The organism is Tenacibaculum gallaicum (assembly GCF_003387615.1).
Taxonomy (GTDB): domain Bacteria; phylum Bacteroidota; class Bacteroidia; order Flavobacteriales; family Flavobacteriaceae; genus Polaribacter; species Polaribacter gallaicus.
In genome coordinates, this window is the sequence record NZ_QUNS01000007.1 from 1 (window position 1) to 57,671 (window position 57,671).

The window sequence follows — 57,671 nt, forward strand, 5'->3', positions numbered from 1 at the left end:
TTTTTCCACTTAACAACTACTTTTTTTGCCTTTTTTTTACAACCAATTTTTAAATCGCTACTCCACAATATTTTAACCCAAAAAGTTTTTTGTAAGTATATCCTATTTTAAACCTGATTTATCCATTTTACCCGTAAAACACCTTAATTAATCGAAAGCTTTGTTATACTTAGATTGTATATATAGGTAGACAACTCGCGTTAAGGATTAAAGTGGCATCCTTTTGTCTTGGCTGTATTTAGCAGCCTAAACAAAAGATATAACGGAAAGCCCGACACTTTGTATTGTTGGAACGCAGTGGAAACATGCAACAAAGTGGAACGCCCACACCAACAAATCATCTTATGTGAAATACATTATATATATATTGTAGGAAAAATGCTTTTACAATATCTTTGCGATTCAAAATTTCCACTTGTAAGGAAATTATTTATAACAACTATATTATATAATGATAAAGATTACATTACCCGACGGGAGCGTCAAAGAATTTGAAATGAACAGCACTCCAATGGATGTTGCTAGAAGTATTAGTGAAGGTTTAGCTAGAAATGTTATTTCTGCGAGTTTTAATGGAACTACCGTTGAAACCTCTACTCCTTTAACCACAGATGGCTCGTTAGTTTTATATACATTTAACAACCCTGAAGGGAAAAAAGCTTTCTGGCATTCTTCTGCTCACGTATTGGCTCAAGCTATTTTAGATTTTTATCCTAATGCGAAATTAACTATTGGTCCTGCTATTGAAAATGGGTTTTATTACGATGTTGATTTTGGAGACGAGTCTATTTCAGAAAAAGACTTTGACAAAATAGAAAAGAAGTTTTTAGAACGTGCTCGTGAAAAAGCAGAATTTAAACTACGTTCTATTTCTAAAGCTGATGCTTTAGCTTATTATACAGCCCAAGACAATCAATATAAGGTAGAGCTTATTGAAGGGTTAGAAGATGGTGACATTACTTTTTGTGATCACAGTGATTTTACTGATTTATGTCGTGGTGGACACATTCCTAATACAGGAATTATTAAGGCTATAAAAATTATGAATGTTGCTGGTGCTTATTGGCGTGGTGATGAAAAGAACAATCAGTTAACTCGTGTGTATGGAATTTCTTTCCCTAAGCAAAAAGAGTTAAAGCAATATTTAGAACTACTTGAAGAGGCTAAAAAACGTGACCATAGAAAACTTGGGAAAGAGTTAGAGTTATTTACGTTTTCTCAAAAAGTTGGACAAGGGTTACCTTTATGGCTGCCTAAAGGCGCCGCTTTACGTGGTCGTTTAGAAGATTTCTTAAAAGCTGCTCAGAAGAAAGCTGGTTACGAAATGGTAATGACACCACATATTGGTCAGAAAGAACTATATGTAACTTCAGGACACTATGCTAAATACGGTGAAGATAGTTTTCAGCCGATTACTACTCCGAAGGCTGACGAAGAGTTTTTATTAAAACCGATGAACTGTCCGCATCACTGTGAGGTCTATAATCACAAACCTTATTCGTACAAAGATTTACCAAAACGTTTTGCTGAATTTGGTACTGTATATAGATATGAGCAAAGTGGTGAATTACATGGTTTAACTCGTGTACGTGGTTTTACTCAAGATGATGCTCATATTTTTTGTACCCCTGAACAATTAGATGAAGAGTTTAAAAATGTGATTGATTTAGTACTATATGTATTTGGTTCTTTAGGTTTTGAAAATTTTACTGCACAAGTATCTATTAGAGACATGGATAATCTTGACAAGTATATTGGTTCAGTTGAAAACTGGGAAAAAGCAGAACAAGCAATTATCAATGCAGCAAAAGATAAAGATTTAGATTATGTGATTGAAGAAGGCGAAGCTGCCTTTTATGGCCCAAAATTAGACTTTATGGTTAAAGATGCTTTAGGCAGAAGTTGGCAATTAGGGACTATTCAAGTAGATTATAATTTACCTGAACGTTTTGATTTACAGTATAAGGGCGCTGACAACCAATTACACAGACCTGTAATGATTCACCGTGCGCCATTTGGTTCTATGGAGCGTTTTATTGCTGTTTTACTAGAACACACAGGAGGTAATTTCCCGCTTTGGCTAACTCCTGAGCAAGTTATTGTACTGCCAATCAGTGAGAAATATCAAAAATATACAGAAAAAGTTTTAACTTTGTTAGAAAATTCCGAAATTCGCGCCCTCGTTGATAACCGTAACGAGAAGACAGGAAGAAAGATACGCGATGCCGAAGTTAGCAAAATACCTTTTATGGTTATTGTTGGAGAACAGGAAGAAAAAGACGGCACAGTATCTGTAAGAAAACATGGTGAAGGTGATTTAGGAACATTTACTATAGAAGAGTTCGTTTCTCTAATACAGAAAGAAGTTAGTAAAACATTAGTTCCTTTTGGAAGTTAAAAAATAAATAGTAATTTAAAATTTATAAGTCATAGCAATTAGAAGAAAAGGCGGTAGAAGACCCGCGAGAGTAATTAAAGAAGATCAACATAGAATTAATGAAAAAATTAGACATGTTGAAGAAGTTCGTCTTGTAGGCGATAACGTAGAAGTTGGTGTATATCCATTAGCTAAAGCTAGAGAGATTGCACGAGAGTTAGAATTAGATTTAGTTGAAATTTCACCTAAAGCTGTTCCTCCTGTATGTAAAGTTATTGATTACAAAAAGTTCTTATATGAGCAAAAGAAACGTGAAAAAGCCTTAAAGTCTAAAGCGACTAAGGTTACCGTTAAGGAAATTCGTTTTGGACCTCAGACTGACGAACATGATTACGAATTTAAAAAGAAGCATGCTATTAAGTTCTTGAAAGACGGAGCTAAATTAAAGGCTTTTGTATTCTTCAAAGGACGTTCAATTGTATTTAAAGAACAAGGACAAATTTTACTACTAAAATTAGCTCAAGAATTAGAAGAATACGGTAAGGTAGAACAAATGCCTAAATTGGAAGGAAAACGTATGATTATGTTTATTGCCCCTAAAAAGGTTAAATAAACAAATACAACGATAATATAAGCAAGATAAAACTAAGAACAAAGATGCCTAAAATTAAAACAAAGTCTAGTGCCAAAAAACGTTTCAAGTTAACTGGTTCTGGGAAAATCAAAAGAAAGCACGCGTTTAAAAGTCACATTTTAACAAAGAAGTCTAAAAAACGTAAGCTTGCATTAACTCATTCGACTTTAGTACACAAGTCAGATGAAGCTAACATTAAGCAACAATTAGTTTTAAAATAATTGTTAGCACAGGGAATTTAATTATTAACCATGGAGTTAGGCACATGAAGAACTTTTAAATAAGTCGCCTACTACAAAAACACATTTGAATTATGCCAAGATCAGTAAATTCAGTAGCTTCAAGAAATAGAAGAAAAAAAATCTTGAAGCAAGCAAAAGGTTACTTTGGACGTCGTAAAAACGTTTACACAGTAGCAAAGAATGCGGTTGAAAAAGGAATGCTATATGCATACCGTGACCGTAAAAACAATAAGAGAAACTTCCGTTCATTATGGATCCAACGTATTAACGCTGGAGCTCGTCAGTACGGAATGTCTTACTCACAGTTTATGGGTAAAGTTAAAGCTAATAACATTGAGTTAAACCGTAAGGTTTTAGCTGATTTAGCTATGAACAACCCAGAAGCTTTTAAGGCCGTTGTAGAAAAAGTAAAATAAGTTTCATAACCTTGCTTATACTAAAAACCCAAACTTTAACGTTTGGGTTTTTTTAAACCATCTATATTCATCAATTGAACTAAAATATCAATCCTATGAAATTTTTTAAAATAGTATTCATCTTTATTTTTACTCAAAGTATTATTGCTCAAGACAGCTCTATTGAGCAGCCCAATACTGTTGAAAACCAATTTAAAGAGCTTTACAAAAAATCAAACAACTATCAAATTTATAAGGTTGTAAAAAAAAATGAATACTTAAGACTACAGAATAGTATTTTAGATAGTATAAAAGTTATTAAAACTGATGCAGCTGCTAAACAAGTAAAAATAAATGAGCAGCAAAAAAGTATTACTGAACTACAAACTAAAATAGATACATTAAATAAAGACTTAACCACTTCTATTGACAAGGAGGATGCTATTTCTTTTATTGGTATTCCTCTAAACAAATCCACTTACAATTCTATCGTATGGGGGATCATTTTTGTTTTACTTGCTGGGTTAACTTTTTTTATCTACAGGTTTAAAAACAGTAATGTAATTACTAAAGAGACTAAAAGTTTACTAACTGATACTGAAGAGGAGTTTGAGCAGTATAAGAGAAAGTCTATTGAAAAAGAACAAAAACTACGTAGACAGTTACAAGACGAAATTAATAAACAACGTGGTGTGAATTAATATTCCATCCCTGATTTACATAAAAAAGCAACTCTTGTTCGGCTACTTTAGTAAACTAAGGGTTGCTTTTTATATTTGTATTCTTCCCTTTTTAAGATAGTTTTGTCATTAGAAAAAAGCTATTTAAAGTTACTACACCTAACAAATACATCAATGAAAAAGAATTTTACTCTATTGTTTATTTTGATTTCTTTCAGCATTTATTGCCAAAACAAATATGAAATTAAAGGTTTCTCAAATAAGTATAAAGGATTGTTGACTATTGAGAAAGGTTATGAAAATGAAATTTTTAAAAAAGGATGTATTGCTATTTTTGAATCTAAAACAAATACAAAAATAATAGAAATTCAATCCGACGAATTAACTTTTGAATTAGAAGCTACAAAACATGTTAAAACTAATATTTTAAAACTTCCATATGGAGAACAAAGTATTTTAATATCTAAAGATTTCAATTTTGATGGTATTAAAGATTTAGCCATTATGAATGGACAATTTAGCTGCTATCATGGACCATCTTTTAACGTCTATCTAGAAATTAACAACAAACTAACATTTAGCCCTGAGTTTACTCGATTAGCGCAAGAATATTGTGGTATGTTTCAAACGAACGCCAAAACAAAAACTATTCACACTATCACAAAAAGTGGTTGTTGCTGGCATCAATATTCAACTTTTAAAGTCGTTAACGACGTACCTACTCCTACTTTAATTATAGAAGAAAACGCTGCATTTGCTCCTTTTTTCTCTACAACTACAACACAGTGGAATGGTAATAAAAAGAACACAAAAATTATTAAAACATTAAACCTTAAATATGATGGTGTTTCTGAAATATTATCATTCAAACTTATTAGAAACCAAAAACAAGTTGTTCTATTCAGCATCGATAATCAAGTACTTAATTATGCCTTGGTAAAACCTAACGGAGTTGTAGAGTTTTCATTTCCTCTTGAAATGATGCAAGAAAATTATAATTTCAACCTCAATAAAACAGATAATACATTAACCTTTAAAAACAGGAGTGCAACTTACCAAATCTATCAAAAAAGTAAAGAAAACAAAGTTAATAGTATTGGTATACTTGTTACTGTAAATGGTAAGAATTACGATTTAAAAGGAAATTTAAACTCTATAAAAGGAAGTTTAAAAACTTTAAAAGGCACAGAACTAAACAATCTTATCAGCGAATAAGTTTTAGCTTCAAATAGTTTTAACAAAAATCCCGAGTTTATCACTCGGGGTTTTTGTTAAAACTACCATTATCTAGCATTGTATTTATTATGACAACCCTGAAATTACTCCGTTGTTATCAATCGTCATATTTTCAGATGCCGGTGTTGCAGGCAACCCTGGCATACGCATCATTTTTCCTAAAATTGGAATGATGAACTGTGCTCCTGCCGCAATCTCAATTTCTCTAACCGTAATCGTAAACCCTTCAGGTTTTCCAATTAACTTATCATCATCAGAAAATGATTTTTGCGTTTTTGCCATACAAATAGCAAAGTCGTTAAACCCTAAACGGTCAATTCTACGTAGGTTTAGCTCTGCCTTTTTATCATAAGTTACTCCGTCTGCACCATAAACTTCTTTAGCTATAGTTTCTATCTTTTCTTTTACTGGACTCTTCCAGTCGTACAGTGGTTTGTACTGTGTTGCTTTATTTTCAACTACGTCAACTACAGCTTTTGCTAAATCTTTAGTTCCTTCTCCTCCTTTCGCCCATCCTTCTGAAACGACAGCTTGTACTCTTAACTTATCACAAGCATCAATTACAAACTGTACTTCTTCATCAGAATCAGAAATGAAAGAGTTTATTGCTACGACAGGCTCAATATTGAACTTTCTAATATTTTCAATATGCTTCTCTAAATTTTTAAATCCGCTTTGCACACGTTCTAAACTTGGCGTATTATATTCTTCTTTTGGAGAACCTCCATGGTGACGCAATGCTCTAATAGTAGCAACTAATACTACACATTTAGGATTTAACCCTGCATATTGTGATTTAATGTTTAAGAATTTTTCTGCTCCTAAATCAGCCCCAAAACCAGCTTCTGTTACCACATAATTTGATAAAGATAATCCCATTTTAGTCGCAATAATTGTATTTGTCCCTTGTGCTATATTTGCAAAAGGTCCTCCATGAATTATTGCTGGATTTTCTTCTAACGTTTGTACCAAGTTTGGTTTTACTGCATCTTTTAACAAGATAGCCATTGCATCTTGTGCTTTTAAATCACGAGCAAAAACTGGTTTTTTATCAAATGTAAATCCTATAAAAATATTTCCCAAGCGCTCTTTTAAATCATCAAAAGAAGTTGCCATACAAAGAATTGCCATTACTTCAGATGCTGGCGTAATATTAAACCCATCTTCACGAGGTATCCCATTTGCTGTACCCCCTAAACCAATTGTGATTTGACGTAATGCACGATCATTCATATCAATTACACGTTTCCATAAAATGGTTCGTGGATCAATATTTAAATTGTTCGCTTTACTTTGTAAATTATTGTCTATTAAAGCTGACAGTAAATTGTTCGCTTTCTCAATTGCATTAAAGTCTCCTGTAAAATGTAGGTTGATATCTTCCATTGGAACTACTTGAGAGTATCCACCTCCAGCAGCTCCTCCTTTGATTCCAAAAACAGGCCCTAATGAAGGCTCTCTTAACACTACAGTAGCTTGCTTCCCTACTTTATTCAACCCTTCTGTTAAGCCTATAGAAACAGTAGTTTTTCCTTCGCCAGCTGGCGTTGGAGTTAATGCTGTTACCAATACTAAGTTATTTTCTCTTATTTTCTCTTCATCTATTAAGCTTAGGGGTAATTTAGCTTTGTATTTCCCATACATTTCTAAATCATCTTCTTCTATTTGTAACTTACTTGCTATATGCTTAATATGTTGTAATTCTTTTGCTTGAGCAATCTCGATATCGGTTAAATGCGCCATGGCAAATTGTTTAAAATTTTAAGTTATTTATTTTGCTAAAAAGTAGGTAAATATACGTAATATAATTCCTGTAAAAACTGACATTTGTTAGCAAATATTCCCTAATTATTATCTAATCACATAAATATGGTAAAAGAATTCGCTTTTCTTTTAATGAAACGCTATATTTGCACGTTTTTAAAATAAAGTCGATTTAAATTATTTACAATGCAAAACAAAGGATTAATTAAATTATTTGCTATACTTTTTGGTTTGGTAAGTATTTATCAATTATCGTTTACGTTCTTTGCCAATAAGGTAGAAGATAGTGCGAAACAGTATGCTAAGGCTAATGTTAGTGATAACAATGGTAGAGCTTTGGCTAGATATGAAAGAAAATACTTAGATAGCGTAGCTAACAAGGAGGTAGTAGATTTGTGGTTTACACAATACACTTATAATGACGTCAGAAACAAGGAAATGAACCTTGGTCTTGATTTAAAGGGGGGTATCAATGCAATTTTACAGGTATCTGTAAAAGATATCTTAATCGGATTATCTAACGATTCTCAAAACACAACTTTTAAGCAAGCATTAGCTAATGCTGATGAAGCTCAAAAAGACAGTCAAGAGAATTATTTAGATTTATTCTACAACGAGTTCGAAAAATTGAGTAATGGCAGCCTTAAATTAAGCGACCCAAGTATTTTTGGAACGAAAGCTTTACGTGATAAAATAGACTTCAACAAAACAAACGAGCAGGTTAAATCGACTTTACAAGAAGAAATCAACACTTCTATCAACACTGCTTTTGAAGTATTACGTAGCCGTATTGATAAATTTGGAGTTGTACAACCAAATATTCAACGAATCGGAAACTCTGGTAGAATTCAGGTAGAATTACCAGGAGCAAAAGATATTGATCGTGCTAAAAAACTTTTACAAAGCACAGCTGAATTACAATTTTGGGAAGTACATACTAATGCTGACGTTCAAAATTTTTTCTTTACAGCCAATGCTAAAGTTGCTGAAATGTTAAAAGATGACTCAGCTACTAAACAAGTTAAAGACACAGCTAAAGCAGACAACGATATTGATGACTTATTAGGTGAATCTGCTGACTCAACAAATGTTGAAACTCAAAAGAATTTATTTACTTACTTATTCCCAAATGTGGCTCAAAGCCCACAGCAAGTAAGTTCTTTAGTTGCGCAAGCTAGGGTTCAAGATACAGCGAAAGTAAATAGTTTCTTACACAACAAAGAGGTAAGAGCTTTATTACCTAATAACTTAAAATACACTAAGTTTTTATGGGATTACAAGTCTCAAGCTGGTGCTGATGGAACAGAAATTATTGGTTTATATGCAATTAAATCTAACAGAAAAGACAAAGCTCCTATTGATGGAGATGTGATTGCTGATGCTAAACAGGATTACGACCAATTAAGTAAGCCTGTTGTATCAATGTTAATGAATGGTTCTGGTTCTAAGCAATGGGCTAAAATGACTAGCGAAAATGTTGGTAAGTTTGTTGCTGTTGTTTTAGATGACTACGTATATACTGCTCCTGTTGTAAATGGTGTAATTCCTAATGGTAGTACTCAAATATCAGGAGGTACGATGACTGTTACAGAAGCACAAGATATTGCAACAGTTTTAAAAGCTGGTAAATTACCTGCTCCTGCAAGAGCAATCCAAATGGAAGTAGTAGGGCCTTCATTAGGTAAGGAATCTATTGATGCGAGTATATGGTCTTTCGGACTAGCTATTATTTTAGTCTTAGTTTGGATGTTCTTATACTACGGTAAAGCTGGTATCTATGCTAATATTGCCCTAGTAGTGAACATTTTATTTATCTATGGTTGGTTAGCTTCTTTTGGAGCTGTTTTAACATTACCTGGTATTGCGGGTATTATCTTAACCATAGGTATGTCTGTAGATGCCAATGTAATTATTTTCGAAAGAATTAAAGAAGCCTTAAATGGTGGTAAAAACTTAGGTGAATCAGTAGAAGAAGGGTTTAGTTTTAAAGGAGCTTTATCTGCTATTATTGATGCTAACATTACCACGTTCTTAACAGGTGTTATCTTATTTGTTTTTGGTACTGGACCTATTAAAGGTTTTGCTTACACTTTAATGCTAGGTATTGGTACTTCATTATTTACAGCCATTTTTATTACTCGTTTATTTATAGATGGTGCTGTTAGCAAAGGAAGTAATTTAACATTTAACACTAACATATCTAAAAACTGGTTTAAAAACATTAGTATTGAATTCCTACAAAAGCGCAAGATTGCTTATATCATTTCAGGATTCTTTATTGCAATAAGTTTAGTCTCTATTTTTACTGTAGGTTTAAAGCAAGGAGTTGATTTTAAAGGAGGGCGTTCATATGTGGTTCGCTTTGATGAAGCTATGAAAGGTAACGAAGTAGCTGACGCTTTAAAAGACGTATTTGGAACTGCTCCGGAAGTAAAAACTTATGGTTCTGATCACCAATTAAAAATTACTACTGCTTTTAAAATTGATGAAGTAGGTACTGAAGTTGATGAAACTGTACAAAGCGCTCTATATAACGGTTTAAAACCCTACTTAGGAGATACAACTTACGAAAATTTCAAGCCTGGTTTTGAAAAAGCAGGAAATGGAATTATGAGTTATATGAAAGTAGAACCTACCATTGCCGATGATATTAAGCAATCCGCTTTATGGGCAGTATTAGGGTCGTTAATCGTAGTATTCTTATATATCTTATTACGTTTTAGAAAAATGGCGTATTCTATCGGTGCAGTAGTAGCTGTTTTCCACGATGTATTGGTAGTATTAGGTGTATTCTCTTTACTTTACAAATTTATGCCATTTGATATGGAAATCGGTCAGTCATTCATTGCAGCTATCTTAACTGTAGTAGGATATTCATTGAACGATACCGTGGTTATTTTTGATAGAATTAGAGAATTTACCGAAGGTAAAAATACAGTTACTGCTAACTTAGTTAACAAAGCATTAAGCAGTACGTTAGGAAGAACTATCAACACCTCTTTAACAACATTATTAGTAATGTTAGCTATTTTCTTCTTTGGGGGAGATAGTATTAAAGGATTTATGTTCGCATTAATCGTAGGTGTAGTAGTAGGTACTTATTCTTCTCTATTTGTTGCAACGCCAATTATGTTTGACGTTTCTAAAAAAGAAGAAAACAAGTAACTCATATAAAAACATACATAAAACCGTTTTGAATAAACTTCAAAACGGTTTTTTCATTTAATATCAAGCAACTATCTTTGCAGTCTGATGAAAATTACAAAACTCCACGATTTATACTTTAAAGAATTTATTTCAGCTGATGAAATTTCTACTACTGTAAGCTCTTTGGCTGAACAGTTAAAAAACGATTTACCTTCAAATGAAGTTCCTATTTTTATAGGTATTTTAAACGGGTGTTTTGTTTTTAGTGCTGATTTTTTACGCCAATATAAAGGAAACTGTGAAATTAGCTTTGTTAAACTGTCTTCTTACCAAGGCACATCTTCAACAGAAAATGTAAAGAGTTTAATTGGTCTTAACGAAGATTTATCTGGTCGTACTGTTGTAATTTTAGAAGATATTATTGATACTGGTACAACCCTTCAAGAGATTTATGAAATCTTTAAAACAAAAAACATAAAAGAATTAAAAATAGTAACACTTTTTTACAAGCCTGATGTTTATCGTAAAGAGTTACATATAGACTATATCGGAAAAAGTATTGACGATAAATTTATTGTAGGTTATGGATTAGATTACAAAGGTTATGGTAGAAATTTGCCTGCTATTTATCAATTAACAACACAACCCAATATGAAAAACGTCGTATTATTCGGCCCTCCTGGTGCAGGAAAAGGTACTCAAGCAGAAGTTTTAAAAGAAAAATATAATTTAATACATATTTCAACTGGAGAAGTTTTCCGATTTAATATCAAAAATGAAACTGAACTAGGTGTATTAGCAAAAAAATATATTGATGCTGGAGATTTAGTTCCTGATGAAGTTACCATTAACATGTTAAAAGAGGAGGTAAATAAAAATGCCGATGCTGCTGGGTTTATTTTTGATGGCTTCCCTCGTACAGAATCACAAGCAGAAGCGTTAGATACTTTTTTAGCTGAAAAAGGTGAACGTATTAACGGAATGGTTGCTTTAGAAGTACCAGAAGATTTATTGGTTGAACGTTTACTAGAAAGAGGAAAAACTAGTGGTCGTTCAGACGATATGGATGAAAGTAAAATCCGTAACCGTTTTAACGAATATAACACTAAAACAGCTATTTTAAAAGAGTATTACAACACACAAGGCAATTACTATGGTGTAAACGGTGTTGGTTCTATTGAAGAGATTACACAGCGTTTATCTGACGTATTTGATACGTTATAAATTACAATACATTATAATTTCCTGTAAAAACAAGAAATTCACCGTATTAAAGAATATAATTTTAACAAGATTCCTACTTTCGTAGGAACAACATTATAGAAGAGATGACTGAAGGAAATTTTGTCGACTATATTAAAATTTACGCATCATCCGGTAAAGGTGGGCGTGGATCTGCACACCTGCACCGAGAAAAATTCGTTGCTAAAGGTGGTCCTGATGGTGGAGATGGTGGTCGTGGCGGACACGTAATTATTCGTGGCGATAAAAATATGTGGACACTTTTTCATTTAAAGTTTAAACGTCATTTTAGAGCTGAACACGGTGGTGACGGTAGCAGCAGCCGAAGCACAGGTTTTGATGGTAACGATGTTATTATTCCTGTTCCTTTAGGAACTATTATCCGAGATGCTGATACCGACGAAATTTTATATGAAGTAATAGATGATGGTGAGGAAATCATCTTATTAGAAGGAGGTAAAGGTGGTCGTGGTAACTGGCATTTTAAGTCACCTACCAACCAAACTCCTCGCTACGCTCAACCAGGTATTGACGGTCTAGAAGGTTGGTATCGTATCGAATTGAAAGTTTTAGCTGACGTTGGTTTAGTAGGTTTCCCAAATGCTGGAAAATCTACTTTATTATCGGTAATAACTGCAGCAAAACCAAAAATTGCTGATTACGCTTTTACAACCTTAAAACCTAACTTAGGAATTGTAGAATACAGAAATCATCAAAGTTTTGTAATGGCAGATATTCCTGGAATTATTGAAGGTGCTGCAGAAGGAAAAGGTTTAGGGCATCATTTTTTACGTCATATCGAACGTAACTCTACCCTACTCTTTTTAATTCCTGCTGATAGTGAGGATATAAAAAAGGAATATGAAATCTTACTGAATGAACTTCGCAAACACAATCCTGAATTGTTGGATAAAGATCGTTTGTTAGCCGTTTCTAAATCAGATATGTTAGACGACGAATTGAAAGAAGAAATTAAACAAGATTTACCAGAAGGTATTGAAGCCTTATTTATCTCCTCTGTAGCCCAACAGGGCTTAATGGAGTTGAAAGATAAACTCTGGCAAATGTTGAATTAATTATTTTCAACAAGATAAACTTTAAAAAAAACACCTCTACGAGGTGTTTTTTTTAATCCATATTCCAGATTTTTCCAAATATTTCTTTAAAGGATTCATCAGCATTTTCTTGAGTACTATTATCTATATACTCACTCATTAGTGCCACTCTATCTACAGCGCTTGGATGTGTAAATATTTCTGGTCCTAATAAAGATTGAACTACTTCTAAGTTCTGTTTTAATTCTTCTCCTAAAACTTTTTCTTTAGTTAACATTAAATGTATAGCTATTAAATCTGCTAAATACTCTGCCTTTTTGTAATCATTTGTTTTAATTCCAGAAGGTATTTGCGAACCTAATTCAAACTTTTTTGCTTGATTAAGTGTTACAATATGACCTATCTCATGAGATAATACATAAACTTTTATATACTCTTTATCATAGTCTACCAAGCCTTGACTTACTTCAATATAACTGTCTGCTGCTCCAGCATTAATAGAGTTATCTTCTTTGTCTATCCTAAACTCATTAGGTATTTGTATATCTTTGTACGAACTAAATAAAGGTTTTATTCTTTCTTGATACAGTTTATTTAGCTGTTCTTCTTTTGTCAGCTCTACAATTATATCTTCGTTTTTTATAGCACTTGTTTTACAGCCAATTAGTAAAATAGCTATTAGTAATATGGTTATTTTTTTCATAATAATAAATTTGCATAAAAAAACACCCTTAAAATAAATCTTAAGAGTGCTTAACTAGGGGAATAATCAATTAATCAAAATAAGTGTACGTAATGTCAGTGTTAATGAATCCAAATACTACATATGATGCTGTTACTGGGTAGTTATCTGTATTATACGTATATGTTACAGGTGTATCACTTGAAAAACTTCCTTGTGCTGGATTATTAATATTTACTCCATCTAACCCTGTTCCTACGTTAATTTTAGCAAAAGCTGAAGGATATACTCCTTTAAAAGGATTATTTTTGTCATCATATGTGTTTTCTAATGTTCCAGTTCCAATAGTTTGAGACTTTACATTCCCTTCTTCATTGTATGTATAACTTGTATTAGTTACTTTGTCATTTTCTTTGTTTACTCTTTCTTTCTTTTCTAATCTATTATCCGCATCGTAAGTATAAGTGTAAGTATAAATTTCTTTTCCATCTTCTTTTTCAATAGCGCTTACAATTAAACCTGCATCATTGTAGGTATAGATAGTACTTTTTGCATCAGTTTTAACTTCAATTACTTGGTTTTTGTCATCATATACCAATGTGTACGTTGTGGTTGCTCCTCCTTCTTCAATTGCGTATGATTTAATAAAATTAGATACATCATCATACGTATAAGTAGTTAGGCTCTCACTATAATCATCTTTAAAAAGGAAGGTTTGAATTTTTGAACCACTACCTACTTCTCCACGAATATTAATAGTAACATTGTATACTTTCTCATCACCATTTTCTGCAGTAACAGTAAAAGGCATTGCTTCACCGTCAACAAAATTTACCGCTTCTCCTGAGGCTGGTGAAATAGTAGCTTTATCTGATATGGTAATATTAGGAACTAAACCTGTAATATCTGTTTTAAAAGGAACACTTATTGTAATGTTATTTCCTAAATCGTATATAACATCATCTTCACTTAAGCCTTCAAAGTTTATTTTAAGACTTGTAATACTGTTTAAAGATGATTGTACTACTTTATCGTTATCATCACTAGAGCAGCTTACTATTACAAGTGCAATAATTAAAGACAAAAAAGGGAAAACTTTTTTCATAATGTAAATATTTAAATAATTAGTAATTAAGTATCAATTTATTTTTATCCGTTTGATACTTGCCGGATATTTTATTTTAAAAATTTGGGTTGTTTATCTTAGCATCGTTAGGAAACTGTACAACATACCTACTGTCATTTTTATTTAGGGTATAATTTTTTCCTTCGTACCACTTTGTTATTTCAGGTTGCGTAGTTCTTTTTAAGTCATTCCAACGTTGCCCCTCAATTGCAAATTCACGTGCACGCTCGTCTAATATTTCTTCATATAACTGTTGCTTTGTTAATGAATTAATATAAGTGGTATAAGTTGTAACTTTAGTTGGTGTATACCTGTTCTTTACTAATACTAACAGTTGCTCTTTTGCAAATGTTAATTCGTTTAATTGTGTATACGCTTCTGCTAAGGTTAAGTATAGTTCAGCTACTCTGAAAGTTGATTTGTACTTAATGTCTGCTGTTTTAGCAGCTCTGTAAACTGTTCCGTCTTTCTTAAAGTAAATATTAAATCTTAAATCGTTTATTCTATCATATTTATTTAAAAATTGATCAGAAATAGAAGCATCGGTAGTGATATTATTAGAAGATACTATGTCTAACGCCAAAATAGATTCTATTGAATTAAACTCTGAAGGCATCATGGAATTATCTGAATTTAAATCTTGTATTGTATTTTTTATGGTTAAGGCTTCTTTACTTGCGTCAATAGCTTTTTGCCACTCCTTTTTATACAAATACACTCTAGCTTTTAGACTTTTTAAGGCAATTTTTGAAAATCTATAGTTAAAACCAGAAGCTTGCTGTTCTATATTTAAACGTGCTTCGGCATTAGAAAGATCACTTAATATTTGTGTATATACTTCTTCTACTGATTGAATGTCATACTTTTGGTCTAAGTTATATTCAGTAACTATAGGAACTCCATTATCATTACTTGCAGTTGTTGTATCATATGCCTTTGCATACAAATTAATTAACTGAAAATATTGTAGTGCTCGTAAAGCGTAAGCTTCCCCAACTAATTGGGTAATTGCTGTTGCGTCTCCAGTAATTTCTGTTTCTTTTTCTATAACATGATTTGCATGAAAAATTATTTTATAGAAACTAGCATACGAAAAAGGTGTTGTTAGTGGTGACGCACTGGCATCATTCCAAATAAAAAGATCTTCGTACAGTTCAGACGCAAAAGACGCTTTAGTTAATTGAAGCTCATCTCCTCTATAAGTAGTTAATATATAGTTGTTTTTTTCTGTTGCATAAGCTGTTGTTAAAAAGCTTCTATAATCTTCAACCGATTTTGGTATTACTTGTCCTACTGGCTCTATATCTAAGTAATCATCACAAGAAACAATGCTTACTATGCTAATTAATAATATGTATATATGTTTTTTCATTTCTGTATTTTTTAAAAAGAAAGATTAAATCCAAAAGAAATAATTTTTGGTATTGGTTGAGAATATGGACTACCAAAGGTTTCTGGGTCGAAATATCCATCATAATCTGTTCCGAAAACAAATAAGTTTCTTCCTTCTAGGTTAAAGCTTAATCTTGAAACATTTATATCTTCTAGATATTTGCTTGGAACACTATATCCAAACTTTATGCTATTAACTCTTATATATGAAATTTTATCCACCCAAATATCTAAATCTCTGTATGTATTACCTGTATCGTAAGTATGATACCAACTGTACACTAAATCTGTTTCAAAACCTGGTGTTGCACTTCCTATAAAACCTGGGTAATTCCCTGTACCTGCCTTTAAAACTTCTTTATTATAATTATGTGTTGGGCTTATTTGCGTTGGGTGATACGAAGGTGTTCGTTTTATAGTTTGGTTTATGTTGAAATTGGTTGCAATACTTAAACTAAAATCTTTGTATTGAAATTTATTTATAAAACCTCCACTAAACTCTGGATCTCCATTACCCACATAAGTATATAAATCTCTATGCTCTTCTCTTGTTAACTGGCTTCCATCAACCCCTTCTGATAGATTATAAAAATCTACTGCTGTTACTTTTTTTCCATCTTTCCAAAAAAGCGGTAAACCATTACTATCTAAACCTGCTGTTTTTATTGCAAAAACTGCATTTACTCCGTATCCTAATAAAGAAGGTTTAAAATCGTTTTCTTTGGTTTGAATTCTTTCTACAGTATTTTTGTTATGTGATATATTAAAGCTTGTACTCCACTTAAAATCTTCTTTGACGATATTTCTAGAGTTTATTGCTAATTCAATACCTTTATTACTTAATGTTGCCCAGTTTGTATTAATAAAGTTAAAACCAGATTCTAGTGGTATTGCTTGCAATCCTATTAAATCAGAACTTTTACGATAATAATAATCTGCTGACACGTATAATCTATTATTGAATAAGCCTAAGTCAAACCCTACATTTGATGAGATTGTTTTTTCCCAACGTAAATCTTTGTTAGGGGCAGATATTACATTAATTCCTTGTTCAGAATTCCCTGGTAAAATAATTTCATCTTTATAATCTCCCACTACAAAAGGAGATGTTGATTTATCTATATTTCCTTGTACACCGTATGAACCTCTTATTTTAAACTCATTAATAGCATCTACATCAAAAAAGCTTTCTCTAGCTACATTCCAAGAACCTGCAACTGACCATAAAGGCAAGTATCTAAACTCTGGATTTACTCCAAATAAGTTTGAACCATCATATCGTAAGCTTCCAAAGATTGTATATTTTCTATCGTAAGTATACGAAGCTGTTCCGAAGAAAGATGCATATGCATTTTCATTAATTGTTTTTTTGTAAGGATTAAACAATTCATTTCCTAGAGCTCTTTCATCTGTTATTGGTATGGTTCTTAAAGTATTGCTATTAAAACCAAATCCTTTTGTATGAATTTCTGTACGCTTGTCTTCTCTAAACTCAGTACCTAACATCACATCAAGTTCATGAATATTATTTATAGAAGTGTTGTAATTTAAAGTTGTTTTCCAATTGTATTGAAAAGCATCACTATTCCAGTTTTGATTTATACCTCCATCTGGCATAAAAAAAGCATCGTTTCCATCTTCATCTTGATATCTAGACCCAAATCTATATTTTCTAGTATAGTAACTATTTTTATCTCCAAATTTTTCAGTTTGGTCAAAATCAAACTGCATACCTAATTGAGTGTATAACTTTAAAGTATTATCAAACTCGTATGTAAGATCTATGATAGGTTTAATAGAATACGATGTTAGTTCTTGATTTGTATTCTGTCTTTCTTCTAACGGATTATAGCTTAAGTTTAATTCTGATCTTTCAATTAAATCCGGATCATAATTATAACTACCATCAGCATTAAATGGCGTAAAATATGGATTTACTCTTCTTGAATAATTTGCTGGGTTTGTGTAGGCATCTGCCCCTGTAATGTACGATGTACTTTTGTTTCTACTAGCAAAAACCGATACCCCTATATTTAATTTATCGTTTAGATCATAATCATTTTTAAAAGTAAGATTATACCTGTTTAAACCTGTTCCTTTTGTAGTTCCTTCTTCATCAAAATATCCTAAAGAGAAATAATATCTTGATTTCTCACTTCCACCAGAAAGTGTTAATCCGTATTGTTGATTTATTGCTGCTTGGTATAACTCATTACCCCAATTAGCATTTTGATTTCTTAAATTATTGATTGCATTTTGTGCTAATGGATTTATACTTGAAAAACCATTGTTTTGAAAGTTATCATATTCTCCATAGGCTTGTAAAATACGAGATACTCCTCCTCTTTCGCTTTGGTAAGTTAAATCTGACCTACTAGCTAAACCTAATTCAAAGTCTACTTTTTCAGAAGCATTCATTAAGTTTAACTTATCAAAATCGGGACGTAATGTTAAGAAAGTACTTGCATTAAAGTTAACTCTCATCGTTCCTTCTTTACCTTTTTTAGTAGTAATTACAATTACTCCATTTGCCGCTCTTGCTCCATAAATAGATGTTGCAGAGGCATCTTTTAATATCGTAATTTCTTCAATATCTTCAGGGTTGATTCCTGCAATTGGAAAAGATTTTAAATTATCTATATTATCTTTATCTCTAAAATCTTTAGGTATATCATTTCCTTGTAAAGGAATTCCGTCTAGAACCCATAAAGGGTCTGAAGAACCATTTAAAGTTGAAGTACCTCTAATTTGAATTTTGGCTGGTGCTCCTGGTGCTCCACTAGTTGGCTGAACAAGTACTCCTGAAATTTCTCCAGAAAGCATTTGATCTATATTAGCAGTACCTGCACGTTTAACATCATCTGTTTTTATTTTGGCAAACGACGATGTTATTTTTCTCTTTTCTATTTTTTGATACCCCATAACAACAACCTCTCCTAAAAGCTCTTCCTTTTCTTTTAAGGTTATTATCATCTTAGTACTTCTATTTTCTACATTTATTTTTTCAGTTTCAAAACCTATGTATGAAATTATAATATATTTTGTTTCTTTTGGCGCTTTGAATGAAAAATTCCCATCAAAATCGGTAGTGGTACCAATCATAGAAGCCTGAATAACTCCATCTATATTAGTTTTATTCCCTATCATTTTAGTTGAAGCATAAATGCTAACTCCTGGCAGGGTTTCATTTCTGGCTTCATCGATAACTGTTCCACTTATTGTTTTTGTATTCTGCGCAAAAACTGAAAATGGTATAAAAAGCAGTAAGTAAATTAATTTTTTATTCATCATCTTAATTATTCAAATTATATTCTATTCTAGCTATTAAATCATTGTAGTGATTTTGAGTAGCCTTATCCCCTTTCTTTCTTTTCTTTTTCAATAATTTTAAGATTCTTTCTAATTCTGCTCTTTTATTTGAACCCGCATCTGACACCCTGGGTATGTAAGTAAAGTGTACATTTTTAAAGTTCTTATGTTCGTTTGTTAATGTTGTTTGTTTTGTTTTCTTTAATAATATGTTTCTATCAACAGTTAATACGTCTACATAGTTTTTTTGAGTCATACGATCAAACATATCTATAGGTTTGTTTTTAATCGTTTTTTTAAAAATGGCTTCGAAAAGTTCATTAAATAAATACTCTTCTGTAAAAACTTTTTTATCATCAGACGTTAACACTTTGTTTTCAGTAACTCGCATTAATCTATCTGTTTCAACAAGACGATAAATCATGTTTGTTTGATAGGCTCGATGCATAGAGACCGGAGAGTAAAATCGTTCACCATCTGGTGCATCTCTTACAGGGTATACTTTATGAATTAAATCAGGGGTAAACAGCCATTTTTGTGGCAAAATCGCTTTATTTATTATATACTCTAATGATTTTTTTTGAACTTCTACAGGAACTGGCACAAAGGTGTTTTTATTATCACCATAAATAGTATTGTTGATATAAATCCCTCCAATATTTGCCATAACGTGATTATTGTATAGTACCCACTGATCTATTACTGCTTTATATAACTTAGATGCTCTATAATAATCTTCTCCTTCCTCCTTTGTCCATGTTAAAATGTTAGGTACAATTCTTTGTAAGTTTTTTAATCCGTACTCACTTGCTTTTACTGCATCATCACCTAAATCTTCACTTTGCGACCTTGGATCTATAACCTTTCTTTGCTGTGGACCATAAAAATATAATGGATTATTTTCATGTTTTCTTATCCACTGGTTTAGTATTGGTAATTCTTCATGAGGTGTTTTTCCTTCTAACCAACGGTACCCCCAATTAATAGCATACTTATCATACACTCCAATTTTCGGGCTAATTTCGGTTACATTATCACCTGGTTGAGCTACATAATTATAACGAGCGTAATCCATTATAGATGGTGCAGTCCCTCCCATTTTCTTAGTAAAACTAGCTGATCTTAATGAATCTACGGGGTAACTAAATGATGCTCCCATGTTATGTTTTAATCCAAAAGTGTGCCCTACTTCATGAGATGATACAAATTTAATAGACTCCCCCATTATTTCATCTGAAAAAACATTAGCTCTTGCTTCTGGGTTTATAGGTCCTGTTTGAACACGAATCCATTGGTGTAGACCTTTCATTAAATTATGCCACCAAATGATATCTGACTCTAAAATTTCTCCACTTCTAGGATCTACTATTGAAGGTCCCATAGCGTTCTGTCTTTCTGAAGCCACGTAGGTAATTACAGAATAACGAACATCGTCAATGTCAAAATCTTTATCTTCTTTGGTAACTTGTTTGACAACTACTGCGTTTTTAAAACCAGCCTCTTCGAAAGCTTTATTCCAATCATAAACTCCATTTTCAATATATGATATCCATTTTTTGGGGGTTGCAGGATCTATATAATATACTATTTGTTTTTTAGGAATTACTAACTCTCCTTTTTTATATCTTTCGATATCTTCTTTTTTGGGTTCAAGCCTCCAGCGCGTAATTAATTCGCGATGTTCTACTTCATGCTGATTATCAGAATAATAATCCATAGGCTTGCTAAAATACCCTATCCTTTTATCTCCAAAACGTGGCTTCATTATGTTTGTTGGTAACAAAACTATATTGGTTGTAACTCCAATAGATAAAGGTAGTGCCGCACTTTTTCCTTCAGATACAGAAGTCGTTAAAAGAGATTTTACTACTATATTTTTAGAAAAAGTTTTTACTTTCTCAATCTTAGATAGTTTTGTTTTAACACTACCACCTAAACCTATATTTGACAATAAATCATTAAAACTTTTGTCTTTTCCGTTAAAAACTCTGTTTACTTTAATTAATGCCGATGTTTTCTTTTCGTTTTCTGACTCAATTTTAAACTCCTCTATAATAGATTCGCCAAAATTATCATGTACCGAAAGTGTAATTGCATTATTTTTTGGTGAAGTTACTCTTGGATTAATTGTTTTTACCCAAACCTTATTTAATACTGTGTCTTTATAAAACCTAATTAATTTAGTTTCATAAGACATCCCTTTATTTAATCCGTGTCCGTTTAGTGCATAAGGAACTTGAGAAACTTTATTGACAATTAAAAAGTCTTTTGAGAATAATGAATCTGGGATTTCAAAATAGATGTCTTCTTTTAATCTATAAACATTAAACAATCCCTCTTTTTTACCTCCTTCCTTTTGTAATTTCTTATATGAAATCTTACTTATACTTTTAATAGTATCTTTTTTTTCTTCTTCCTTTTGTGCTGTTACTATTGTAGTAAAAAACACCAAGAATAAACTAAGTACTTTTAAATTAATGTTCTTCATTTGAGAATACCCCTTCATAAATTATCTTGATTAACAAGAAACCAAATGTAGAACTGAAGATTCTTTTTAAAAATTAAATGAGAGTGAAACAACTTTTTAAAGGAGTGAATTTTGCTATTTTGATAATAAAGGAATATAACATTTGAATTCACCTCCAATTATCTCTGTTTTAAATGAATTTACACTATAAAACGCATAAAAATTATTCAAATAACTCAAACCCACACTGTAGCTTGCTTCTTTCTCACCTTTTCTTGGGTTATAATTGTTACTCACTACAATTACATCCTTTTCAATTAAAACTTCAACAAAAAGGGGGTTCTTTTTTGTTATTTCATTATGCTTAATAGCATTTTCTACTAATGTTTCTAATGCTAGAAATGGAATTCTCTTCAATAATGCTTTACCTTCCTCGCTATTATCTACAATACTTAAGTTTATACTATTATTAAATCTGATTTTTTGCAAAAAGAAATACTGTTTTAAAAAATGTAGTTCTTCTTTAACAGTAGTAAAATTAGCTTCTCTGTCTTTTAATAAGTATCTATAAACTTCAGATAGCTTTAATACAAACTGCTGAGATGTTGTTTTATCTAAACCTATTAGAACATGTAAAGAATTTAACGTATTGAATAAAAAATGAGGGTTTAATTTTTTTCGCAACTGACTTAACTGTAATCGTGCATTTTTTTGTTGATACTGTTCATTACTTATAGCCAATCGTTTTCTTTCTTGCTCGTACTGAAGCGTTTTTAAATACTGACTTCTTAGTTGACTTCGGGAAAAAGCTAGTATTAACATAAAGGTTAGTAAAGCCAATAAACTCATCCAAAGTAAATACCTTCTTATATCATTTATAGATTCATTAATTAAAATATTTACAGGAAAGCTTGTTATTAAAATTAATTCAGAATTACCTACTTGCATAACATCATAATAGCGCATTACCTCTAAATCCAAATATTCAGAAGTCGCTGCTACTTTAACTTGTTTATTTTTTTTATAATCGTGTGGTTCAAAATTTTCAACAATCTTATTCAACGAAACTTTATCAAAAAAAGAAGCTTCATACTTTCCTATATATCCTATTTCAGGGTGCAGCATACATACACCTTCATTATTCGTTAAAATAACATAGCCTCCCTTTCCAATATACTTTTGTGAAAAATAACCCCAATAGTTTAGTAAATTAACATCATAACCAAAAACAACGAAAGTGCCATCTTGCAATTTATGTTTGATAACCTTTCGGTAATATGTTTTATCCCCTAAACTTAAAATTGTATCAAAAACTTGATTTTTATCTTCAAGAGATTTTATCTTTTCTAATACATTTTTATTAACATCCATGCTACCAAAAAAGTAAGAATCTAAAACCTCATTATCTTCTAGAAAGTAAACAAAGCTAACATCTATGTTTTCTTCAGAAAAAGCTAATTCACTATTAAAAAGTAGTCTATTTTTGAGCTCACTTCTATCTAAGTCATCACTACTTTCAATAATTTTCTGAGTATCAATAATAAATTTATTAAATTCATTAAAGTCAAATTGCAAAATACTTTCCTTTTCTTTTGCATACTGTTTTATAACAACCTCTATCAAGCCTTCAGCTTCTAAAGTTATTTTATTAGTTATTAATCTATATCCAATAAAAAACAATACGATTAATGATACACTTACTAAGAGATAATACTGATGCTTTCTTTTTTTTAACGGAAACTTCATAAAAACTAATTATCCAACCACTTTTTAAACTCTTTGATTCTTTGAGCACTCACTAAAAGAATCTCCTCTACATTTAAGTTTGGTTGTAATTCTATTTTTATACGATTATTACTGTATTTTGATATGTTATTAATCGCTGAATGCTGTAAAATATATTTCCTATTAATCTTGAAAAAGTATTTTTCAGATAGCTCTTCTTCTAAACTAGAGATTGTTCCATCATAAAGATAACTTTCATTATCAAAAGTAAATAAGAATAAGTACTTTCCTTGCGCCATAAAATAAGCTACATCTTCTCTTTTTATAGAAATAGATAAACTTCCTTTTGACACCAAAAAACGTTCTTTTTCTTTTTGATGCTGTATTTTGCTATTCATTTGCAATAGTAATTGCTCTAGCTTATCAGTATATCCTTTATTTTCATTAAGGTTTATGTATTTTTCTATCGCTTTGTTAAGTAACTCTTCACTATACGGTTTTAATAGATAATCTATAGCAAAAAACTGAAAAGACTTGATTGCATACTCGTCAAAAGCTGTTGTAAAAATAATAGGAATTGAAATTTTTAAATTCTCAAAAATTTCAAAACTATAACCATCACCAAGGTGAATGTCGCTTAAAATTAAATCACAGGTGTTTTCTTGAAGCCAAAGAATTGAATCTTCAACACTTTCCAATCGCTTTTTTACAGAAATTGGATAAGGACTTTTCAGCAATAAGTTTTCTAAAGAAGTTGCTGCTAAATCTTCATCTTCAATTATTACTACATCTAATATTTTCATTTACTTTATAGAGATTTAAGAGGGTTCTCCAAAAGTATTAAATTATTTTTATCTTTAATTAAAAGTTATGTTTATGCTAATTTATAAACAGTTACTTTTAACAGAAAGACAGATAGCACCTAATAAAGAAATCTACTTTAGAATTAATTATGGAAGTAAAAATTAACGATTATTACAACACTCGTTTCGCTTTAATAAAAGCACGTTTCCAGTAGTTTTCGTGTAGTGAAGTTACAATTACCCCTCGTGATGTAGTTGAGTGTATAAAACGAATATCTCCATTATCTACTGAAGTAACCAACCCTACATGGTTTACCTTTCCTCTTTTTCTTGAGGTTTTAAAAAACAACAAGTCTCCTCTCTGAACTTCTCGTAAAGAAATACTTTCTCCTTGTACATACATTTGATGTGATGTTCTTGCAATAGGCACATTTCGTTGTTTAAACGAAGTAAAAATCAACCCAGAACAATCCATTCCTCTTTTTGTCATGCCTCCAAAACGATACGGTACACCTTTATAAGTTACTGCTGTCCATACAATTTTATCTGCAACTGTGACTTTATCTGACGATTTAGTTGTTGCTAAATGTGTCTTTTTCTTAACTTTTGCTACTTTTTTTGTTCTTGTTTGGTACGTATTACTTACATTTTTTGATGATCCACAAGAAATCATTAAAAATGACACTATACATATAAAGAAGATTTTTTTTATCATGCTATTCTTTACTTTTTAATCCAGCAACAATCAACTTTGCTGTTTTTTCAGAGGCTCCTTTTCCTCCTAATTTTTGCTCTAAATCAAAGTATGACAAAAATAATTTCTGACGATGCTCTGATTCTAAAATACGTGTTAGTTCATGCTGTAAGTTCTCTTTGGTAAAATCATTTTGTATCAACTCTTTTACCACTTCCCTATCCATTATTAAGTTTACTAGCGATATGTACTTTAATGTAATAATTCGTTTGGCTATTTGATAGGAAATATTACTTCCTTTATAGCATACCACCTGGGGGACTTTAAATAAAGCTGTTTCTAAAGTTGCTGTTCCTGAAGCCACTAAAGCCGCGTGTGAGATACTTAACAAATCATAGGTCTTATTATTGATAAATTTCACATTCGCATTTCCAATTATTTCTTGATAAAAATCATATGATTGACTTGGTGCTCCCGCCACTACAAACTGATACTGTGAAAAATCTTTTACCAATGAAAGCATTACCGATAGCATTTTTGTTATTTCTTGTTTTCTGCTTCCTGGCAACAATGCTATCACCTCTTTGTGACCCAAGTTGTGTTCTTTTCTAAATGTTTCGATAGAAACTTGCTCCCTTCCTGCAATTCCATCAATTAAAGGGTGCCCTACAAAACGAACATTATAACCATGCTTTTTGTAAAATTCTTTTTCAAACGGAAGAATTACAAACATTTGATCAATGTCTCGTTTAATGTCTTTTATTCTACCCGCTCTACTTGCCCAAACTTGTGGTGAAATATAATAATTGGTTCTAAAACTTTGCTTTCTTGCCCATTTAGCTATACGAAGATTAAAACCTGAGTTATCTATAAAAATTATTACATCAGGATTGAATTGGGCAATATCTTTTTTACAAAAAGAAATCATTCCTAAAATCTTTCGTAAATTCATCAACACCTCAACAAAACCCATAAAAGCACGTTCTTTATAATGCTTAACAAGTGTACCACTAATTTCTTGCATTAAATCTCCTCCCCAAAAACGAATATCGGCTTTCGGGTCTTCTTTTAACAAAGCTTTCATCAAATTAGCCCCGTGTAAATCACCCGAAGCTTCACCAACAAGAATGTAATATTTCATGTGTTAGAATTAGAAAAACTTTAAATATGCTGTTAATAAAGCCACAGCTATTGTAGTTATTAATACTCCTCTTGCTCTGTAATCTTGTTTCTTCTTTAAAAATACCCAAAAAACAAATAAGTTAGGTATTGCTGCTAGTGCTATAACAGACCCTAATACTCCCCCTTCTCTTATTTTTGCAATCGTTTCTGAAATACTCAGTTCAGAAATATACTCTAAGTAGATAAAAAAACCACAAGTCGTTGCCAATAATGAGACTAAAATCCCAATCAATAATTCTTTTTTTATATGTCCCATGTGTGTAATTTTTGAATTGCATGGTGAGCTGTCATATCAAATTGGACTGGCACTACAGATATAAATCCATTTTCTAGCGCCCAAATATCAGTATCTTGTCCTTTATCCCTATTAATGAACTCTCCAGAAAGCCAATAGTACTCTTTACCAAATGGGCTTTTGCGCTTATCAAACGTTTCCTTCCAGTAACCATTCGCTTGCCTACAAATACGAACTCCTTTAATTTCGTCTTCTTTTAACTTCGGAATGTTTACATTTAAAATTACACCATCTGGTAATCCGTTTAATAAAACATTCAACGCTATTTTTTCTATAAACTTACGTGCAGCTCTAAAGTCAGCATGCCAATCAAAATCCAACAGAGAAAACCCTATTGCAGGAATTCCTTCAATACCGGCCTCTACTGCAGCACTCATTGTCCCTGAATAAATAACATTAATTGATGAGTTTGCTCCATGATTAATTCCTGAAACACATAAATCAGGTGTACGGTTTAAAATCTCATTCTTTGCCATTTTAACACAATCTGCTGGTGTACCAGAACAACTGTATTCAATTTGCGGACCTTCATCAATGGTTATAGGGTTACAATGCAACACATTATTCACCGTAATTGCATGCCCCATTCCACTTTGTGGACTATCAGGAGCTACTACTACTACATCTCCTATTTTATTCATAATTTCAATCAACATTCGAATACCTGGAGCAGTAATTCCGTCATCGTTCGTAACTAAAATCAAAGGTCTATCTTGCATAGTAAGTAAGTTTTACAACAAATGTAACATAAAAAAAGGATTCTATTTTTAACATTTTGTAAAGACAAATTGGTTCTTTTTATCCGTAAAATTGTGGTAATCAAACCCAAGCATCATGGTACGGATTATTGTTTATGTTACAATTTTTATTATTTCTTCTTTTTTTTCAATTATTTCTGCACAAAATACTCCCACAATACCATGTAATGAAATAAACTATACCCAATTTGATTTTTGGGTCGGAAATTGGAATGTTTATAACACACAAGGAAAATTAATTGGCCACAACAACGTTTTAAAAATGCCTAATGCTTGTGCTATTCAAGAAAATTGGACTTCAAAAACATCTACTAGCAAAGGCACCAGTTATAATTATTACAATAAAAAAGATAATACTTGGAATCAAGTTTGGATTGATAACACTGGTTTTTCATTAGTTTTAAAAGGTGATTTTAAAGATAGTACCATGACTTTAAAAAGTAATCTTGTAAAAAATGACAAAGGCAATTATTACAACCTAATTACTTGGACAAAAAATAAAGATGGTTCGGTAACTCAAGTATGGTATTTCCTTGACGAAAACCACAAAAAAATTAAAGAAGTTTTTAAAGGCATTTATAAAAAACAATAAAACTAAAAAATTGGCATTATTTTAGTAGCTTAGCAACACAACGACTCAACACAAATTAAAAAGACAGAAGGTTTTATGAAGACGAAGTTTATTATACCATTTTTAGCAATTACCCTTTTATTTTCTAACTCTGTTAGTTCGAATACACTTCCTAATAACGATCCTGAAAAAGACCGTGTAATTGTTTACGTTTTAAAAAATATTTTAAATAGGTATCATTATGTTCAGAAAAAATTAAATGACGATTTTTCTGAACACGTATATACTACATTTATTGATGGACTAGACCCTAGTAAACGTTATTTTACTCAAGAAGATTTAAAAGAGTTTTCTCAATACAAATATCAAATCGACAATCAATTAAAAGAATCTAACATTGATTTTTACAAATTGGTGTATAAACGTTTTTTAGAAAAGATGGAATCAGGTAAAAAGACCTATCGTTCTTTATTAAAACAACCTTTCAATTATAAAAAGAAAGAGGTTATTGATGTTGATTATGATAAAGTTACGTATGCTAAAAACCAAACTGAATTGATCAATTATTGGAGAAAACAATTAAAATTATCGATTTTAAGTAATATTGAAGATGCTGAAAATCAACAGAACGAAAAATTTAAAAAAGATAAAACCTTTAAAAAGAAAAGCTTTAAAGAATTAGAATCTGAAGCAAGAAAAAAGGTCTTAAAAAATATGGATGACTTGTACATGCGTATTGGTGAACTTGAGAATTCTGATTGGTATTCTACTTTTTTAAACAGTGTTGTTAGTGGTTTTGATCCGCACACAACCTACATGTCTCCTCGTATTAAAACACGTTTCGACCAAGAAATGTCTGGTAAACTAGAGGGGATTGGAGCTCGTTTACAAAAAAAAGGAATTTACACTCATGTTGTTGAGTTAATTTCTGGGGGACCTGCTTGGAAACAAGGTGAATTAGAAGCTGACGATATTATTTTAAAAGTTGCACAAGGAGACGAAGAACCTTTAGATATTGTTGGGATGCGTTTAGATGACGCTATTAAATTCATCAAAGGAAAAAAAGGGACAGAAGTTCGTTTAACCGTAAAGAAAAAAATTGATGGATCTATTAAAATTATTCCAATTATTAGAGATGTGGTTGAGCTTGAAGAAACTTTTGTGAAGTCGAGTATTGTTGAAAAGAATGGTAAAAAATACGGAGTTATCAACCTTCCGAGATTCTATATAGATTTTAATGACTTGAGCCGTAGAGATGCTGCCAAAGACATGGAAAAAGAAATTGAGCGTTTAAAAGAAGAAAATGTTCAAGGTTTAATTGTTGATTTACGCGACAATGGTGGTGGATCTTTAAAAACAGCCATTGAAATTGGTGGTTTATTCATCAACAAAGGGCCAATTGTTCAAGTAAAATACCGTGGTGAAGATCCTTTAGTAAAAGCTGATACTGATCCAAAAATTCAATGGGAAGGACCTTTGGTAGTAATGGTAAATGAATTTTCTGCTTCTGCTTCTGAAATTTTTGCCGCTGCTATGCAAGACTATAAGCGTGGTGTTATAATTGGAGGTAAACAAACTTATGGTAAAGGAACTGTACAAAACGTGTTACCTATAAACCGCTTTTACGAACAGTATCCTAACGATTTGGGAGCTTTAAAAATGACGATTCAAAAGTTTTATAGAATTAATGGTGGTTCTACTCAAATTGAAGGTGTTTATTCTGATATTTCTTTACCAACTCGATATAGTTATATGGATTTTGGGGAGCGTGATTTAGATGGCGCTTTACCTTGGGATAAGGTACAGCAAGCAAAATATACCGCTACTAATTCTTACAGTAATTTTGCTGATGTAGTTTACAACAGTAAGCAACGTGTTATGAATAACAATAGGTTTAATAAAATAAACGACTACGCTAAGTGGTTAAAGAAAAACCAAGATGAAAGAGTGTATTCTTTAAACTACGACACCTTTAAAAAAGAAAGTGAAACAAAAACTAAAGAAGGAAAACAGTTTAAAGATATTTTTAAGTTTGATTCTAACTTAACATTTGTATCTCCTAAATACGAATTAAATTTATTTAAAAAGGATACTGTTTTAGAAGAAAAACGAGTTGCATGGCATAAAAATCTTCAGAAAGACATTTACATAAATGAAGCGCTAAACGTACTGAGCGAATTAAAAATGAACAACAATCATGTTGCTGTAAAACATTAAAAAAAGGGTTCTTTCGAACCCTTTTTCTTTTTTGCTACTTTTATGTTAAAAAATACTTTTTTAAATCTGTTAGCTACATACTCAAACGATAACAGTCTCAACACCTTGTTATGGCAAGAGATAGAAAAAAATCATTCTGATAAAAAAAGACACTATCATACATTAGAACATCTTAAGAATTTACTTTTTCAACTAACACCAATAAAAGAGAAAATAAGTCATTGGAACACTGTTTTATTCACGCTATTTTATCATGATATTATCTATAGCTCTTTAAAAAGCAACAACGAAGAAAAAAGTGCAGAATTAGCTACTAAAAGAATGAAACAACTTTCTGTTCCTAAAGAAATTATAGAGAATTGCTATTCTCAGATTTTAGCCACTAAGTCTCATAAAATAGCTAAAGATTCAGATACTAACTATTTTACTGATGCTGATTTATCTATTTTAGGTCAAGACTGGGAAGTATATACTCAATATTATAAAAATGTACGAAAAGAATATGCTATTTATCCTAATTTGGTTTATAATTCAGGACGAAAAAAAGCATTACAGCATTTTTTAACAATGGAAAATATATTCAAAACCGAATATTTTTATCAAAAGTTCGAAGAAACTGCTCGCAAAAATATTCAACGAGAAATTGAGTTATTATAATAATTCAATTTTAACCACCAATCCTTCATTAGAACGGACATTAAACACTGTTTCGTCCTCAAAAATTAAGTATTGCCCCTTAACACCTACCAATTTCCCTGTATATGTTTCTTCTTTTTCTAAATTTAAACTTTTAGGTTTTTTAGGAAATTTTTCAACAGGAAATTGAATATTGGTTTCAGTATTATTGGCTATATAATATTCTTTAGCTTCATCAGGAATAAACTCTTGTAATTTTTCTCGCCACTCAACTAAGTTTTCATCCTTAATATCATTCTTCAGCATGGTTCTCCAATTCGTTTTATCAGCTACATGTTCTTTTAAAGCCACCTCGGTAATTCCTGCTAAATAACGATTAGGTACCTCAACAATTTCAATAGCTTCGTGTGCTCCTTGATCTATCCAACGGGTCGGTACTTGTTGCTTTCTCGTCACTCCTACCTTCACATTACTAGAGTTTGCTAAATACACAATATGTGGCTGTAGCTGTACCTTTTTTTCATATTCTAAATCTCTATCTTCCTCCCCTAAATGCGCTTTACTTAATTCAGGGCGCATTATCCAATCGCCTGCTGTTGGAATTTCAAAAAAACATTTTTTACAAAAACCTTGACGGTATATTTTCTTTTCTAAATGGCAATTTAAACACTCATAGGTAACAAAACTTAAGGTTAACTCTTTATTCAATAACTGGTTCATATTCAAAAAGTCAGCCCCCATATTTAAATAATATTGAACTGTGCTTAAATTTTCAGTGGACATTTTTTTTAAAACTCCTTGGTATTGCATGTCTTAAATTTTGTTACATTTAGCTTCACAAAATTACAGTAAAAAAATTGAATTAAGAGTTAATCTATGACGTTTCCATTTATAAATTCAATCATTTCTTGGTTCCTAAAAAAGCGCAAACATCAAGTAGAGCTATTTTTAAAATACCCTATCGATGTTCAAAATGAGCTATTACAAAAACTTGTAAGTGCGGCTAAAAACACTGAGTTTGGGAAACAACAAGATTTCTCTTCTATTAAAAATTATACTGACTTCGCTAACAATGTTCCCATTCAACGTTATGAAAGTATTGAACCGCTTATTGAACGTTGTAGAAAAGGAGAGCAAAACTTATTTTGGCCCACGCCTATTCGTTGGTTTGCCAAATCAAGTGGTACAACTAATGCGAAGAGTAAATTTATTCCTGTGAGTGATGAAGCCATTGAGTTTTGTCATTTCAAAGCAGGAAAAGATATGTTATGCTTATACATTAATAACAACGAGAGCGCGAAGCTTTTTACTGGTAAGGGACTGCGTTTAGGTGGAAGCTCAGCTGTATATGAAGACAACAATACTTACTTTGGTGATTTATCGGCCATAATCATTGAAAACATGCCTTTTTGGGCTGATTTTAGCTCTGCTCCAAGACAAGAAACTGCTTTAATGAGCGAGTGGGAAACAAAAATGGAAGCCATTATTAACGAGACCATTCACGAAAATATTACAAGCTTGGTTGGAGTTCCTTCTTGGATGCTGGTTTTATTGAATAGAGTATTAGAAAAAACGGGGAAGGATAATATTTTGGAGGTATGGCCTAATTTAGAAGTTTATTTCCACGGTGGAATAAACTTCAACCCATACAGAGAACAGTATAAAAAACTCATTCCACGAGACGATTTTAAATATTACGAAACTTATAATGCTTCCGAAGGTTTTTTTGCTATTCAAGATAGAAACAATTCCGATGAGATGTTACTCATGCTAGACTATGGGATTTTTTATGAGTTTATTCCTATGAGTGATTATAATGTAGAAAACTCTGTAGCGATTCCTCTTTCTGAAGTAAAAAAAGATATTAATTACGCCATTATTATTACCACTAATGGTGGTTTATGGCGTTATTTGATTGGTGATACTGTTAAGTTTACCTCAACCAAACCTTATCGTGTAAAAATTACAGGACGTACTAAACACCATATCAATGTTTTCGGTGAAGAGTTAATTATTGAAAATGCTGAAGATGCTTTAAAAGCTGCTAGCGACAAAACCAATTGTGAAATTAAAGAATACACTGTTGGCCCTATTTTTATGAATGGTAAAGAAAACGGAGCACATGAATGGATTATTGAGTTTAAAAAACCTCCTAAAAAACTTGCCTTTTTTACTGAAATGTTAGACAATGCTCTAAAAAACTGCAATTCAGATTATGAAGCTAAACGTTATAATAATATGACTTTAGCAATGCCTAAAATACATCAAGCTCGAGAAGGTTTGTTTTACGATTGGATGAAAAAAAGAGGGAAACTAGGTGGGCAACATAAAATTCCTCGTTTATCAAATAGTCGTGATTTTGTTGAAGAGCTTTTAAAATTATAAACGTACTATTCTGTTTTAATTTTAATAGGTAACTGATATTTCGTCACTACAGGAATCCCTCTTTTTGTAGCTGGACTTATAATTGGTAATTTTTCTATTGCCAACTTTATTATGCTATCTAATTCTGGTAATTGATTGATAACAACATCAGAAGTAGTGACCTTTCCTAAAACAAACTTTCCCTCTTTATTAATCAGAATATCAATTAAAACTTCTTCATCTAGGCTATTTTTAGTGACAAAGTTATGTTCCTTTAAACTCGTTGTTACTCTTTTATGAATTTCATCCCTAAAACAACTAACTCTATCTTCTTTAAGTAAGTTTTTGCATTTACTAAAAGAAGGAGACTCATCTACTTTTGTAAAGTCAACTACTGTATCTACAACTTGAGCGCTGTCCTTTTTTGAGTATAAAAAAAAGTCGCAAGAAAAACATAGCAAAGTACAAACTAAAAAAGCCACATAGCGAAAACTCATCTTATTGATTTTAAGATGAATATACAAAATTAAATACTATTGTAAAATCTCTCCTTGTAAGAAATAATACTTTTTAATTTCTTTTAGTCGTGTTTTTGCATGTTTCGTTAAAACTGAATCTTTTCTTTCAAAACGATTTATATAATTTTTATAGTGTTTATAAGCTATTCTTTTATCTTTATAATAATCCTCGCTAGTTTTAGCTAATTGATATAAAGCCTTATAATTTTTCCTATTTTCCTCAAAAGCTTTTTTATAAGATTTTAATTCTTCTTTAGGGTTTCCTAATTCTTCATAAACTCTTGCTAATTGATAATATTCAACATCTCTGGGTTCTTTACCAGCAAAAGTTGCCACCATATAATCTAACTGAGCTTTGTAAAACTTTTTCTTTTCGAAATTAATGTCGCCTAAATAGGTATATGCTTTAAAATCTGATTTGTCAATACTTATAGCTTTATTAAAATGCTTTTTTGCTTCGTCGTATTTCTTTAGATTAAAGTAGCTACGCCCTAACATTTTTTGTGTATAGTGTTCGTTAGGTTCCAAAGTATCTAATCGTTGTAAAAATTGAATAGCTTCTGTAAACTTTTCTTCTTTATATAAATTATTGATTTTTAACTTATTCAAATTAATATGATTCGGATTTACCACCAAACCTCTATTTATAAAAATGTTTGCTGAATCTTTATCTCTTAATAAAGTATAAGCTAATGCTAAGTGGTGAATAGATTTAATGTGGGTTGTATCATTTTTATAGGCTTCTAAAAAACTATTTATTTTCAAGTTTCGTTTTTTCAACATTCCATAAGCAATTCCCAATCTGTAATGGTAATTTGCATTTGTACTATCTTGTTGAATGATGTTCTTAAAAGTATCTATTGCTTTGGCAGGTTGTTTTGTTTGTGCGTACAATTTTCCTAACTGGTACTGAATAAATAAATTTTCAGCATCATCTTTTATAATACCTTCATAAACATCAATCGCTTTTTGTAATTTTTTCTCTTTTTTATATGCTTTCGCTAATCTTATTTTTACTGAATAATCATCTTTTAACTCCAATGCCTTTTCATAATATAAAGAGGCTTTTTTATAATTATCAATTGAAGCATAAATAGATCCTACTTTTGAGTTTGATTGAAATGTAGATGGTAACTTTTGTAACTTTAATAACGCTGTTTGATAGCGTCCTATATTCACTAAACTATCAATAGTTTTAAAAGTCGAAACTTGCGCTTCGACTTTTAGAAATGCTATTACAAAAACAATAAGTAAAATTTTATTTTTCACGTTTCTATTTTTGATATTATTCATTGGTTATTGGTGACCAAGATACTTATTTTATTCTATGTTAAATGTGATGGGTAATACAAACCCAGTCGCCACAACTTTTCCATCTTTTTTTCCTGGTAGCATTTGCGGCAACTTTTGCGCCAATTCTTCTGCATGCTGTTTTAATATAGGGTGCGGTGCTCTTGCTATTATGTTTGTCACATTACCTTTTTTATCTATTTTAAATTTAATATAAAGTCTTTTTTTACCTGAATCTAAACCTAACCCATTTGCTATAGATGTATCAAAATTCTCTTTTACAAACTCCTGTAAACTTCTATTAAAACAATCTTTATCTCCTTCAGCACATCCTGGGAAAGTTGGTACTTTTTCTAAAAGTGAAAAAGGTATACTTCCACCTTTATCAACCATTTCCTTTATTTTTATTTTAACTAAGTCATAAGCTATAATCTTCCTATTACTTGTTCCTTTATATACTTTAACTCCCAACACTGAACCCTCGTCCTCTAGACTCTCTTTAAGAGCTAAAAACTCACTCTTCTCTTCTTCATACAAATCATTAATTGACAATTCTTTACCTAAGTCTATCTTCTCTCCAAAGTAACGATCTAAATACGTACTTTTTTCTCCTTTAACTGAAGTAATTTCTCCATCTTTACTGTTATAAATTGTTACTAATTCTTTTTTCGCAATAGCTTCACTACTTTTATTCTCGTCTGAGCAAGCCGTATACAAAATCATGCTTCCTAAGAGTGGAATTAACAACAAATACTTTAGCTGTTTAACTTTTTTGGATTGTGTTTTCGTCATCATAATAATTCGTTTTTTGATTAATGAATGTTTGTAAAACTGATTAATGAATGAAATATGCTCGACCTGAAAAATATCAGCGAGTAAATGGTTTATATAGTTTTCTTTTTTATCTGATTTGCTGGCTACAGCATCTGAAATATATTCATGAACTAACGAAATACGGTTTTGATACACATACACCATTGGATTAAACCACATAACTATTTTTAAAAACTCAAAAAACAACAGGTCTAATGTGTGTTTCTGCTCGCTATGTACTAATTCGTGCTGAATAATTTTTTCTCTTTTCTGAGAAGGAATTTCATTCCCTAAAAAAATATAGTTGAAAAATGAAAAAGCTTTTGTTTTCTTTGGAAGTAACACCAATTTATAGCTTTCTTTTTTAGAAACCCCGTATTGCAAGACCAATCGAACAATACGTTCTAACTTCACTAAAAACACTATGAAGAACAGCACACACCCACTCCAAAATAGTACATCTAAATAATTCATAGATTGATACCAAGCTGCTTTTTCAATCACTTTTTGTGGAGATAAAACTACTTCTGGTAATAAAATATAATACTCTTGTGGTACTGCTTTTTGAACTGTTGAAATTTTAAACAAAGGCAACACAAAAGAAAGCAATGCAGTACTTAACAAGTACCATCTATTTTTGTTAAAGAAAGTTTCTTTACTTAAAAAGAAATCATACACCGCCACAAAAAGCACTTGGAATAATACAACTTGAATGATATAATTTATCATGACTTCTTATTTTTATTCACTTCTTTTAAAATACTCTCTAGTTCTTGAATATCCATTTTGTTTTCTTTCATAAAAAATGATACCATGCTCTTGAAAGAACCTCCAAAATAACCGTTCATTAACTTATGCAAACTCTCATTACTATACTCAGACTTTTCCACCAATGGGTAGTAAACATATCCCCTACCTTTTGACTCGTGCCCCACAAACTCTTTGGTCTCCAAAATCCTTATAATAGTTGAAACAGTATTATATGCTGGTTTTGGATCAGGTAATTCAGTTATTACTTCTTTTACTGAAGCTTTTTTTAACTTCCATAATACCTGCATTATTTGCTCTTCTGCCTTCGTTAATTGTCTATTCATTTTATTTATTTAAATATTTCACATTGCCACACTGGGCAAATTTTTCTTTCCTTGTTAAGTCTATTTTTAACTTTGTGATATTTTCAGTCAGCAGTTGTTCATATTCTCTCTTTTTACTACTGGTAACATTTTCATTCATTACTTTAAACACCATATAATTTACTTCTCCATCTTTATTAAAATAAATTTTATTGAGTATTTTCACAGAACTGTCTTTTATTCCCCAATCAAAATCATTATCTTTTAAAATCTTCCCTACTTGTTTATGAAAATCACCCCATGATTTCGTTACTTCCTTATATTCTTCATCTGTTGTAAATTCTGGATTTAATAAATTTTTATACTTAGTATCTAGATCTAGCTTTTTTACTTTATTAATTGCTGCTTCATTTTGAAGATTTACAACCTCTCCTTCATTTTCTTTATTACATGAAAACAACACAATAAGTGAACAAACCAATAATAACTTTTTCATATTTAACGCTTTATATTTTTATAACCACAACAAATATAACTAAAAAATTAGTTTAAACTAATTTTTTAGTTAATAAATATGTAACAAAGCTTTTATATCTTCGTCTTATCAATAAAAAAGTTAATGGATATATTTTTAGTAATACTCGGTTTTGTATTTGCTTGTTTAGGAATTATTGGTTCATTTTTACCAGTATTACCTGGTCCTATTACTAGTTGGGTAGGTTTGTTATTGTTACATTTAACAAAAGCTGTTCCTCAAAATTGGACATTTTTAGGAATCACTTTAGCTATTGCTGTCATTATCTTTTTTCTTGATTACTTTATTCCTGCTATGGGAACTAAACGATTTGGAGGCACCAAATATGGAGTATACGGTACTACTATCGGTTTAATTGTGGGATTACTCTCTCCTATTCCTTTCGGAATTTTAATTGGCGCTTTTGTAGGCGCTTTGGTTGGTGAATTAATTTATGATAGTAAAGATACTAACAGAGCAATCAAGGCATCATTTGGTGCTTTCTTAGGCTTTTTAGCTTCTGCAACCATTAAGTTTTCAATTTCTATGATATTCTTAGTACTGTTTTTTGTTAAGTTCTGGGAGTATAAAGGCGCTTTCTTTTAGGAATAAGCTCGTTATATTTAGCTTTTTACTTCCAACCATGAGATTCCTCCTCGTACCTCGTTCGGAATGACAGGTATTCATGTACACTAAGTCCCCAGATTGGAGCATTTATTTGAGTTCCTCAAAAAGAGAGTGCGGAAAATGGGAAATAACTACTAAAACACGTAACTAAACTGCAAAAAAAAAGCAACCCATCTAAGGGAAGCTTTCCATTGGTTAACAAAACCATGATACTATTTAAAGTATCTAACAACACAACTAAATGCTGTCCTTTTAAAATTAGACAGCCTGCAAATATACATCCTTTTTTAAAACCTACAAATAAAAATTACTTTTTTTATAAAATCTATATGATACTACCGTTGTCTAATTTTGTAATAGATTGTATCTTTGCACCTTTAAACAAAAATTACTTAAAAATTAAGTCAATGCAATTATCAGAACAAGAAGTTGTACGTAGAGAAAAACTATCAAAATTACGTGAATTGGGTATCAATCCATATCCAGCAGATTTATTTCCATTCAATTCAAATTCCAAACAGATTAAACAGGAGTTTAAGGAAGGTAAGAAGGTAGTTATTGCTGGTAGGTTAATGTCTCGTCGTATTCAAGGAAAAGCTTCTTTTGCTGAATTGCAAGATAGTGAAGGACGCATTCAGATATATTTCAACAGAGATGAAATTTGTACAGGTGAAGACAAAACTTTGTACAACGAAGTATACAAAAAGTTATTAGATATAGGTGATTTTGTAGGTATTGAAGGAGAGTTGTTTAAAACTCAGGTTGGAGAAATCACTGTAATGGTAAAAGATTTTAAATTGTTAAGTAAGTCTTTAAAACCTTTACCGTTACCAAAAGTAGATGCTGAAGGAAATACTTTTGACGGATTTACCGACCCTGAAATGCGTTATCGTCAGCGTTATGCTGATTTGGTGGTGAATCCGCAAGTAAAAGAAGTATTTGTAAAACGTACGAAGTTATTCAATGCCATGCGTCAATTTTTCAACGATGCTGGATATTTTGAAGTAGAGACACCTATTTTACAACCTATTCCTGGTGGAGCTGCTGCAAGACCTTTCGTTACACATCACAATGCTTTAGACATTCCGTTATACATGCGTATTGCGAATGAGTTATACTTAAAGCGTTTGATTGTTGGTGGTTTTGATGGTGTATATGAGTTTTCTAAAAACTTCCGTAACGAAGGAATGGATAGAACACACAATCCTGAATTTACCGCAATGGAAATTTATGTAGCTTACAAAGACTACAACTGGATGATGGAGTTCACTGAAAAATTACTAGAGCATTGTGCTTTAGCTGTAAATGGAACTACAGAAGCTACTTTTGGAGAACATAAAGTTGACTTTAAAGCTCCATATGCACGTGTTACTATGGCTGATTCTATTAAGCACTTTACTGGTTTTGACATCAACGGAAAGTCGGAAGATGAAATTCGTAAAGCTGCTCAAGACATGGGTATCGAGGTAGATGATACGATGGGTAAAGGAAAGTTAATTGATGAAATTTTTGGTGAGAAATGTGAAGGAAACTACATTCAACCAACATTCATTACTGATTATCCAAAAGAAATGTCTCCATTGTGTAAAGAGCACCGTGATAATCCTGAATTAACGGAACGTTTTGAGTTAATGGTATGTGGTAAAGAAATTGCCAATGCATACTCTGAATTAAACGACCCTATCGATCAACGTGAGCGTTTTGAAGCTCAGTTAAAGTTAGCTGCTCGTGGTGATGATGAAGCTGGTGAGTTTATCGATCAAGATTTCTTACGTGCCTTAGAATATGGTATGCCTCCTACTTCTGGATTAGGAATTGGAATGGATCGTTTAATTATGTATTTAACGAACAACCCGTCAATTCAAGAAGTATTATTCTTCCCACAAATGAAACCTGAAAAGCAAGCTCCTTCTGTTGAATTAAACGACGATGAAAAAGCTGTATTAGCTTTATTAGAAAAAGCTGAAAAAATAGGTTTAAATGAGTTAAAAGCTCAAAGTGGTTTGTCTAATAAAAAGTGGGACAAAACTATTAAAGGACTAACTAAAAACAGTCTTGCTAAAGTTGAAAAAACAGAGGAAGGTTTGTTTGTAGAAATCGTATAAGTTATTTCTGAAACTGAATATAATTAAAAAGCAATCTCGTTTGAGATTGCTTTTTTGTTTGGTTTTTATGCTTATTTAGATAACTTAGCTATAAACAGATATAAGTCAATAAAAAGAACTCATATCTCCAATAACGAAATGTAATTTGAAAAAATGAGCGAATCAAAAGAGACAAACAAGATATTACAAAGAATTTTAGAATTACTTGCCAAAAACGAAGCTCGTATTAGCACGAATGAAATTACTGCGGAAGGTGATGAATTAATTAAGAAGGCTGAAAAAGAAGCAGAAGATGCTTCTAAAAAAATACAATCAACTTTTGATCGGATTCACGATAAACTTTTCAATTTTAATAATATGCTCATAGCTGCATTTCTTGGGTTAAGTAAATTTCCAACTAATAACACAATCTTGAGTCTTTGGATGGCAATCCTGCCTATTGCAAATTTGATTTACTTAATGTTTTTGGAATATTGGCAAATGGAAATTTATAGACACGTTGCGAAGCGAATGGAATGGAATGGGAACTAGACTTAAATAAAGATGTAAAAAAATATGGAAGCATGATTAAACGACAAAATTTAAAGTCATTATTGTCAATTTTTACAACATTTGGACTTTTTATCTTTTTGGTAATTAAAATTTTGACTTATTAAAAATAACAACTAACAATCTATAACGGTGAGTTCTACTATATCCAAATTTAGTTAGAATTGATATTACTAGGGCTAAACCCCAAATTAATGCATAAAAACCTGTAACTGACAGTTATTCAACACCAATAACTAAAATTTTCATATTCGCAGTTTTTTCATAACTTTAAAGAGCTATGAAAAAATTGTTAGAATACCCTCCTTTTCACTTTTTGGTGTGCCTTATTATTGGAATAACTCTTCAGTTTTATACACAGATTTGGCAATATAACCTTCTTTATTTAGGCAGTTCCTTATTAGGTTTTTTAATCATTCTCTATTTTTTAAAAAGATTACAAAAACGAAAAATATTTAGCGTAGTTAGTTTGTTATTGTTTATTCTTATTGGAATTAGCGCTACATATATTCGTAATCCGAAGAATTATACGAATTATTATGCACTTCATTTGACTAACACCTCCTCTTCTATAGTCACTATACAAAAAGTATTAAAACCAGGAAACTACTATACAAAATATGTTGCTAAAGTTTCACAGGTAGATTCTACCAAAACCACTGGATATATTCTTCTAAACATTCAAAAGGATAGTACACGAGCCTCACTAGCTGTAGGTAATCGTGTTTTCATTAAAACTCCCTTTAAAGAGTTAGTTCCACCTTTAAACCCACATCAATTTAATTATAAACAGTATTTAACGAAACAATATATTTACCATCAAGTATTTTTAAACAAGGAACAACTCAAACAACTTAAAGACACTGATTTTTCTCTAGTAGGTTTGTCTGCTAGTATCAGGAAAAAAGTACAGGTCTCTTTAAAAAAGTATCATTTTACTAATGATGAATTTGCTGTGATAAACGCTTTGTTACTTGGTCAGCGACAAGAAATATCCAAAGAGTTATTAAATAGTTATACGAATGCTGGTGCTATTCATATTTTAGCTATTTCTGGGTTACATATTGGTATTTTACTCTTACTCCTCTCCTTTTTGTTTAAACCTATAGAAAAGCTTCCTTACGGAGTACTTATAAAAACCGTTTGTATAGTATTGCTTCTTTGGAGCTTTGCTTTTATAGCTGGTTTATCCGCCTCAGTGGTTAGAGCAGTAACTATGTTTACTTTTATAGCAGTTGGGCAATCATTTAAACGTAAAAAAGTTATAGAATACTCATTAATCAGTTCGATGTTCTTCCTACTTTTGATGAAGCCAATGTTTTTATTTGATGTCGGGTTTCAATTAAGTTATTTAGCAGTTTTTGGCATTATTTGGGTACAACCTTTACTCTACAACCTCTGGAAACCTAAGTTTTGGCTACTTGATAAAAGCTGGAGTTTGTTTACGGTTTCGATAGCAGCACAAGCAGGAATATTACCTATTAGCTTATATTACTTTCATCAATTCCCAGGGCTATTTATCCTTTCAAACTTAATTATCATTCCTTTTTTAGGTGGAATATTATTCTTTGGAATTGTAGTAATACTTTTAGCTACCTTAAATAGCTTACCTCAGTTTATAGCTGACAGTTATGGGATTATTATTTCAACAATGAATCATATTGTCGATTGGGTTTCACATCAAGAAGTTTTTTTATTGAAGGAAATTTCTATGTCTTTAGTCGCTATGGTAGCTTGGTATATTTTTATTATTCTCTTATATAAAGCTTGTGTACATAAAACATTAAAAAGGATTACTCTCTTATTGACTTCAATTATAGTTCTACAAGGGGTTTATATGTATGAAAAACATCAAACCAACAGTAAAAGTGAATTCATTATTTTTCATAAAAGTCGACACTCAGTTCTGGGAAAAAGAAATGGTAAAAAGCTAACAATTTTTAGTTCTTTAAATGATTCTATTCTTTATCAACAAAAATTATTACAATCTTACAGGGTTGGTGAAGATGTTTCTTCTAAAAGTGTTGATTCATTTTTTAACATTATCTCATACAAAAACAAACAAGTTTTAATTGTAAATAGTTTGGGAGTGTATCAAATAAATGGTATTCAAAACCCAATAATTATTCTACAAAACAGTCCTAAGATAAATTTAAACAGACTTATTTATAGGCTAAAGCCTCAACAAATTATAGCTGATGGTAGCAACTATAAATCGTATATTATTAGATGGAAAGAAACTTGCTATAAACAAAAAACACCATTTTGGTATACTGGCCAAAATGGTGCTTATATTTATAAAGAATAGATTTTACATGGCGCTTTTAAAGTTTTTTTCAAACTCTTTCCATGGTGTATTCTTGTAATTATCCTTATTAAAATATGCTAGTATTTTTTCAAATCTTTTTTCTTCTAAGTACCCAGGTACATTTTGTAACAATTGTCTTTCTGCATTAAAAAAAGCTGTTGACGGGTAGCTTAACTGCCCTTTCATAATCGCTGCTGCTAACTGATGATATCCTCTTCTCCCTTGAGCTTCATACTTAAAAGTTTTTCCTTGAAAAGTAATATCGTGTTTTGCTTCTCCGTTTAATTTTACTGGGTAATAATGCGTATTGATATACTCTACAATTGTTTTATTTTTATAAGTGGTTTTATCCATTTTTTTACACCAACCACACCAATCGGTATAAATATCTACTAAAATTGGTTTTGGGTCTTTTTCACTCATTTCCATTGCCTTTTCAAAGCTTAACCAATTTACTTTATCCTGTGCCTTTACCCCTAGTGAAATAACGGTTAAAACTACTACTAATATTATTTTTTTCATACTCCTTAAGTCTCAATAAGTGTTCCAAATTTACAAAAAAACCTGCCAATATTTAAAATTGACAGGTTGTAAAATATTGTTTTAACGTTTATTTAGAGTTATTTAACTCCATGCATTAATTTTTTAATTACTGGATTTAAAGCTATAACTAATAAACCTGCAATTGTTGGTACTATCGTAAAAATTAAAAAGAACGTTGATAAACTGTATTCTTTAGTAATATTTTCGATTTGACCTCCAAATACTGCTGCTAACTTGTTTCCTATTGCAATAGCTAAGTACCACATACCAAACATAAATGCAATCATACGTGCTGGCACTAATTTAGAAACATAAGAAAGTCCTACTGGTGACAAGCATAATTCACCTAATGTATGGAATAGATATGCTAAGATTAACCATACCATACTTACTTTTACTCCATCGGTAATTCCATAAGCTCCAAAAGCTAACAAACCGAATCCGACAGCCATAATAATTAAACCTAAGCCATATTTAACAGCTGCAGACGGATTGTATTTTGAGTCCCACCACTTAGAGAATAAATTAGCAAAGGCTATGATAAAAAATGAGTTTAAAATTGAGAACCATGATACTGTAATCTCTGAAGCTTCTGCAGAAAATTCTGAATATAACATCCACCCTACTAGTGCCCATACACCAAGAAAACAAACTGCTAATACAAAGTTTGATACTGGAATTCTTTTACCTGTTTCCTTTCCTAATAAATACAATACCCAAGTAATAATTATTAAAGGGATTACAGTTAATAGTGTATTTACTATATTAAAAATTGTTTGTGCGTTACCTGTTAAAACTCTATCAACATTATCACGAGCAAAAAGTATTAATGAAGTTGCCCCTTGCTCAAAACTCATCCAGAAAAAAACAGTAAAAAATGCGAAAATAATTACTGCTATCATTCTATCCCTTATAATTTTGGTATATCGTGATATACGAGAAATTGTTAAAAATAAAAAGACTGCTAAACCAAACAATACTGCTACGTACTGCCCATCAAAATCTCCAACTTTTAACGCACCGAAAATATCTATTCCTCCAATTTTTGATAATGGATCATTAATTGCATACCCTAAACCAATTACTGAAGAAATAACGATTAAAATTTTATCTAAGCTAGTAAAAGGGTTTGCTTTGTCATTTTCCTTAGACGTTTCTGTAACAAATATTTCACTACTTTCTTCCTTTTCTTTTGTAGAAGGAACATCACCAATAGTACCAAATAATGGTTTCGCTAACCAAAATTGTAGAGTCCCTAATAACATAAAAATTCCTGCTAAACCGAATCCCCAAGACCAACCTACTTTTTCAGCTAAATATCCGCATAACATCATTCCGAAAAATGCTCCCGCATTAACTCCCATATAGAAAATGGTATAAGCACCATCTTTCTTTTCTGGTAAATCTTTATACATTTCAGAAATAATAGACGTCATATTAGGTTTAAAGAAACCTGTACCTATTACTAATAAAGCCAAACCTACGTATAGCCAAAACTCTGTTTCAATTGCCATAGCAGCATGCCCTAAAGTCATAATTATCGACCCTATAACCACTGCCCAACGATATCCTGTTAATTTATCAGCTATAATACCTCCTAAAATTGGTGTTAAGTACAACAACATTGCATAGGTACCAAATAATGCCCCTGCATTTTCTGCAGACCATTCCCAACCAGGGTTAGCACCAACTGCTGCAGCTGTTAAAAAGTTTATTAACAGTACACGCATTCCATAAAACGAAAAACGCTCCCACATTTCTGTAAAAAACAGGACAAATAACCCAGATGGATGCCCTAGTACCTTAGATTTAAAAAAATCATTTGATGTAACTGAACTCATTATTTTTTGATATATAGTTTACAATAGAAAAAACCTTGATATTAATAATATTACCAAGGTTTATATATAATTATTCTTTTAATTAATTATTACTTGCTTCCTCAACACTGTGTAACAAATCTCTTTCATTGTCTTCAGCACCATGCGTTAACGCTTTTAGTTTTTTAAAGAAAACATAAATTAAAAGTCCGAACAAAATACAGAAAACTGCTATCCCTGTAAAAATATTAAACTCTCCAAACTGTGATGCTGATTCTCCTAGCAAACCTGCAACCTTATTCCCTAATCCTGTAGTAGCAAAATAAAGGCCCATCATTAACGACGCATATTTAGCTGGTGCTAGTTTTGTTACAAAAGATAATGAAACTGGAGATAAACTTAATTCTCCTACTGTATGGAATAAATAAGCTAAAACTAACCAGTACATAGCCGATTCACCTGTACTGTTATGCTCTGCTGTTGCTGCACTCATAAATAAAAATCCAGCCCCCATAATTACAAGCCCCATTATCATTTTGAACAATGATGAAGCTTCTTTTCCTTTTAATTTTCTTTTAGCCCAATAACCTGCCACTAGAGTTCCTAATGTAATAATAAAAAATGCATTTAAGGACTGAAACCAAGACGCAGGAACTTCCCACCCCATTAACATTCTGTTGGTTTTATCTTTTGCATAAATATTCATCAACCCTCCAGCTTGTTCAAACGCTCCAAAGAAAACAATCACCATTAAAAAAGAAAGAATTAACACAATTACTCTATCTTTTTCTATTTTAGTTAATGGTCTCTTCAATGCTTCAATATCCTCTTCTTTTTCTGAACTCCCTAAGAAATCTCCAACTCCTTGTAAGTGTTTCTGACCAAGCAAAAACTGTACAAGACCAAAAAACATACAAATCCCAGCCAATCCAAAACCATAATGCCATCCATACTTTTCTCCTACATAACCTACAATTAAACTTGATAAAAATGCTCCTACATTAATACCAATATAGAAAATAGTAAACCCTTTATCTCTTCTAATATCTCCTTTTTTATACAATCCACCAACCATCGTTGATATATTAGGCTTTAGCATACCTACACCCGCAATAATAAATCCAAGACCAGTATAAAAAGCCCATAATTCCTCAATTGCTAAAATGGTATGTCCAATAACTAATAGTATTGCTCCTAAAACAACTGATTTTTTTTGTCCTAAGAACTTATCTGCAATCCAACCTCCTGGAATTGAAGCTACATAAACTAACATTGTATACCAACCGTATAAGGCTAACGCTTCAGTATTAGACCAACCTAAACCTGCATTTGTTTCTGTTGTTTTTGTAACTAAATATAGTACAAGTATCGCTCTCATTCCGTAATACGAAAAGCGTTCCCACATTTCTGTAAAAAACAGTACGTATAGCCCTGCTGGGTGTCCAAATATTTCTTTCTGCTTAATAGGAGTTGAATTTGCCATATGTTTGGTTTATAAGTTGTTTTTAATAAAGTTAGTCATTTTGGTATACAAGTGTAAACGAGTGTTTCCTCCATAAATACCATGATTCTTATCTGGATACATTCCCCATTCAAACTGCTTGTTTGCTTGAATTAACGCTTCTGCCATTCTATAAGCATTTTGCACATGTACATTATCATCACCTGTTCCATGAATTAGTAAATACTTACCTTTTAATAATTCTGGGTAATTCAATGGTGAATTATCATCATATCCTGCTGGATTTTCCTCTGGTGTACGCATGTAACGTTCTGTATAAATTGTATCATAGAAACGCCAAGTAGTTACTGGTGCTACTGCAATTGCTGCCGCAAACACATCATTTCCTTTTAGTAAACAATTTGTACTCATATGTCCTCCAAAAGACCACCCCCAAATACCGATTCTATTAGCATCTACATACGATAATTTTGCTAACTCTTTAGCAACTGAAATTTGATCTTCAGTTTCATACTTCACTAAATTCATATAAGTAACTTTCTTAAAGTCACGTCCTTTAAAACCTGTTCCTCTACCATCAACACAAACAACTATATAACCGTCTTGTACTAACATTTGGTGCCAATAATCGTTAGAACCGTTCCAGCTGTTTTTTACATTTTGAGAACCTGGTCCTGAGTATTGATACATTAACACTGGATATTTTTTACTTGCGTCAAAATTTGCAGGTTTGATAGTGTACATATTTAAGTCGTTTCCATTTACATTAATTGTAGAAAACTCTTTTTTACTTAAATTATATCCTGCAATAGTTTCTTTTAAAGCGGCATTATCTTTTATAGTTTTTAACACCTTTCCTTCATCATTTCTTAACGTATACACTGGTGGTGTATTTACGTCAGAAAAAGTATTAATAAAGTAGTGCATGTTTTTGCTAAAGGCAGCATTATTTGTTCCTGAAGAGTTACTTAACAACTTCTTGTTTTTTCCATCTAAAGAAACACTATATACTCCTCTATTGATAGCACCATTTTCTACTGATTGATAATAGATAGTTTTCTTATCAGCATTGTATCCGTAGTATGAAGTAACCTCCCAGTTTCCTTTAGTTACTTGATTTAACAATTTTCCATCCTTATCATAGTGATAAATATGGTTGTACCCATCTTTTTCACTTGTCCAAATAAAACTATTATCATCTAAGAAAGTTAAATCATCTGTAATATCTACATAAGCTTTATCAGTTTCATTTAAAACAACAGAACTATTAAAAGTAGTTGCGTCAACAAAATACATTTTTAAATCGTTTTGATGACGATTTAATGTTCTAACAGCTAATATATTTGGGTTGTTTGTCCAGTTAATTCTTGGAATATACTCGTAATCTCCAACTCTAATTTCAGCCGTTTTATTGGTTTCTAATGAAAATATACGCAAAGCTACTTTGGCATTTTCTTCACCAGCCTTTGGATATTTAAACACATGCTGTGTTGGATACTTTTCTTTTCCATATACGTCCATTGAAAAAGTTTTAACTTTACTTTCATCAAAACGTAAATATGCTAAGTTTTTACTGTCTTTACTCCATTCAAATGCTTTTACGAAACCAAACTCCTCTTCATAAACCCAATCAGTAATACCGTTAATGATTTCATTCTTTTTACCGCTATTAGTAATTTGAATTACGGTATTAGTTTCAGAGTAATCTTTAATAAATAAATTGTTGTCTTTAGCGTACGCTATTTTTTTACTATCAGGAGAAAAAGTTGGCTCTTGAATATCTGTACCAATTAAGTCTAACGATTTTGTAGCGATATCATACACATAAAATGTACCTAAATATGAATGACGGAAAATTTGTTTGAAGTTTGTTCCTAAAATTAATTTAGTCTCATCGTTGTTAAAGCTATATGATTGAAAATATTCTAATCCAGCTAAATCTTTACTATCAACTATAGTTGCTACTTTTTCTAAAGTTTCGTAGCTGTATTTATCTACAGTAGAACTGCCTTCTCCATAATTCAATAGCGAATAAAAATCTCCATTCATAGAATTTAAAGAGTTCATATAATCGGCTCTAAACGTGCCTTTTCGCCATATATCCTCTAAAGAAATATCTTTTTTTTGAGCTTGTACTAGCGAAGATATTCCTATAAACAATAGTAATAATTTCTTCATGTTAAGTTGTTGTTTATCTAAAAAGTTTGCCAAGTTTACGGAAAAATAGCCAAAAATCCCCTCAAAAAAATCATAAAAACCAAATAACACAACCATTTTAACATGATTCACGTATCTTTGAGCCATCAAAAAAGAATTGAGAATGTCTAAAACGATCTCTGGTTTTTCTAAACTTACCAAAGAAGAAAAAATAGACTGGTTGGCAAAAACTTACTTTAACAATCAACCAGAAATTACACAAACTATTACGCAATATTGGAATGTAGATGATAAACTACAACAATTGCATGATGATTTTATTGAAAATACCATTTCTAACTTTTATATGCCTTACGGTATTGCTCCTAATTTTATTATTAACGGACGCAGCTATGTAATACCAATGGTAGTTGAAGAAAGCTCTGTAGTTGCTGCTGCTTCTTTAGTTGCTAAATTTTGGAGTACTCGTGGTGGGTTTAAAACCGAGGTGATTTCTACTACCAAAATTGGTCAAGTACATTTTATATATGCTGGTGATAAGAATGAGCTAAAAAATTATTTCAACCAACAAAAAACTGAATTATACGCAGCTACGGCATCCATTACTAAAAACATGGAAAAACGCGGTGGCGGGATTTTAGATATTAAATTAGTTGACAAGACTGATAAGCTTGCAAACTACTATCAATTACATGTTACTTTTGAAACAAAAGATAGTATGGGAGCCAATTTCATCAACTCTTGTTTAGAAGCTATTGCAAGAACTTTTAGAAAAGGTGATATTGAAATTGTAATGAGTATTCTTTCTAATTACGTTCCTGAATGTTTAGTTAGAGCGGAAGTCAGCTGTAAAGTAGAAGAACTAGGCGGGAAGAATCCTGAAAAATTTGCTCAAAAATTTGAACAAGCTGTTAAGATTGCTGAGATAGAACCATATCGTGCAGTAACACACAACAAAGGTATTATGAACGGAATAGATGCTGTTGTATTGGCTACAGGTAACGATTTTAGAGCAATTGAGGCTGGTGCACATGCGTACGCTTCAAAAGACGGACAATATAAAAGCTTAACCCACTGTGAAGTAAAAAACGGAATTTTTAAGTTTTGGATTGAAATTCCACTAGCACTGGGAACTGTAGGCGGCTTGACTGCTTTACATCCAATGGCTAAACTATCTTTAGACATGATGCAAAAACCAAGCGCACGCATTTTAATGCAAATTATTGCTTCCGCTGGTTTAGCTCAAAATTTTGCTGCATTGCGTGCCTTAACTACCAAAGGGATCCAACATGGGCACATGAAAATGCACTTAATGAATATTTTAAATCAACACAAAGCTACTAATGAAGAAAAAGAAGTTGTAGCTGCCTATTTTGAAGACAGAACAGCCTCACATAGCGCTGTGGTTGAAAAGCTCAACGAGTTGCGTAAACCCAAAGTACAATGGGTAGATTTTTTAAATGAGGAAGGAGTACGTAGTACACTTGCTAATTTAAAAACTGATGCTAAACCTTTATTTGGAAAAATGAAAGGACAACAAATGGTAGAGCATTTAAGCATCGTTACTCAAATTGCTAACGGAAATTGGAATGTTGACATTTATGTTTCAGACGAAAAAACGGCTCGAAGAAAACCGTTCTTAAACTCTGATAGTGAATTACAAATTGGATTCAAAGCTCCTTTTTTATCAGAAGACCCAACTCCTTTGAAGTTTAATTCAATGGAAGAAGCTATTGATGATTTACTTAATCAAGTCCAATTCTTCGAAAAGGTTTTTACTGAAGATCCAAACCGAACAGTTGTACATCCATTTTTTGGAGAACTAGACTATGAATATTGGAAAAAATTTCAAGTAAAACATTTTACACATCACTTTAAACAATTTGGATTAGTATAATGCGACACTACTCTAACGGAAAGTTATTACTCACTGGTGAGTACGTTGTTTTGGATGGTGCAACTTCGTTAGCAGTTCCTACCAAATTTGGACAAGATTTAATCGTTGAACCTATTAAAGAACCACAACTTATTTGGGGAAGTTTTGCACATACAGGAGAATGTTGGTTCGAAGCTTCTTTTGATTTACCTAAACTGAGATTAATTTCTGCAACGTTTAATTCTGATAGGGAAGGAAGTGCTGAGTTTATTGCTGAGACTTTACGAGATATTTTACAAGAAGCAAAACGTTTAAATCCAAAATTTTTAAATACTGAACATGGTTTTATTGTAAAAACCAATTTAACTTTCCCACAAAACTGGGGATTAGGAAGTTCATCAACCTTAATTAACAATATTGCTACTTGGGCAAATGTAAATCCGTTTACCTTACTTTGGAATGCTTTTTCTGGTAGTGGTTACGATATTGCTTGTGCAAAACACAATACACCAATTTTATATCAATTAAAAGTGACTCCGGCTACGCTCAGTCACCAACCAATAGTTAAAGAGGTTAATTTCAATCCTAACTTTTCTGAAGAATTGTTTTTTGTGTATTTAAACCAAAAACAAAATAGTAGAGAAGGGATTGCTCACTATAAAAAACACAAAGAAGAAGCAAAAACATTAATTCCTGAAATTGACAATTTAACTCAAGAATTTTTAAAAGCTAATACTTCTAAAGATTTAGAAAAAATTATTATTGAGCATGAACAAATCATTAGTTCAATTATAAAACAAGACACCGTAAAAGAAAGATTATTTCCCGACTATTTTGGTGAAGTAAAAAGTTTAGGTGCTTGGGGCGGTGATTTTATTTTAGCTACAGGAAATGAAAATACTACAAACTATTTTCAACAAAAAGGATTCAATACGATCCTTCCATATAAAGAAATGATTTTATAAAATTAAGCCTGTCACATCGAGTAAATTTATTGAAGAATGAAATAAATTTGTATCGAGATGATTTAAAAAGGTTCTCGATACAATTTTCTACCGAAAATTACTCGAACTGACATAAAAAGATGAAAAAAGTTATTATTATTGGTGGTGGAGCTGCAGGTTATTTTACTGCAATTAATGCAAAAGAACTTAACCCTGAGTTGGATATTACCATTCTTGAAAAAGGAAAAGAAGTTTTACAAAAAGTGAAAATTTCTGGTGGTGGTCGTTGTAATGTTACTCATGCTTGTTTTGACCCTAAAGAACTAACAAAATTCTACCCAAGAGGTGAAAAAGAATTATTAGGCCCTTTTCATCAATTCATGACGGGTGATACTTTTGAATGGTTTGAAAACCGTGGCATTCCTTTAAAAATTGAAGAAGATAATCGAGTATTTCCAGAAGCTAATACATCACAAGCAATTATAGATTGTTTTCAAAACGCTGTTGATAACCTCGGAATCACAGTGTTAAAAAACCATGGTGTAAACTCCATTTATCAACAAGATAAAAAGTGGATTATCAACACAAAGAATCAAGATTTTGAATCTGATTACGTTGTCGTTGCCGCAGGAAGTAGTAAAAAAGTATGGGATTTATGTAAAACGCTAGATCATACAATTATAGAACCTGTTCCGTCTTTATTTACTTTTAATATTAAAGATAAACGAATTATTGATTTAGGTGGAGTTTCTGTGCCAAATGCTGAAGTAACACTTGTTGGAACGAATTTAGAAAACTCTGGTCCATTACTAATTACCCATTGGGGCTTGAGTGGTCCTGCCATTTTAAAATTATCCGCTTTTGGCGCTCGTATTTTAGCCGACAAAAACTATCAATACAACGTACTGGTAAATTGGCTAGGACAAGATACAAATTCTGTTTTCGAAGAGTTACAAGGACTAAAGAAATCACAGGCTAAAAAACAAGTAATTTTAAAATCTCCTTTTAGTGATATTCCTCGTCGTTTATGGGAACGTTTAGTTGTTGCTTCAGACATAAAAAGCAATCAAAACTGGGCCGATTTAAGTAACAAACAGCTTCAAAAATTAGCTAATCAATTAACAAAAGGATTGTTCAATGCTAACGGACGAACTACCTTTAAAGAGGAATTTGTTACCGCTGGTGGTATCGATTTAAAAGAAATTAACTTTAAGCGTTTTGAAAGCAAAAAACATAAAAACTTGTTTTTTGTGGGCGAAGTGCTAAATATTGATGCCGTTACCGGTGGCTTTAACTTTCAAAATGCTTGGACAGGTGGTTTTATTTGCGCCAATGCGATTGCTGAATAAAAAATCATTTCGAACAAAGTCTTAAAAGTTCTTCGTTCGAAATGACTTTACTTTTTTAATCTTCGTCTTCTCCTTCTTCTTCGTAACAGTTAAAAATGATAGAATATCCGTACTCTACAGCTTCTTCATATAATTCTTTTTGTTCATCATCTTCTACATCATCCACAGAATCTAACGTAAAATATTCGTCTTCTATTTCAACTACTTTCCAGTCTTCATTTTTGATGTAAAATTTCGCTAATCGCATAGCTCCTTCAATATCTTTATAATCGATATATAAGCTTACGTAAGCTCCGATAACTTCATCGTAATGTTCAGAAGATTTTTTAGGTTTTGCTAAGGCATTAATTAAAAACATAGGTCTATTTTTTTTACTGTTAATTAAGCTAATTCTCCTCTGTGAGGTTTTAATGCATCTCTAAAGATTTTCATATTTTCTTCATTAACCACTATAAAGGCTATGGTGTGCATTTCGTTTAAAGATACAAAATTTACTTCATGGTAAGGCAAACTATCCATCTGAGCAAATTCTTTTAAATGTATGCAATGGTGTTTTGCTGTTTCCAATCCATCAGGACCTTTAAAATCCCAAATCAGTTTAATTTTTCTCATAGAACAAAAATACCTAATTAAAAATTCATTAGCACAAGTGTAAGCGAAATTCTATCTTTACGGCAAAATTTTTATACGTTGAATACATCAGATTTCTTATTTCTTTCTCAAGATAAAAAAGTAGATAGCCTAACCGTTACATGGCAAACACCTAGTAATATTGCTTTGGTAAAATACTGGGGGAAAAGTGAGCCTCAAATTCCTAAAAATGCCTCGATAAGTTTTACATTAAACAATTGCCACACGACTACAAAAATTGAGTTTACAAAGACATTACCAAAAAATAAAGCAGAATTTGAGTTGTTTTTTGAAGGAAAAAAGAAAGATGATTTTAAGCCTAAAATAGCCAAATTCTTTGAAAGAATTCAAAAATACTGTACGTATATTTTAGAGTATAACATGGTTATTTCTTCTGAAAATTCTTTTCCTCATAGTAGTGGTATTGCTTCTTCTGCAAGCGGAATGAGTGCCATTACCATGTGTTTAATGAATTTAGAAAAAGAATTAAACCCGAATTTAACTGATAAATATATTAACAAAAAGGCTTCTTTTTTAGCTCGTTTAGGATCAGGAAGTGCTAGTAGAAGTATCGAAGGACCTTTAGTTGTTTGGGGAAGTCATCCAAAAATTAAAGGAAGTTCAGATTTATTCGGTATAAAATTCCCTTATAAAATTCATCCTGTTTTTGAAAATTATCAAGACGCTATTTTGTTAGTAGACAAAGGAGAAAAACAAGTTTCGAGTACTGTTGGTCACAATTTAATGCACGATCATCCGTATGCAGAAAACCGTTTTACCCAGGCTAATGAAAATCTGGAAAAAATTTCGAAAATTCTTCAAAACGGAGACATCAAAACATTCATTAACCTTGTTGAAAGCGAAGCTTTAACATTACATGCAATGATGTTAACTAGTAATCCATATTTTATTTTAATGAAACCTAACACGTTAGAAATCATCAATAAAATATGGGAATACAGACGAGAAAACGATAGCAATATTTGTTTTACATTAGATGCAGGTGCAAACGTACACGTATTATATCCTAATTCGGAAAAGACTGAAGTTGAAGTATTTATTAAGAATGATTTAGCTGCATACTGCCAAAAAAATCATTATATTTGTGATAGTGTGGGTTTTGGCGCGAGACCTATTTTAACCTAAATTCCCTACTATTATGAGAACTTCAACATTAATAATAGCCCTTTTTATTGGCTTTATAACCAATTCAGTTACCGCACAAGATACTATTTGGTTCGATAAAAACTGGCACGAAACAGCAAAAGGAGAGCATGAGTTTTATAGACCAGCTCCTAAAAGGATGAACGACGGATTTTGGATTGTAGATTACTACAAAGATGGACAGATTCAAATGGAAGGTTTTAGTACAGTGAACACTCCTAACGAAGAAGTCTTTGATGGTTTAGTACTATATTATCACGCAAATGGAAAGCCTTTTCACAGAGCTAATTACAAAAAAGGAAAACTTCACGGAATTCGAAAAGTATATTATGAATCTGGTGAGTTAAAAGAGGAAGGAAAGTATGAGGAAGGTGAAAGAGAAGGTGTATGGAAAACTTTTTACAAAAACGGTAAAATAGAAACAAAAGGTAAATACCGTAATAATGAAAAAGTTGGTGTTTGGAAAACTTTTTACAAAAACGTATACTAGTTTGTAAACTAGTGGTTTTACTCGTATGTTTGCATCGTAATTAAAACACCTATGAAAGGACCCTTATTTTACGCAAAAATATTACTCTTTGGTGAGTACGGAATTATTAAAGATTCTAAAGGATTAGCAATACCTTTTAGTTCTTATAAAGGAGCGTTAAAATCTGCACGAAACTTAACAGGAGAAGCCAAAAAATCAAATGAAAGTTTGGCTAATTTCTACACATATTTGGCTAACTTAAACTCTAATACAGTTTCTTTTGATTTAGATTCTTTGAAAAATGATATTGACGACGGAATGTATTTCGACTCTTCAATACCTCAAGGATATGGTGTAGGGAGTTCGGGTGCTTTAGTAGCTTCTATTTACGATAAGTATGCTAATAATAAAATTACAGTTTTAGAGAACTTAACAAGAGATAAACTTTTAACCTTAAAACAAGTTTTCTCTTTGATGGAATCTTTTTTCCACGGTAAAAGTTCTGGATTAGATCCTTTAAACTCTTATTTAAGTTTGCCAATTTTAATCAATTCAAGAGAACATATTGAACCAGCAGGAATCCCTTCTCAAAAAGAAGGAAAAGGAGCTGTTTTCTTATTAGATTCTGAGCAAATTGGTGAAACTGAGCCTATGGTTAACATCTTTATGAACAAGATGAAAAATGAAGGTTTTCGTAAAATGGTTAGTGAGGAGTTTGCAACACATACCGATGCTTGTATTGAAGACTTTTTACAAGGGAATGTTAAGTCGTTGTTTGGCAATGTTAAAAAATTATCAAAAGTAGTTTTAGCCAACTTTAAACCTATGATTCCAACAGCTTTTCATAAAGTTTGGGAACAAGGTATACAAACCAACGACTATTACTTAAAACTTTGTGGTTCAGGCGGTGGAGGTTACATCTTGGGTTTTACTGAAGATTATGAAAAAGCAAAAAACAGTTTAAAAGATTACAAATTAGAGTTGGTGTATCGCTTTTAAAATGCTACTATGAGTACATTTAAAAATAATACATTTTTCTTAAAAATATTTAGCCTTTTATCTGTCATAAGAGGTTACAACATTTTAGTATTAATAGCAGCTCAATATTTGGCTGCTATTTTTATTTTCTCTGATACGAAATCAGTTAAACCTGTAGTTTTTGACTGGCATTTGCTCTATTTAGTTATTGCTACCGTTTGCGTAGTTGCTTCTGGGTATATTATCAATAATTTTTACGATAAAAAGGCCGACATTATTAACAGACCTATAAAAACAGGATTAGATTCTTACGTAAAACAAGAAACTAAATTGACTTTATATTTCACACTAAACTTTATTGGTTTTTTCTTCGGATGGTTGGTATCATGGCGCGCAGCCTTGTTTTTTTCAATATATATTTTTGGAATTTGGTTCTACTCTCATAAGCTAAAAAAACATCCGTTAATAGGCTTAATAACTGCCACAATATTAACCATACTTCCTTTTTTTGTGATATTTGTACACTATAAAAACTTTTCTAAAGTAATTTTTGTGCATGCTATCTTTCTTTTTTTAGTCATTATGATTCGTGAACTCATGAAGGATTTAGAAAATATTAAAGGAGCTATTGTTAATAATTACACTACTTTTCCTGTAAAATATGGAGAACAGAACACCAAAAAACTAATCATTTTACTAATGGTATTGACTTTAGTTCCAATCGGGGTTTTATTTAATTATCCTGCTATTGAGTATATGAAGTACTATTTTTATTTAGCTGCTATTACCTTAATATTTGTTGGTTTTTATACATGGAAATCAACAAAAAACAATCAATATCGATTGGCTCATAACATTTTAAAAGTATTATTATTAATAGGTGTTTTTAGCTTATTATTTATTGATAAATCTTTAATCGTAGATAAAGTAGTACAGGTTTTAGATTAAAAACCAAATAATTACTGTAACTTTGCGCACTTTTTAAAATTTAATTATGAATTCAAAAAACTCGTCGAGAGGACGACAAGCTGGACGCAACAGCAATCCTCAAGAAAAAAATCAATTCAAAAAAGATTTCAGAAAACCTAAAAGTAATAAACCTGCTCAGAAAAAAACTGAGAGTACTGGTATTCGTTTAAACAAATTCATCTCTAACTCAGGAATTTGCTCTCGTAGAGAAGCAGATACTTACATTGAGCACGGAAGTGTTTCTGTTAACGGGGAATTAGTTACCGAAATGGGGTATAAAGTACAGCCTGGTGATGAAGTTCGTTTTGACGGAACTTTAATTTCTATGGAGCAGAAACGTTACGTTTTATTAAACAAACCTAAAAATTACATTACTACTATGGAAGATGACCGTGGTCGTAAAACTGTAATGGAACTAGTAGGAAACGCTACAAAAGAACGTATATACCCTGTTGGAAGATTAGACAGAAATACTACTGGATTATTATTATTTACTAACGATGGTGAGTTGGCAAAAAAA

General features: G+C 31.5%; 49 protein-coding genes (1 of these 49 running past the window's edge). 25 read left to right on the plus strand and 24 right to left on the minus strand.

From position 1 onward, the window contains the following. Positions 1 to 451 precede the first annotated feature (451 nt). The 6 genes from thrS (at position 452) to C7448_RS12270 (ending at position 5,543) form a co-directional block, all read left to right on the plus strand. Complete coding sequence (gene thrS, locus C7448_RS12245; protein WP_115901680.1) at positions 452 to 2,398, plus strand: threonine--tRNA ligase; 1,947 nt, start codon at positions 452 to 454, stop codon at positions 2,396 to 2,398. A gap of 73 nt (positions 2,399 to 2,471) precedes the next feature. Next, positions 2,472 to 2,990 carry a translation initiation factor IF-3 gene (gene infC, locus C7448_RS12250; RefSeq protein WP_262510992.1) on the plus strand — a complete coding sequence of 173 codons (519 nt, stop codon included), beginning with the start codon at positions 2,472 to 2,474 and terminating at the stop codon, positions 2,988 to 2,990. A 44-nt stretch (positions 2,991 to 3,034) separates the two neighbouring features. Next, the gene (gene rpmI / locus C7448_RS12255; protein WP_099215431.1) at positions 3,035 to 3,232 is read left to right on the plus strand and encodes a 50S ribosomal protein L35; all 198 of its coding nucleotides are present in this window, start codon (positions 3,035 to 3,037) and stop codon (positions 3,230 to 3,232) included. Positions 3,233 to 3,324: 92 nt separating this feature from the next. Then, on the plus strand, positions 3,325 to 3,669 hold the full coding sequence (gene rplT / locus C7448_RS12260) for a 50S ribosomal protein L20 (RefSeq protein ID WP_115901682.1): 345 nt from the start codon (positions 3,325 to 3,327) through the stop codon (positions 3,667 to 3,669). 95 nt (positions 3,670 to 3,764) lie between these two features. Then, positions 3,765 to 4,349 (plus strand): coiled-coil domain-containing protein, encoded by a 585-nt coding sequence (locus tag C7448_RS12265; protein WP_115901683.1) that lies wholly within the window; start codon positions 3,765 to 3,767, stop codon positions 4,347 to 4,349. Positions 4,350 to 4,502: 153 nt separating this feature from the next. Then, positions 4,503 to 5,543: an XAC2610-related protein gene (locus C7448_RS12270; RefSeq protein ID WP_115901798.1), complete on the plus strand. Its 1,041-nt coding sequence runs from the start codon at positions 4,503 to 4,505 to the stop codon at positions 5,541 to 5,543. An 87-nt stretch (positions 5,544 to 5,630) separates the two neighbouring features. Here the strand turns inward: C7448_RS12270 and C7448_RS12275 are convergent, their stop codons facing one another. Then, positions 5,631 to 7,307: a formate--tetrahydrofolate ligase gene (locus C7448_RS12275; protein ID WP_115901684.1), complete on the minus strand. Its 1,677-nt coding sequence runs from the start codon at positions 7,305 to 7,307 to the stop codon at positions 5,631 to 5,633. A gap of 207 nt (positions 7,308 to 7,514) precedes the next feature. On the opposite strand from C7448_RS12275, the gene secDF reads away from it, so the two are divergent. From secDF to obgE, 3 genes are all read left to right on the plus strand, one after another. Beyond that, positions 7,515 to 10,493: a protein translocase subunit SecDF gene (gene secDF, locus C7448_RS12280; protein WP_115901685.1), complete on the plus strand. Its 2,979-nt coding sequence runs from the start codon at positions 7,515 to 7,517 to the stop codon at positions 10,491 to 10,493. A gap of 87 nt (positions 10,494 to 10,580) precedes the next feature. After that, positions 10,581 to 11,699 (plus strand): adenylate kinase, encoded by a 1,119-nt coding sequence (locus C7448_RS12285; RefSeq protein WP_115901686.1) that lies wholly within the window; start codon positions 10,581 to 10,583, stop codon positions 11,697 to 11,699. Between the two features lie 104 nt (positions 11,700 to 11,803). Further along, positions 11,804 to 12,793: a GTPase ObgE gene (gene obgE / locus C7448_RS12290; RefSeq protein ID WP_115901687.1), complete on the plus strand. Its 990-nt coding sequence runs from the start codon at positions 11,804 to 11,806 to the stop codon at positions 12,791 to 12,793. A 52-nt stretch (positions 12,794 to 12,845) separates the two neighbouring features. Here the strand turns inward: obgE and C7448_RS12295 are convergent, their stop codons facing one another. The 11 genes from C7448_RS12295 to surE form a co-directional block, all read right to left on the minus strand. Then, complete coding sequence (locus tag C7448_RS12295) at positions 12,846 to 13,475, minus strand: M48 family metalloprotease (RefSeq protein WP_115901688.1); 630 nt, start codon at positions 13,473 to 13,475, stop codon at positions 12,846 to 12,848. Between the two features lie 70 nt (positions 13,476 to 13,545). Beyond that, positions 13,546 to 14,559 (minus strand): DUF4595 domain-containing protein, encoded by a 1,014-nt coding sequence (locus C7448_RS12300; protein WP_115901689.1) that lies wholly within the window; start codon positions 14,557 to 14,559, stop codon positions 13,546 to 13,548. A gap of 76 nt (positions 14,560 to 14,635) precedes the next feature. Then, positions 14,636 to 15,952, minus strand: a complete 1,317-nt coding sequence (locus C7448_RS12305) for a RagB/SusD family nutrient uptake outer membrane protein (protein ID WP_115901690.1) — start codon at positions 15,950 to 15,952, stop codon at positions 14,636 to 14,638. Between the two features lie 11 nt (positions 15,953 to 15,963). After that, positions 15,964 to 19,263 (minus strand): SusC/RagA family TonB-linked outer membrane protein, encoded by a 3,300-nt coding sequence (locus C7448_RS12310; RefSeq protein WP_317124711.1) that lies wholly within the window; start codon positions 19,261 to 19,263, stop codon positions 15,964 to 15,966. A 1-nt stretch (position 19,264) separates the two neighbouring features. Then, positions 19,265 to 21,787 carry a zinc-dependent metalloprotease gene (locus C7448_RS12315; RefSeq protein WP_115901691.1) on the minus strand — a complete coding sequence of 841 codons (2,523 nt, stop codon included), beginning with the start codon at positions 21,785 to 21,787 and terminating at the stop codon, positions 19,265 to 19,267. 96 nt (positions 21,788 to 21,883) lie between these two features. Beyond that, a complete protein-coding gene (locus tag C7448_RS12320) occupies positions 21,884 to 23,494 on the minus strand; it encodes a sensor histidine kinase (protein WP_115901692.1) in 1,611 nt (536 codons plus the stop codon). A 5-nt stretch (positions 23,495 to 23,499) separates the two neighbouring features. Beyond that, the gene (locus C7448_RS12325; RefSeq protein ID WP_115901693.1) at positions 23,500 to 24,276 is read right to left on the minus strand and encodes a LytR/AlgR family response regulator transcription factor; all 777 of its coding nucleotides are present in this window, start codon (positions 24,274 to 24,276) and stop codon (positions 23,500 to 23,502) included. A gap of 172 nt (positions 24,277 to 24,448) precedes the next feature. After that, positions 24,449 to 24,991, minus strand: coding sequence for a C40 family peptidase (locus C7448_RS12330; RefSeq protein WP_115901694.1), 543 nt, complete (start codon positions 24,989 to 24,991; stop codon positions 24,449 to 24,451). A gap of 1 nt (position 24,992) precedes the next feature. After that, positions 24,993 to 26,111 (minus strand): lipid-A-disaccharide synthase, encoded by a 1,119-nt coding sequence (lpxB, locus tag C7448_RS12335; RefSeq protein ID WP_115901695.1) that lies wholly within the window; start codon positions 26,109 to 26,111, stop codon positions 24,993 to 24,995. A 9-nt stretch (positions 26,112 to 26,120) separates the two neighbouring features. After that, the gene (locus C7448_RS12340; RefSeq protein WP_115901696.1) at positions 26,121 to 26,408 is read right to left on the minus strand and encodes a hypothetical protein; all 288 of its coding nucleotides are present in this window, start codon (positions 26,406 to 26,408) and stop codon (positions 26,121 to 26,123) included. Then, the gene (surE, locus tag C7448_RS12345; RefSeq protein WP_115901697.1) at positions 26,396 to 27,166 is read right to left on the minus strand and encodes a 5'/3'-nucleotidase SurE; all 771 of its coding nucleotides are present in this window, start codon (positions 27,164 to 27,166) and stop codon (positions 26,396 to 26,398) included. The genes C7448_RS12340 and surE overlap by 13 nt, the downstream gene beginning before the upstream one ends. A gap of 115 nt (positions 27,167 to 27,281) precedes the next feature. Here surE and C7448_RS12350 point away from each other — a divergent pair, with 115 nt between their 5' ends. From C7448_RS12350 to C7448_RS12360, 3 genes are all read left to right on the plus strand, one after another. Next, entirely contained in the window at positions 27,282 to 27,797 is a 516-nt protein-coding gene (locus C7448_RS12350; RefSeq protein ID WP_115901698.1) for a hypothetical protein, read from the plus strand. A gap of 75 nt (positions 27,798 to 27,872) precedes the next feature. Continuing rightward, positions 27,873 to 29,993: a carboxy terminal-processing peptidase gene (locus C7448_RS12355; RefSeq protein WP_115901699.1), complete on the plus strand. Its 2,121-nt coding sequence runs from the start codon at positions 27,873 to 27,875 to the stop codon at positions 29,991 to 29,993. 42 nt (positions 29,994 to 30,035) lie between these two features. Next, on the plus strand, positions 30,036 to 30,650 hold the full coding sequence (locus tag C7448_RS12360) for an HD domain-containing protein (RefSeq protein WP_115901700.1): 615 nt from the start codon (positions 30,036 to 30,038) through the stop codon (positions 30,648 to 30,650). Here the strand turns inward: C7448_RS12360 and C7448_RS12365 are convergent. Next, positions 30,645 to 31,439, minus strand: a complete 795-nt coding sequence (locus C7448_RS12365) for a DUF2797 domain-containing protein (RefSeq protein WP_115901701.1) — start codon at positions 31,437 to 31,439, stop codon at positions 30,645 to 30,647. The two genes, C7448_RS12360 and C7448_RS12365, sit on opposite strands and share 6 nt — an antisense overlap. Positions 31,440 to 31,505: 66 nt before the next feature. On the opposite strand from C7448_RS12365, the gene C7448_RS12370 reads away from it, so the two are divergent. After that, positions 31,506 to 33,014: a GH3 auxin-responsive promoter family protein gene (locus C7448_RS12370; RefSeq protein ID WP_115901702.1), complete on the plus strand. Its 1,509-nt coding sequence runs from the start codon at positions 31,506 to 31,508 to the stop codon at positions 33,012 to 33,014. A gap of 5 nt (positions 33,015 to 33,019) precedes the next feature. On the opposite strand, the gene C7448_RS12375 is transcribed toward C7448_RS12370, so the two are convergent. Genes C7448_RS12375 through C7448_RS12395 form a run of 5 tightly spaced genes read right to left on the minus strand, consistent with a single transcriptional unit; the run spans position 33,020 to position 37,183 of the window. Continuing rightward, positions 33,020 to 33,490, minus strand: coding sequence for a hypothetical protein (locus tag C7448_RS12375; protein ID WP_115901703.1), 471 nt, complete (start codon positions 33,488 to 33,490; stop codon positions 33,020 to 33,022). A 36-nt stretch (positions 33,491 to 33,526) separates the two neighbouring features. Continuing rightward, positions 33,527 to 34,780, minus strand: coding sequence for a tetratricopeptide repeat protein (locus tag C7448_RS12380; protein ID WP_115901800.1), 1,254 nt, complete (start codon positions 34,778 to 34,780; stop codon positions 33,527 to 33,529). 51 nt (positions 34,781 to 34,831) lie between these two features. Beyond that, on the minus strand, positions 34,832 to 36,343 hold the full coding sequence (locus tag C7448_RS12385; RefSeq protein WP_115901704.1) for a M56 family metallopeptidase: 1,512 nt from the start codon (positions 36,341 to 36,343) through the stop codon (positions 34,832 to 34,834). Then, entirely contained in the window at positions 36,340 to 36,708 is a 369-nt protein-coding gene (locus C7448_RS12390; RefSeq protein WP_115901705.1) for a BlaI/MecI/CopY family transcriptional regulator, read from the minus strand. The genes C7448_RS12385 and C7448_RS12390 overlap by 4 nt, the downstream gene beginning before the upstream one ends. A 1-nt stretch (position 36,709) precedes the next feature. Next, positions 36,710 to 37,183 (minus strand): hypothetical protein, encoded by a 474-nt coding sequence (locus C7448_RS12395; RefSeq protein ID WP_115901706.1) that lies wholly within the window; start codon positions 37,181 to 37,183, stop codon positions 36,710 to 36,712. A 123-nt stretch (positions 37,184 to 37,306) separates the two neighbouring features. Here C7448_RS12395 and C7448_RS12400 point away from each other — a divergent pair, with 123 nt between their 5' ends. From C7448_RS12400 to C7448_RS12415, 4 genes are all read left to right on the plus strand, one after another. Continuing rightward, complete coding sequence (locus C7448_RS12400; RefSeq protein ID WP_115901707.1) at positions 37,307 to 37,807, plus strand: DUF456 domain-containing protein; 501 nt, start codon at positions 37,307 to 37,309, stop codon at positions 37,805 to 37,807. 428 nt (positions 37,808 to 38,235) lie between these two features. Next, positions 38,236 to 39,933 (plus strand): lysine--tRNA ligase, encoded by a 1,698-nt coding sequence (gene lysS, locus C7448_RS12405; RefSeq protein ID WP_115901801.1) that lies wholly within the window; start codon positions 38,236 to 38,238, stop codon positions 39,931 to 39,933. 153 nt (positions 39,934 to 40,086) lie between these two features. Beyond that, positions 40,087 to 40,464 carry a hypothetical protein gene (locus C7448_RS12410; RefSeq protein WP_115901708.1) on the plus strand — a complete coding sequence of 126 codons (378 nt, stop codon included), beginning with the start codon at positions 40,087 to 40,089 and terminating at the stop codon, positions 40,462 to 40,464. Positions 40,465 to 40,762: 298 nt separating this feature from the next. Beyond that, positions 40,763 to 42,790: a ComEC/Rec2 family competence protein gene (locus C7448_RS12415; protein WP_115901709.1), complete on the plus strand. Its 2,028-nt coding sequence runs from the start codon at positions 40,763 to 40,765 to the stop codon at positions 42,788 to 42,790. A gap of 3 nt (positions 42,791 to 42,793) precedes the next feature. Here C7448_RS12415 and C7448_RS12420 read toward each other — a convergent pair whose 3' ends face one another. The 4 genes from C7448_RS12420 to C7448_RS12435 form a co-directional block, all read right to left on the minus strand. After that, on the minus strand, positions 42,794 to 43,312 hold the full coding sequence (locus C7448_RS12420; protein ID WP_115901710.1) for a thioredoxin family protein: 519 nt from the start codon (positions 43,310 to 43,312) through the stop codon (positions 42,794 to 42,796). 98 nt (positions 43,313 to 43,410) lie between these two features. Then, positions 43,411 to 45,174, minus strand: a complete 1,764-nt coding sequence (locus C7448_RS12425) for a peptide MFS transporter (RefSeq protein ID WP_115901711.1) — start codon at positions 45,172 to 45,174, stop codon at positions 43,411 to 43,413. 82 nt (positions 45,175 to 45,256) lie between these two features. Beyond that, positions 45,257 to 46,636, minus strand: coding sequence for a peptide MFS transporter (locus C7448_RS12430; RefSeq protein ID WP_115901712.1), 1,380 nt, complete (start codon positions 46,634 to 46,636; stop codon positions 45,257 to 45,259). A 9-nt stretch (positions 46,637 to 46,645) separates the two neighbouring features. Continuing rightward, complete coding sequence (locus C7448_RS12435) at positions 46,646 to 48,793, minus strand: S9 family peptidase (RefSeq protein WP_115901802.1); 2,148 nt, start codon at positions 48,791 to 48,793, stop codon at positions 46,646 to 46,648. A 142-nt stretch (positions 48,794 to 48,935) separates the two neighbouring features. Between C7448_RS12435 and C7448_RS12440 the strand changes: the two genes are divergently transcribed. The 3 genes from C7448_RS12440 to C7448_RS12450 all read left to right on the plus strand — a co-directional run bounded on the left by C7448_RS12440 (position 48,936) and on the right by C7448_RS12450 (position 52,941). Further along, positions 48,936 to 50,669 (plus strand): hydroxymethylglutaryl-CoA reductase, degradative, encoded by a 1,734-nt coding sequence (locus C7448_RS12440; RefSeq protein ID WP_115901713.1) that lies wholly within the window; start codon positions 48,936 to 48,938, stop codon positions 50,667 to 50,669. Further along, positions 50,669 to 51,613: a GYDIA family GHMP kinase gene (locus C7448_RS12445; RefSeq protein ID WP_115901714.1), complete on the plus strand. Its 945-nt coding sequence runs from the start codon at positions 50,669 to 50,671 to the stop codon at positions 51,611 to 51,613. The genes C7448_RS12440 and C7448_RS12445 overlap by 1 nt, the downstream gene beginning before the upstream one ends. 119 nt (positions 51,614 to 51,732) lie before the next feature. Next, a complete protein-coding gene (locus tag C7448_RS12450; RefSeq protein ID WP_115901715.1) occupies positions 51,733 to 52,941 on the plus strand; it encodes a BaiN/RdsA family NAD(P)/FAD-dependent oxidoreductase in 1,209 nt (402 codons plus the stop codon). 55 nt (positions 52,942 to 52,996) lie between these two features. Here the strand turns inward: C7448_RS12450 and C7448_RS12455 are convergent, their stop codons facing one another. Next, entirely contained in the window at positions 52,997 to 53,299 is a 303-nt protein-coding gene (locus C7448_RS12455; RefSeq protein WP_115901716.1) for a hypothetical protein, read from the minus strand. 23 nt (positions 53,300 to 53,322) lie between these two features. Continuing rightward, positions 53,323 to 53,553 carry a hypothetical protein gene (locus C7448_RS12460; RefSeq protein ID WP_115901717.1) on the minus strand — a complete coding sequence of 77 codons (231 nt, stop codon included), beginning with the start codon at positions 53,551 to 53,553 and terminating at the stop codon, positions 53,323 to 53,325. A 78-nt stretch (positions 53,554 to 53,631) separates the two neighbouring features. Here C7448_RS12460 and C7448_RS12465 point away from each other — a divergent pair, with 78 nt between their 5' ends. The 5 genes in view from C7448_RS12465 to C7448_RS12485 are tightly spaced (at most 51 nt apart) and all read left to right on the plus strand, a layout consistent with a single transcriptional unit that may run on beyond the window. Continuing rightward, the gene (locus C7448_RS12465; RefSeq protein ID WP_115901718.1) at positions 53,632 to 54,717 is read left to right on the plus strand and encodes a diphosphomevalonate/mevalonate 3,5-bisphosphate decarboxylase family protein; all 1,086 of its coding nucleotides are present in this window, start codon (positions 53,632 to 53,634) and stop codon (positions 54,715 to 54,717) included. Between the two features lie 13 nt (positions 54,718 to 54,730). Next, positions 54,731 to 55,225 carry a toxin-antitoxin system YwqK family antitoxin gene (locus C7448_RS12470; protein ID WP_115901719.1) on the plus strand — a complete coding sequence of 165 codons (495 nt, stop codon included), beginning with the start codon at positions 54,731 to 54,733 and terminating at the stop codon, positions 55,223 to 55,225. Positions 55,226 to 55,276: 51 nt separating this feature from the next. After that, positions 55,277 to 56,203 carry a mevalonate kinase family protein gene (locus C7448_RS12475; protein WP_115901720.1) on the plus strand — a complete coding sequence of 309 codons (927 nt, stop codon included), beginning with the start codon at positions 55,277 to 55,279 and terminating at the stop codon, positions 56,201 to 56,203. Positions 56,204 to 56,212: 9 nt separating this feature from the next. Further along, positions 56,213 to 57,130, plus strand: coding sequence for a geranylgeranylglycerol-phosphate geranylgeranyltransferase (locus C7448_RS12480; protein WP_115901721.1), 918 nt, complete (start codon positions 56,213 to 56,215; stop codon positions 57,128 to 57,130). A 46-nt stretch (positions 57,131 to 57,176) separates the two neighbouring features. Further along, positions 57,177 to 57,671, plus strand: the 5' portion of a protein-coding gene (locus C7448_RS12485) for a pseudouridine synthase (RefSeq protein WP_211321915.1). Its footprint extends 342 nt past the window's final position; the window shows 495 of its 837 coding nt (coding positions 1-495); its start codon is at positions 57,177 to 57,179; the stop codon falls past the right edge of the window.

What these genes read in the sequence shown, in the direction of transcription:
- thrS (WP_115901680.1), top strand. Translation starts at nt 452, where the DNA reads ATGATAAAGATTACATTACCCGACGGGAGCGTCAAAGAATTTGAAATG.
- rpmI (WP_099215431.1), top strand. Translation starts at nt 3,035, where the DNA reads ATGCCTAAAATTAAAACAAAGTCTAGTGCCAAAAAACGTTTCAAGTTA.
- rplT (WP_115901682.1), top strand. Translation starts at nt 3,325, where the DNA reads ATGCCAAGATCAGTAAATTCAGTAGCTTCAAGAAATAGAAGAAAAAAA.
- C7448_RS12265 (WP_115901683.1), top strand. Translation starts at nt 3,765, where the DNA reads ATGAAATTTTTTAAAATAGTATTCATCTTTATTTTTACTCAAAGTATT.
- C7448_RS12270 (WP_115901798.1), top strand. Translation starts at nt 4,503, where the DNA reads ATGAAAAAGAATTTTACTCTATTGTTTATTTTGATTTCTTTCAGCATT.
- C7448_RS12275 (WP_115901684.1), bottom strand. Translation starts at nt 7,307, where the DNA reads ATGGCGCATTTAACCGATATCGAGATTGCTCAAGCAAAAGAATTACAA.
- secDF (WP_115901685.1), top strand. Translation starts at nt 7,515, where the DNA reads ATGCAAAACAAAGGATTAATTAAATTATTTGCTATACTTTTTGGTTTG.
- C7448_RS12285 (WP_115901686.1), top strand. Translation starts at nt 10,581, where the DNA reads ATGAAAATTACAAAACTCCACGATTTATACTTTAAAGAATTTATTTCA.
- obgE (WP_115901687.1), top strand. Translation starts at nt 11,804, where the DNA reads ATGACTGAAGGAAATTTTGTCGACTATATTAAAATTTACGCATCATCC.
- C7448_RS12295 (WP_115901688.1), bottom strand. Translation starts at nt 13,475, where the DNA reads ATGAAAAAAATAACCATATTACTAATAGCTATTTTACTAATTGGCTGT.
- C7448_RS12300 (WP_115901689.1), bottom strand. Translation starts at nt 14,559, where the DNA reads ATGAAAAAAGTTTTCCCTTTTTTGTCTTTAATTATTGCACTTGTAATA.
- C7448_RS12305 (WP_115901690.1), bottom strand. Translation starts at nt 15,952, where the DNA reads ATGAAAAAACATATATACATATTATTAATTAGCATAGTAAGCATTGTT.
- C7448_RS12310 (WP_317124711.1), bottom strand. Translation starts at nt 19,263, where the DNA reads ATGATGAATAAAAAATTAATTTACTTACTGCTTTTTATACCATTTTCA.
- C7448_RS12315 (WP_115901691.1), bottom strand. Translation starts at nt 21,787, where the DNA reads ATGAAGGGGTATTCTCAAATGAAGAACATTAATTTAAAAGTACTTAGT.
- C7448_RS12320 (WP_115901692.1), bottom strand. Translation starts at nt 23,494, where the DNA reads ATGAAGTTTCCGTTAAAAAAAAGAAAGCATCAGTATTATCTCTTAGTA.
- C7448_RS12325 (WP_115901693.1), bottom strand. Translation starts at nt 24,276, where the DNA reads ATGAAAATATTAGATGTAGTAATAATTGAAGATGAAGATTTAGCAGCA.
- C7448_RS12330 (WP_115901694.1), bottom strand. Translation starts at nt 24,991, where the DNA reads ATGATAAAAAAAATCTTCTTTATATGTATAGTGTCATTTTTAATGATT.
- lpxB (WP_115901695.1), bottom strand. Translation starts at nt 26,111, where the DNA reads ATGAAATATTACATTCTTGTTGGTGAAGCTTCGGGTGATTTACACGGG.
- C7448_RS12340 (WP_115901696.1), bottom strand. Translation starts at nt 26,408, where the DNA reads ATGGGACATATAAAAAAAGAATTATTGATTGGGATTTTAGTCTCATTA.
- surE (WP_115901697.1), bottom strand. Translation starts at nt 27,166, where the DNA reads ATGCAAGATAGACCTTTGATTTTAGTTACGAACGATGACGGAATTACT.
- C7448_RS12350 (WP_115901698.1), top strand. Translation starts at nt 27,282, where the DNA reads ATGGTACGGATTATTGTTTATGTTACAATTTTTATTATTTCTTCTTTT.
- C7448_RS12355 (WP_115901699.1), top strand. Translation starts at nt 27,873, where the DNA reads ATGAAGACGAAGTTTATTATACCATTTTTAGCAATTACCCTTTTATTT.
- C7448_RS12360 (WP_115901700.1), top strand. Translation starts at nt 30,036, where the DNA reads ATGTTAAAAAATACTTTTTTAAATCTGTTAGCTACATACTCAAACGAT.
- C7448_RS12365 (WP_115901701.1), bottom strand. Translation starts at nt 31,439, where the DNA reads ATGCAATACCAAGGAGTTTTAAAAAAAATGTCCACTGAAAATTTAAGC.
- C7448_RS12370 (WP_115901702.1), top strand. Translation starts at nt 31,506, where the DNA reads ATGACGTTTCCATTTATAAATTCAATCATTTCTTGGTTCCTAAAAAAG.
- C7448_RS12375 (WP_115901703.1), bottom strand. Translation starts at nt 33,490, where the DNA reads ATGAGTTTTCGCTATGTGGCTTTTTTAGTTTGTACTTTGCTATGTTTT.
- C7448_RS12385 (WP_115901704.1), bottom strand. Translation starts at nt 36,343, where the DNA reads ATGATAAATTATATCATTCAAGTTGTATTATTCCAAGTGCTTTTTGTG.
- C7448_RS12390 (WP_115901705.1), bottom strand. Translation starts at nt 36,708, where the DNA reads ATGAATAGACAATTAACGAAGGCAGAAGAGCAAATAATGCAGGTATTA.
- C7448_RS12395 (WP_115901706.1), bottom strand. Translation starts at nt 37,183, where the DNA reads ATGAAAAAGTTATTATTGGTTTGTTCACTTATTGTGTTGTTTTCATGT.
- C7448_RS12400 (WP_115901707.1), top strand. Translation starts at nt 37,307, where the DNA reads ATGGATATATTTTTAGTAATACTCGGTTTTGTATTTGCTTGTTTAGGA.
- lysS (WP_115901801.1), top strand. Translation starts at nt 38,236, where the DNA reads ATGCAATTATCAGAACAAGAAGTTGTACGTAGAGAAAAACTATCAAAA.
- C7448_RS12410 (WP_115901708.1), top strand. Translation starts at nt 40,087, where the DNA reads ATGAGCGAATCAAAAGAGACAAACAAGATATTACAAAGAATTTTAGAA.
- C7448_RS12415 (WP_115901709.1), top strand. Translation starts at nt 40,763, where the DNA reads ATGAAAAAATTGTTAGAATACCCTCCTTTTCACTTTTTGGTGTGCCTT.
- C7448_RS12420 (WP_115901710.1), bottom strand. Translation starts at nt 43,312, where the DNA reads ATGAAAAAAATAATATTAGTAGTAGTTTTAACCGTTATTTCACTAGGG.
- C7448_RS12425 (WP_115901711.1), bottom strand. Translation starts at nt 45,174, where the DNA reads ATGAGTTCAGTTACATCAAATGATTTTTTTAAATCTAAGGTACTAGGG.
- C7448_RS12430 (WP_115901712.1), bottom strand. Translation starts at nt 46,636, where the DNA reads ATGGCAAATTCAACTCCTATTAAGCAGAAAGAAATATTTGGACACCCA.
- C7448_RS12435 (WP_115901802.1), bottom strand. Translation starts at nt 48,793, where the DNA reads ATGAAGAAATTATTACTATTGTTTATAGGAATATCTTCGCTAGTACAA.
- C7448_RS12440 (WP_115901713.1), top strand. Translation starts at nt 48,936, where the DNA reads ATGTCTAAAACGATCTCTGGTTTTTCTAAACTTACCAAAGAAGAAAAA.
- C7448_RS12445 (WP_115901714.1), top strand. Translation starts at nt 50,669, where the DNA reads ATGCGACACTACTCTAACGGAAAGTTATTACTCACTGGTGAGTACGTT.
- C7448_RS12450 (WP_115901715.1), top strand. Translation starts at nt 51,733, where the DNA reads ATGAAAAAAGTTATTATTATTGGTGGTGGAGCTGCAGGTTATTTTACT.
- C7448_RS12455 (WP_115901716.1), bottom strand. Translation starts at nt 53,299, where the DNA reads ATGTTTTTAATTAATGCCTTAGCAAAACCTAAAAAATCTTCTGAACAT.
- C7448_RS12460 (WP_115901717.1), bottom strand. Translation starts at nt 53,553, where the DNA reads ATGAGAAAAATTAAACTGATTTGGGATTTTAAAGGTCCTGATGGATTG.
- C7448_RS12470 (WP_115901719.1), top strand. Translation starts at nt 54,731, where the DNA reads ATGAGAACTTCAACATTAATAATAGCCCTTTTTATTGGCTTTATAACC.
- C7448_RS12475 (WP_115901720.1), top strand. Translation starts at nt 55,277, where the DNA reads ATGAAAGGACCCTTATTTTACGCAAAAATATTACTCTTTGGTGAGTAC.
- C7448_RS12480 (WP_115901721.1), top strand. Translation starts at nt 56,213, where the DNA reads ATGAGTACATTTAAAAATAATACATTTTTCTTAAAAATATTTAGCCTT.